Below are 57,671 nucleotides of genomic sequence, written 5' to 3' on the forward strand. Positions count from 1 at the left end.
AACCCGGCGATCCCGGCCGAGGTCAAGAGCCAGGCGACGGTCAGCCTGGAGAGCGGCGTGCCCTTCCTCTCCGACGCCCAGCTCAGCAGCGCCCTCGACGAGGCGGGGACGCCTCCGGAGGTAACGCAGGCCGCACTCGACGCGAACGCCGACGCCCGGCTCGCCGGACTGCGCGCCGCCCTCGCCGTCCTCGCGTTCACCTCCGTCCTGGCCCTGTTCTTCACGGGCCGCATCCCGGGGTCTCAGCCCCACCAGACGGCCTGACGACACGTTCGGCCCTGTGGCAGAGTCGGGGCTACGCGCCGCGCACGTGGTGGGCGTCCAGCACTGCGGCATCAAGCCCCGAGAGCGCCGAGAGCGCATGCCCCGCGGTATTCCCCTCCAATCCATCGGTGTTCCGATCGCGGCCATTGGATTCCGCATTGGAAACCTGTTCGCGGCAGGCCTAGCGTCGTTTCCGGAACGTCAGCCACGACAGAGACACCCCCGGAGTGACCCACCATGGCAAAGATCCTTTTCGTGATGACCGGCGCCGACCACTGGACCCTCGCCGACGGCACCAAGCACCCGAGCGGCTTCTGGGCGGAGGAGGCCGTCGCCCCGTACGAGGCGTTCAAGGCAGCCGGCCACGAGATCGTCGTCGCCACCCCGGGCGGGGTCGTTCCGACCGTCGACCGAGGCAGCCTGGCGCCCGAGTTCAACGGCGGTCAGGAGGGCGCCGACAGGATGGCCGCCGCCCTCGCGTCGATCACCGAGCTCGGCCACCCGATCTCCCTGGAGGACGTCCGCCTCGACGACTACGCGGCCGTCTTCTACCCCGGCGGCCACGGCCCCATGGAGGACCTCGCCCTCGACCCGGTCTCCGGCCGGATCCTGGTCGACGCCCTCGCGTCGGGCCGTCCGCTCGCCGTCGTGTGCCACGCGCCCGCCGCGATGCTGGCCGCCACGAAGGAGGACGGTACGAACGCCTTCGCGGGGTACGAGGTCGCCGCGTTCACGAACGCGGAGGAGGCTCAGGCGGGCTTCGCCGACAAGGCGAAGTGGCTCCTCGAGACGCGTCTGGTCGAGGCGGGCGTCGACGTCCGGGTCGGCGAGCCGTGGGCACCGAACGTGGTCGTCGACCGCAACCTCTTCACCGGCCAGAACCCGTCCTCCTCCGCCCCGCTCGCCGCGGAGCTGGTCAAGCGGCTGGGCTGACCCGGGTGGCCGAAGCCATAGCGAAGGCTACGCTTCGACCCCATGAGGCATAGGGAATCGGATGGCGAGGAAGAGCCCGGTCGCGCGGCTCCCGGTCGGGGGCTGCCGAGCCGTGAACCGGCGCAGGGTGCTTCGGCGCTCGATCTGAACCTCGTACGGACCTTCCTCGCCGTCTACCGCTCCGGTTCCTTCACCTCCGCCGCCCACCTGCTCGGGATCTCCCAGCCCACGGTGACGACCCAGGTGAAGGCGCTGGAGCGGCAGTCGGGGCGCCCGCTCTTCGCGCGGCTGCCGCGCGGCGTCGCCCCCACGCCGTACGCCCAGGATCTGGCGGCGCGCGTCGCCGGCCCGCTCGACGCGCTGCTTGCGGCGACCGGACACGACCCGGCGGAGGAGGTTTCGGCCTCCCCCGTGCATCTGGCAGGACCTGCCGAGCTCCTCTGCACGCGGGTGCTGCCCGCGCTCGCGCCGCTCGTCGCGGACGGCGTGCAGCTCCGCGTGACCACGGGCCTCACGGACCCCCTCCTGGAGGAGTTGCGGGCCGGGCGGCACGACCTGGTCATCGCCACCTCACGACCGCGTGGGAGGACCCTGGCCGCCGTGCCGCTTCTGGACGAGGAGTTCGTCCTGGTCGCCGCCCCGGCCCTGGCCGAGCGCCTCGGCGGCCGAGTCACCACCGAGGGACCGGGGGCGCTGCACGGGGTCCCCCTGATCACCTACGCCGAGGACCTCCCCATCGCCCGCCGCTACTGGCGCCATGTCTTCGACCAGCGCCTGAGCCGGCGGGCCGCCGTCACCGTTCCCGATCTGCGCGGGGTCCTCGCGGCGGTCGTCGGCGGGGCGGGCTTCACGGTCCTCCCTCGCTACCTCTGCCAGGACGAACTCGCCTCCGGCGCCCTCGCCCCGCTCCACGAGACGGACGACCCGCCGATCAACACGGCCTACCTGGCGCAGCGCCCCGGCACACCCGCCCACCCGCACGTCACCCTGGTCCGGGACCGCCTCCTGGCCCTGGCGCCGACCTGGTAGAGCGACGGGCCACGCCCGGGGCCAGCCATACCCGGGGCCAGTCATACCCGGGCCGGCCACGCCCGGGCCGCCCTGCCATGCCTGAGCCACCTATGCCTCAGCCGCCTCCTGCGCGATGCGGTCGAACTGGGCGCCCATCGCCTCGGCGAGCGCCTGCGCGGCTGACAGCGGCCGGACCATGACGGTGAAGTCGTCGATCCGCCCGTCCTCGTCGAAGTGGAGGAAGTCGCAGCCCTGGATCCGGCGCCCGTTCACGGTCGCGGTGAAGACGAGGGCGTGGTCGCGGCCGTCGGCGTTCTCGATCTCGCGGACGTAGGTGAAGTCCTCGAAGACCCGCATCACGCCCCGGAGGATCGCGGCGGTGATGGCCTTGCCGGCGTACGGCTTGAAGGCCACGGGGCTGGTGAAGACGACGTCCTCGGCGAGCAGGGCCTCGATGGCGGCCGTGTCCCGGTTCTCGACGGCCTTGCGGAACGGGTGCATGCGCCCTCGCAATACTCAAATAGTTGAATAGGTAGGGAGGAGGCTATGACCGGGGCGGGGCGCTGTCCAGCCCGCACTGTCCCGCTACTTCGCGGGGAAGGACGTGAATCCGGAAGCCCCTCTTCGAGCACGAGATCGCGACGCTCGGCCGGTAGACATGTCGACAGGGTGGACGCCGGGGGCGCCACTCGTTTCTTCTTTCGGCTTCAGCACGCACAGGGGGTTCCCGTGCCCGTTCCACGTATGAGCAACACGCCGCTCCCCGGCATAGGCGTCCGTTACGACCTGACGACCCGTGAGCACCGGCGCCTGTCGGTGATCGCCCACCGGGACGGCACCCGGACGCTGAACGCGTACCGCAGGGACGACCCCGACGAGTGCGCGCTGTCCGCGAGGCTCACCGCGAAGGAGGCGGAGGCGCTGATCGACGCGCTGATGCCCTCGCACCACAGCCCCAACCTGCTCTCCACCACCGACCTGGGGCTCGTCGCCGAGCGGATCGAACTGTCCGCGCACTCGCACTGGAACGGACGGGTCCTGGGCAAGACCCGGACCCGCACCGAGACGGGCGCCTCGATCGTCGCGGTCCTGCGCCGGGCCGATGCGATCCCGTCGCCCGCCCCTGACTTCCGTCTCGCGGGCGGGGACACCCTCATCGTGATCGGCACCCGCGAGGGCGTCGAAGCGGCCGCCTCGATCCTCGGCCGGGAGTGAGAGCCATGCACTCCTCCGCCGTCTTCCTGATCGAGTTCGGCGCGATCATCCTCGCGCTGGGCCTGCTGGGCCGCCTCGCCGGACGCTTCCAGTTCTCCCCGATACCCCTCTACCTGCTCGCGGGCCTCGCGTTCGGCGAGGGCGGGCTCCTTCCGCTGGGAACCAGCGAGGAGTTCGTCGCGATCGGCGCCGAAATCGGCGTGATCCTCCTGCTGTTGATGCTGGGACTCGAATACACCGCCAGTGATCTGGTGACCAACCTCAAGACCCAATACCCGGCGGGAATCGAGCTCCAGGTCTCCGCCGCCGTCGGCGCCTTCCTCGTCGGCATCGCCCTGTCGGGCGAGGTCGCCGAGGGCGCGCACAACCTGCTCAGCCCGCTGCGGGACCTGTTCGCGGCGGTGTTCTTCGTCTTCTTCGGGCTGCACACCGACCCGGCCAGCATCCCGCCGGTGATCCTGCCCGCGCTCGCACTCGCCGTGGTCACGGCGGCGACGAAGATCGCCACCGCTGGGCCGCCCGGCGGGCCGGGATCTCCGTCAAAGGCCGCTGGCGGGCCGGCGGCACCCTGGTCGCCCGGGGCGAGTTCTCCATCGTCATCGCGGGTCTCGCCGTCACCGCCGGCGTCGAACCGGCCCTCGGCCCCCTCGCGACGGCGTACGTCCTCGTCCTCGTCGTCCTCGGCCCGCTCACCGCCCGCTACACCGAGCCGATCGCCACCCACGTCACCGCTCGCCTCAGCACCCGAACCCGCACCCGCACTCGCTTCCGCTTCCGCGGAGCCCCGGCCGTCGCGGCCACTCCGGTCGAAGCCCCTGCCGAGGAGACCCTGGAGCCCGCGGACGACGGCACCGCGGGGAAGGCGTAACCCCGGCAGGAAGGCCGTGAGCCCGTCCGTCATCGCGCCGAGTCCGCCACCGGGTACGGCACGAACGTGCCGCTGTTCTGGTCGATCCGCAGGGGGAGGCCGAGCGGCGGGACCGCGCGCTGGGGGCAGTCGAGCCGTTCGCAGAGCCGGCAGCCCATCCCGATCGGCGTGGCCGCCGCCGCGTTGTCGAGGTCGAGGCCGTCGGAGTACACCACGCGCGAGGCGTGGCGGAGTTCGCAACCCAGGCCGATCGCGAAGGTCTTGCCGGGCTCGCCCCAGCCGCCGCGGTGCCGGGTGACGGCGCGGGCGGTCCACAGATGGCGCTGCCCGTCGGGCATCGCGGCGATCTGGACGTGGATGCGGCCGGGGGCGGCGAACGCCTCGTACACGTTCCACAGTGGGCACGTGCCGCCCGCGCGGGAGAAGTGGAAGCCGGTCGCCGACTGCCGCTTGGACATGTTGCCCGCGCGATCGACGCGGACGAAGGAGAAGGGCACCCCGCGCAGCCGGGGCCGTTGCAGGGTGCTCAGCCGGTGGCAGACCGTCTCGTGGCCGAGGCCGAAGTGGTCGGTGAGGCGCTCGATGTCGTAGCGGAACTCCTCGGCGACGGCGTGGAAGGAGCGGTACGGGAGGATCAGCGCCGCCGCGAAGTAGTTGGCGATCCCGATGCGGGCCAGGGCGTGCGCGGGCGATCCGGGCGCGAAGTCCTCGGCCGCGTGCCGGTCGAGTTCCGCGCCGCACTCCAGCAGGGCCAGTTGGGTGGCCATGCGGAAGGCGCGCTGGCCGGGGCGCAGGCGCGGGGAGAGATGGAGGGTCCGCGTCGGCCCGTCGTAGTGGTGGAGCCGGTCGCCGGTCTCCGTGGACAGCCGTACGCCGTGGGTGTCGGCGAGCCGAGCCGTCAGGGCCCGGACGACCTCGCCCGGCTGGATGCCGATCTCCGCGGCCAGCCCTTCCGCCCCGAGGTCGATGTCGTGCAGGTAGTTCTGGCGGCGGTAGAAGAAGTCCCGGATCTCCTCGTGCGGTGAGCGCGGCACCTCCCCGGCCGTGTGCCGGCCGTCGGCTGAGTCGGCCAGCTGCTCGGACAACGCCTGGTTGCGGCGGCCCAGTTGGACCAGGACGCGCGCGACATCGGGCATGCGCGAGGCCAGTTCGGCCAGCTCCGAGGGGGCCACGCGCGACGCGGACAGCTCCCCCGCAAGGGCCTCCCGCAGGTCCGCCACCAGTCGGCCGGTGTCGCGCTCGGAGAAGAACCCCGGGTCGACGCCGAAGGTCTCGGTGAGGCGGAGCAGCACGGGCACCGTGAGCGGCCGGGAGTCGTGCTCCATCTGGTTCAAGTAGCTCGGCGAGATGCCCAGGGTCCTGGCCAGCTCCGCCTGGCTCATCCGGCGTTCCTCGCGCAGCCGTCGCAGCCGCGCCCCCGCATACGTCTTCCCCACCGCGCGCTCCTCCGAGTCCGGGACAGCAGCAGCGTACGCGAGACGGCACCCTTCGAAGCCTTCGCAATCTTGGCAATCTGGCGTCGGAAGATTCGCAGAACTTGGCAGACATCCACGATTGATGGCACGGGGTGCCAGTGCCAGAGTCGGAGTGCGGCCCGCCGGACCCGGCAGGTCCAGGCCGCGGGTCGGGATCCGATTCATGCCCTGATGTCGGCAATCCCGGCGCCGCGACAGTCTGGACGGCCAGATTGCTCACCTCCGCCCCGTCCCGGGCGTCGGCGGGCCGCGACCCAAGTCGAGACACCTGGTGCCACCTCTGCGAACGAACGCACCAGGGGTTGGCAAACACAGCAGATCCAAGGAAACGGTGACGACCATGGCAGAGACGAACCCGACCGCCGAGCAGCTCGCCGAGCGCTGGGCGACCGACCCGCGCTGGGCCGGCATCGAGCGCACGTACGGCGCCGAGGACGTGCTGCGGCTCTCCGGCAGCGTCCGCGAGGAGCACACGCTGGCCCGGCGCGGCGCCGAGCGGCTCTGGCGACAGCTGCACGAGCAGGACTACATCCACGCCCTCGGCGCGCTCACCGGCGGCCAGGCGGTCCAGCAGGTGCGTGCAGGACTCCAGGCCATCTACCTCTCGGGCTGGCAGGTCGCCGCCGACGCCAACCAGGCCGGCCACACCTACCCCGACCAGAGCCTCTACCCGGTCAACTCCGTTCCCCAGGTGGTCCGTCGGATCAACAACGCCCTGCTGCGGGCGGACCAGATCGCGACGGCCGAGGGCGGCACGGACACGACGGACTGGCTCGCGCCGATCGTCGCCGACGCCGAGGCCGGCTTCGGCGGACCGCTGAACGCCTTCGAGCTGACCAAGGCGATGATCGCGGCCGGTGCGGCGGGCATCCACTACGAGGACCAGCTCGCGTCCGAGAAGAAGTGCGGCCACCTCGGCGGCAAGGTCCTCGTGCCCACCGCGCAGCACATCAGGACGCTGAACGCGGCCCGGCTCGCCGCCGACATCGCCGACGTGCCCACGCTGATCGTCGCCCGCACCGACGCCCTCGCGGCGACGCTTCTGACCAGCGACGTCGACGAGCGCGACGCCGAGTTCGTGACCGGCGAGCGTACGGCCGAGGGCTTCTACCGGGTCCGCAACGGCATGGGCCCTGTCATCGCGCGCGGCCTCGCCTACGCCCCGTACGCCGACCTCATCTGGGTCGAGACGGGCACCCCGGACCTGGCACAGGCACGGGAGTTCGCCGAGGCCATCCACGCCCGGTACCCGGACCAGATGCTGGCGTACAACTGCTCGCCGTCCTTCAACTGGAAGGCGGCCCTCGACGATGACCAGATCGCCAAGTTCCAGCGCGAACTGGGCGCGATGGGCTACAAGTTCCAGTTCATCACGCTGGCCGGCTTCCACTCCCTCAACCACGGCATGTTCGACCTCGCCCGCGGCTACGCCGAGCACGGCATGACGGCCTATGTCGACCTGCAGGAGCGGGAGTTCGCCGCGCAGGCGCAGGGCTTCACCGCCGTGAAGCACCAACGCGAGGTCGGCACGGGCTACTTCGACCTGGTCTCCACCGCCGTCAACCCGGCCTCCTCCACCACGGCCCTGTCCGGCTCCACGGAGGAAGAGCAGTTCCACTAGGACCTCGCGGCCCGAACCCGGGTGCCGTCAGGCCTGAACTCGGCTCCGGTAAGACCCAAAACGGGTCGCCGCAGGCCCGGACCCAGGTCCCGTCAGGCCCGAACCCGGATCCCGTCAGGCCCGACCCCAGGTCCCGTTCCGTCCGTCCGTCCGTCCGCCCGCAGGTTCCACCCAGGAGAGTCCGATGCCCACCACCGCGCTGACCCATCGCGTCCGCGTCCTCGCCGCACCGGGTGACCGGCACGCCGAGATCCTCACACCCGCCGCCCTGGACTTCGTCGGGAAGCTGGCGGCGGCGTTCGGCGCACGCCGACTGGACCTGATGAAGGAACGCCGCCGCCAGGCCCTGCGCCTGGCCGGCGGTGCCCCCCTCGACTTCTCCCCGGCCACCGCCGCCGTCCGCGCCGACCCGTCCTGGCGGGTCGCGCCGCCCGCGCCCGGTCTGACCGACCGGCGGGTCGAGATCACCGGCCCTCCGGACCGCCGCATGGCGGTCAACGCCCTCAACTCCGGTGCCCACGTGTGGATGGCGGACTTCGAGGACGCCACCGCGCCGACGTGGGAGAACGTCGTCGGCGGCCAGCTCGTCCTGCTCGACGCGATCGAGCGGCGCATCGACTTCACCGGCGAGGACGGCAAGGAGTACCGGCTCGCCGACCGCGACCGGCTCGCCACGATCGTCGTCAGGCCGCGCGGCTGGCACCTCGTCGAGGAACACCTGGAGTTCGACGGTGCCCCGGTGCCCGCCTCCCTCGTGGACTTCGGCCTGTACTTCTTCCACTGCGCCCGGCGCCAGATCGACGCGGGCCACGGCCCGTACTTCTACCTCCCGAAGCTGGAGAACCGGTACGAGGCCCGGCTGTGGAACGACGTGTTCCTGCTGGCGCAGGAGCTGCTCGGCATCCCGAGGGGCACGGTCCGCGCCACCGTGCTCATCGAGACGATCACCGCCGCCTTCGAGATGGAGGAGATCCTCCACGAGCTGCGCGAGCACAGCTCCGGTCTCAACGCGGGCCGTTGGGACTACCTCTTCAGCCTGATCAAGACCTTCGGCCACCGCACCGACTTCCTCCTGCCCGACCGGGCGAAGGTCACCATGACGGCGCCGTTCATGCGGGCCTACACCGAACTCCTGGTGCGCACCTGCCACAAGCGGGGCGCGCACGCCATCGGCGGCATGGCCGCGCAGGTGCCGAGCAAGGACCCCGCCGCCCACGAGGCCGCGCTCGCCAAGGTCCGGCTCGACAAGGAGCGGGAGGCGGAGGACGGCTTCGACGGCTCCTGGGTCGCCCATCCCGGTCTCGTCCCGGTCTGCCGCGAGGTCTTCGACGGCGTGCTCGGCGACCTCCCGGACCAGATCCACCGGACACGGGACGACGTCGAGGTGACCCCGGCGGACCTGCTGTCGGTACGCCGGATCAGCGGACCGCCCACCCCGGAGGGCATCCGCACGAACATCGCGGTCGCCCTGGGCTACTTCGCGGCCTGGATGCGCGGTCAGGGTGCCGTCGCACTCGACGGGCTCATGGAGGACGCGGCGACCGCCGAGATCGCCCGCGTCCAGATCTGGCAGTGGGTACGGCACCGGCTGATCGACCGGGAGACGGTCGTCGGACTCCTCGACGAGGAGCTCGCCGCGCTCGGCGCCGCGTACCCCTGGGCCCCGGTGGAGGAGGTGCGGGCGCTCTTCGAACGGAACGCGCTCAGCGGCGAACTGCCGCTCTTCTTCACCCCGGACGCCTACTCCCGCCACCTCGTGCGCCACGCGGAGCCCCGCTCATGAGCGCCGGGATCACGGGCTCCCAGAGCACGGGTGCCGCGATCGCGGAAGCCGAGAGCACGGGTGCCGCGATCGCCGACGCCGACGAGATCACCCGCGTCGGAGTGGTCGGCGGCGGCCAGATGGGGGCGGGCATCGCGGAGGTCTGCGCGCGGGCCGGACGGCACACGATCGTCTGCGAGACGGACGCCGTGGCCGCCCGGGCCGCGCGGGAGCGGGTGACCGCATCGCTCGACCGCGCGGTTCGGCGGGGCAAGCTGGAGCCGGCCGCCGCGCGGGACGCGCTCGCCCGGATCGTCTTCACCGGCGATCTGGAGGAGCTTGCCGACCGGCAGCTGGTCATCGAGGCCGTCGTCGAGAACGCGGAGGCCAAGACCGAGGTGTTCACCCGCCTCGACAAGATCGTCGAGGACCCGTCGGCCGTCCTGGCGACCAACACCTCCTCGCTCCCGGTGATGCGCCTGGGCATGGCCACGAGCCGCGCCGACCGGGTGGTGGGGCTGCACTTCTTCAACCCCGTGCCGGTGCTGCCGCTGGTGGAGGTCGTGAGCTCGCTGCACACCGCGCCGGACACGGTCGCCCGCGTGGAGCGCTTCGCGACGGACGCGCTGGGCAAGACGGTCGTCCGTTCGCAGGACCGGGCCGGGTTCGTCGTCAACGCGCTGCTCGTGCCCTACCTGCTCTCGGCGATCCGCATGGCCGAGTCCGGCTTCGCCACCGCCGCCGACATCGACGCCGGCATGGAGCTGGGCTGCGCCCACCCGATGGGCCCGCTGAAGCTGGCCGACCTCATCGGTCTCGACACCGTCGCCTCGATCGCGGAGTCGCTCTACGAGGAGTTCAAGGAGCCCCTCTACGCGCCGCCTCCGCTGCTCCAGCGGATGGTGGAGGCGGGTCTCCTTGGCCGCAAGACGGGCCGGGGCTTCCACCCGTACGCAGGCCGGGGCTGAGCCCGGAACCACGGGGCGGACCGACGGGGCGGACCGACGGGCGGACCGGCAAGGTGTCTCACCTCACCATCCGTATGGTGGACATCTCCCGGCACAGCGCTGGACAGCCCCTTAGGGTGGCCGGTGCAGCTGGTTCGCCCCGTCAGCCGGACGGGATGCGTCGTAAGAGGGAACCCGGTGGAAATCCGGGACTGCCCCGCAGCGGTGAGCGGGAACGACCGCCGTCATACGCACTGGACCCGTACGGGTCTGGGAAGCGACGGCCACTAGGTGTCCTCCCCCGTGGAGGACGTGCCCGCGAGTCCGAAGACCTGCCATCTGCCCGCGTACGGACCATGCGTGCGCGGACATTCCGGTGACCTCGAGGGCGGGTCGGCGACCACACCAGACGGAGACCCGCGCGTACGGCGCGAGGTAGGCCGTCCGGTCGGTCACCCCTTCGCGCTCTCGTCCCGTCGCCGGGATCTCAGGGATTCATCTCGCGAAGGAGATCTCCGTGACCACCAAGCCCGCAGCCGCGGCAGCACGGGCCACCGTGTACGGCTACCCCCGTCAGGGGCAGCACCGGGAACTGAAGAAGGCGATCGAGGGGTACTGGAAGGGCCGCGTCACCGCCGACGCCCTCCGGACCACCGCCGCCGAACTGCGCCGCACCCACTGGAGCCGACTCGCCGAGGCGGGCGTCCACGAGGTGCCGACCGGCGACTTCTCCCTCTACGACCACGTCCTGGACACCACCGTGATGGTCGGCGCGATCCCCGCGCGCCACCGGGACGCCGTCTCCGCCGACCCGCTCGACGGCTACTTCGCCATGGCGCGCGGTACGCAGGACGTCGCGCCGCTGGAGATGACCAAGTGGTTCGACACCAACTACCACTATCTGGTCCCCGAGTTGGGTCCGGACACGGTCTTCACGGCCGACTCCTCCAAGCAGGTGGCCGAGCTGACGGAGGCCCTCTCCCTCGGCCTGACCGCCCGCCCGGTCCTCGTCGGCCCCGTGACCTATCTGCTCCTCGCCAAGCCCGCGCCCGGGGTGGCCGCCGACTTCGACCCGCTGACGCTCCTCGACCGGCTGCTGCCGGTGTACGCCGAGGTCCTCGCCGACCTGCGGGCCGCGGGCGCCGAGTGGGTGCAGCTCGACGAGCCCGCGCTGGTCCAGGACCGCACCCCGGCCGAGCTGAACGCCGCCGCCCGCGTCTACCGCGAGCTCGGTGGCCGCACGGACCGGCCCAAGTTGCTGGTCGCCTCGTACTTCGACCGGCTCGGCGAGGCCCTGCCGGTCCTCGCCAAGGCACCGGTCGAGGGGCTCGCGCTCGACTTCACCGGCTCCGCCGGCGCCAACCTGGAGGCGCTCGCGGCTGTCGGCGGGCTGCCCGGCAAGCGCCTGGTCGCCGGCGTGGTCGACGGCCGCAACATCTGGGTCAACGACCTCGCGAAGTCCCTGACGACCCTCGGCACCCTGCTCGGTCTCGCCGACCGGGTCGACGTGGCGGCCTCGTGCTCCCTGCTGCACGTCCCCCTCGACGCCGCCGCCGAGCGGGACATCGACCCGCAGATCCTGCGCTGGCTCGCCTTCGCACGGCAGAAGACCGCCGAGGTCGTCACCCTCGCCAAGGGCCTGTCCCGCGGCACCTCCGCGATCACCGCCGAACTGGCCGCCAACCGGGCCGACCTGGCCTCGCGGGCGGAGTCCCCGCTCACCCGCGACCCGGCCGTGCGCGCCCGTACCGGCGCGGTCTCCGCCGCCGACGCCCGCCGCTCCCAGCCGTACGCCGAGCGGGCCGCCGCCCAGCACGCCCATCTCGGTCTGCCGCTGCTGCCGACGACCACCATCGGGTCCTTCCCGCAGACCGCCGAACTGCGCACCGCCCGCGCCGACCTGCGCGCGGGCCGGCTCGACACGGCCGGTTACGAGGAACGGGTCAAGGCGGAGGTCCAGGAGGTGATCGCGTTCCAGGAGAAGGCGGGCCTGGACGTCCTGGTGCACGGCGAGCCCGAACGCAACGACATGGTCCAGTACTTCGCCGAGCAGCTGACCGGGTACCTCGCCACCCAGCACGGCTGGGTCCAGTCGTACGGCACCCGGTACGTCCGGCCGCCGATCCTGGCCGGCGACATCTCCCGCCCCGCGCCGATGACGGTGCGCTGGACGACGTACGCGCAGTCCCTGACCCACCGCCCGGTCAAGGGCATGCTGACGGGACCGGTCACGATGCTCGCCTGGTCCTTCGTCCGCGACGACCAGCCGCTCGGCGAGACCGCCCGGCAGGTGGCGCTCGCCCTGCGCGACGAGGTGAACGACCTGGAGGCGGCGGGCACTTCGGTCGTCCAGGTCGACGAGCCTGCCCTGCGGGAGACCCTGCCGCTGCGGGCCGCGGACCACGCCGCGTACCTGGCGTGGGCGACGGAGGCGTTCCGGCTCTCCACCAGCGGGGTCCGGCCGGACACCCAGATCCACACGCACATGTGCTACGCGGAGTTCGGTGACATCGTGCGGGCCATCGACGACCTGGACGCGGACGTGATCAGCCTGGAGGCCGCCCGTTCGCACATGCAGGTCGCCCGCGAGCTGGCCGCGCACGGCTACCCGCGCGAGGCCGGTCCCGGCGTGTACGACATCCACTCCCCGCGCGTCCCGAGCGCCGAGGAGGCCGCCGACCTGCTCCGTACGGGGCTGAAGGCCATTCCCGCCGAGCGGCTCTGGGTGAACCCCGACTGCGGTCTGAAGACCCGGGGCTGGCCGGAGACCCGTGCCTCGCTGGAGAACCTGGTCGCGGCGGCGCGCACGGTACGGAGCGAGCTGCCGGCGTCCTGACCCGGAGCGCGCGAGGGGGCCGGGGCACGTGCGCGTGCCCCGGCCCCGGCCCGTGACGCCGGGCGATCCGGGATCAGCGGTGGCGGAACTCGGGCGGTCGCTTGTCGACGAAGGCGGCCATGCCCTCCTTCTGGTCGCCGGTGGCGAACACCGCGTGGAACAGCCGCCGTTCGAAGCGGACGCCCTCGGCGAGCGTGGTCTCGAAGGCCCGGGCCACCGCCTCCTTGGCCATCATCGCCACCGGCAGCGACATGCCGGCGATCGTCTCGGCGACGGCGAGGGCCTCGGGGAGCAGTTCGTCGGCCGGGACGACCCGGGAGACGAGGCCCGCGCGCTCGGCCTCGGCCGCGTCCATGGTGCGGCCGGTGAGGCACATCTCCATGGCCTTGGCCTTGCCGACCGCGCGGGTCAGCCGCTGGGAGCCGCCGATGCCCGGGATGACGCCCAGCTTGATCTCCGGCTGGCCGAAGACGGCGGTGTCGGCGGCGAGCAGGACGTCGCAGAGCATGGCGAGTTCACAGCCGCCGCCGAGGGCGTACCCGGAGACGGCGGCGACGGTCGGGGTGCGCAGCTGTGCGAGCCGGTCCCAGGCGGCGAACCAGTCCGCGAGGTACATGTCCAGGTAGCCCTGGGGCCGCATCTCCTTGATGTCGGCCCCGGCGGCGAAGGCCTTGGCCGAGCCGGTGATGACGACGCAGCCGCAGTCCGGGTCCCGGTCGAGGGCCTCGGTGGCGGCCACGACCTCGTTCATGACCTGGAGGTTCAGCGCGTTGAGGGCGCCCGGCCGGTTGAGGGTCACGAGGGCGGTGCGGCCCTTGCGTTCGACGAGGATCGTCTCGTACTCGCGCACGTCGTGGACGGTCATGCGCGTCCTCCGTTCTCCCTGATCGTGCGGACGATGCCGGAGAAGTCCTCGGTGGTTCCGGCGCGTTCGGCGTAGGTGGCGTACAACTCAGCTGCGCGCAGTCCGAGTTCGGCGCGGACGCCGCCGTCGCGGGCGGCGTTGGCGGCCAGGCCCAGGTCCTTGGCCATCAGGGAGGCGGCGAAGCCGGGCCGGTACTCCCGGTTGGCGGGACTGGTCGGAACCGGGCCGGGAACGGGGCAGTTGACGCTGAGAGCCCAGCACTGCCCGGAGGCAGTGGAGGCCACGTCGTAGAGCGCCTGGTGGGAGAGGCCGAGGCTCTCGCCGAGGACGAACGCCTCGCTGACGGCGATCATGGAGACGCCGAGGATCATGTTGTTGCAGATCTTGGCGGCCTGGCCGGCGCCCGGGCCGCCGCAGTGGACGCTCTTCTTCCCCATGGCCTCCAGGAGGGGGCGTACCTCGGCGAACTCCTCCTCTGTCCCGCCTGCCATGAACGTCAGCGTGGCGGCCTCCGCGCCGACGACGCCGCCGGAGACCGGGGCGTCGAGGGCCCGCAGACCGGCGGCCGTCGCCCGTTCGTGGGCGGTGCGGGCGTCGGCGACGTCGATGGTCGAGCAGTCGACGAGGAGGGTGCCGGGGTGGGCGGCGGCGAGGACGCCGTCGTACAGGTCGAGGACGTGGCGGCCGGTGGGCAGCATGGTGACGACCACGTCCGCGCCCGAGACGGCCTCGGCGGCGGTGGCGGCTGGCTCCACGCCCGCCCTCGCGGCGCTCGCCAGGGCGTCGGTGTCGAGGTCGTGGCCGAGGACGCGATGGCCGGCCTTCACTAGGTTGGCGGCCATGGGGCCGCCCATGTGTCCGAGTCCGATGAACGCGACGGTACGGCTCACCAGGCCACCTCCGGGGTGGAGTCGGGTCCGGCGAGCCCCAGTTCGTGGGGCTCGCCGAGGGGGGCGAAGAAGCGCTGGACGTCGGCGTCGGTGACCTCGGTGAGGGTGGCCGGGCGCCAGCGCGGGGCGCGGTCCTTGTCGACGACCTGGGCGCGGATGCCCTCCACCAGGTCGGGGCTCGTCAGGGCCGCGAGGGAGACGCGGTACTCCTGGTCGAGGACCCGTTCCAGCGGGCCGAGGTGCCGGGCCCGGCGCAGGGCGGCCAGGGTGACCTTGAGCGAGGTCGGGGACTTCGCGAGGAGGGTCTCCGCGGCCTCCTTCGCCTCCGGGTTCCCGTGGCCGAGGAGCCGGTGGACGATTTCCTCGACGGTGTCGGCGGCGTAGCAGGCGTCGATCCACTCCCGGCGCCCGGCAAGCTCCCCGGGCGGCTCGGGCCGCACATGGCGGGCGAGGGCGTCCCGTACGGGCAGCTCGGCCAGGTCGGCCAGGAGGGGGCCGAGCGCGGCGGACAGTACGTGGTGGTCGGCGAGCCCACAGAGCAGGGCGTCGCCGGCGCCCACCGGCGCGCCGGTCAGCGCGAGGTGGGTGCCGAGTTCGCCGGGGGCGAGGGCCAGCAGGTAGGTGCCGCCGACGTCCGGGACGAAGCCGATGCCGGTCTCGGGCATGGCGATCCGGGAGCGCTCGGTGACGATCCGGACGCTGCCGTGCGCGGAGATCCCGACGCCGCCGCCCATGACGATGCCGTCCATGAGGGCGACGTACGGCTTGGGGTAGCGGGCGATCCTGGCGTTGAGCCGGTACTCGTCGCGCCAGAAGTCGGCGGAGGCCCGGCCGCCGGCGCGGGCGTCCTCGTGGATGGCGCGGATGTCTCCGCCCGCGCACAGCCCGCGCTCACCGGCGCCGCTGATGACGACGGTCTCGACGGCCGGGTCGTGCTCCCAGGCGGTGAGCGCCTCGTCGATGGACCGCACCATGGCGTGCGTGAGGGCGTTGAGGGCTTTGGGGCGGTTGAGGGTGATGTGGCCGATGTGGCCGGTGGTGTGGAGCAGTACGGGTGCGTGGTCCTGTGCGCGGTCCGGGGCGGTCATTCGAAGGCCTCCGTCAGTCCGCGAGCGACGATGACGCGCATGATCTCGTTGGTTCCTTCCAGGATCTGGTGGACCCGCAGGTCACGGACGATCTTCTCGATGCCGTACTCGCTGAGGTAGCCGTAGCCCCCGTGCAGCTGGAGGGCCCGGTCGGCCACGGAGTACCCGGTGTCGGTGGCGAACCGTTTGGCCATCGCGCACAGCTCCGGGGCCCGGGGGTCGCCGCGGTCGAGGGCGTGGGCGGCCTGCTGGACCAGGGCGCGGGCGGCGGTGAGTTCGGTCGCCATGTCGGCGAGGCGGAAGCGGAGGGCCTGGGCGTCGAGGAGCCGCCGCCCGAACGCCTGCCGGTCGGCGAGGTGCGTGAGGCTGCGGTCGAGGGCGCTGCGCGCCCCGCCGAGGGAGCAGGCCGCGATCCCGAGCCGGCCGCCGTTCAGGCCGTTCATGGCGATGCGGAAGCCCTGGCCCTCGCCGCCGAGGAGCCGGTCGGCAGGAACCCGGACCGCGTCCAGGACGACCTGGCGGGTGGGCTGGGCGTTCCATCCCATCTTCCGCTCGTCGGGCCCGAAGGAGAGCCCGGGGTCGTCCTTGTCGACGAGGAAGGCGGAGACGCCGTCGGCGCCGTCGCCCCCGGTGCGGGCCATCACCAGGTACAGCTGGGAGGCGCCCGCGCCGGAGATGAACTGCTTGACCCCGGTGAGCACCCAGTGGTCCCCGTCGCGTACGGCCCGGGTGGTGAGGGCCGCGGCATCGGATCCGGCGCCGGGTTCGGTGAGGCAGTAGCTGGCCAGGTCGTCCATGGCGCACAGGCGCGGCAGCCACCGCAGGCGCTGGGCCTCGTCGCCGTAGTGGTCGACCATCCAGGCGACCATGTTGTGGATGGAGAGGTAGCCCGCGATGGACGGGCAGCCCGAGGCGAGGGTCTCGAAGACGAGGACGCCGTCGGAGCGGGTGAGGCCGGAGCCGCCGGACTCCTCGCGGACGTAGACGCCGCCGAGTCCGAGTCCGGCGGCCTTGCGCAGGACGTCGACGGGGAAGTGCTTGTCGCGGTCCCAGTCCAGGGCGTGCGGGGCGAGGTGGTCCTGGGCGAAGTCGAGGGTGGTCTCGACCAGGGCCCGCTGATCCTCGGTGAGCAGGGTCGTGGTCATGGTCGCTCAGCCCATCGTGGGGAGGGTGAAGCTCGCGCCGTCGCGCAGCCCGGCGGGCCAGCGCGAGGTCACGGTCTTCGTGCGGGTGTAGAAGCGGATGGCGTCGGGGCCGTGCTGGTTCAGGTCGCCGAAGCCGGACCGCTTCCAGCCGCCGAAGGTGTGGTACGCCACCGGCACCGGGATGGGCACGTTGACGCCGACCATGCCGGTGTCGACGCGCCGGGTGAAGTCCCGTGCGGTGTCGCCGTCACGTGTGAAGATCGCCACGCCGTTGCCGTAGAGGTGCTCGCTCGGCAGTCGCAGGGCCTCCTCGTAGTCGGCGGCGCGGACCACGCAGAGCACGGGGCCGAAGATCTCCTCCTGGTAGACGCGCATCTCCGGGGTGACCCGGTCGAAGAGGGAGGCCCCGGCGAAGAAGCCGCCCTCGTGCCCGGGGAGGACGAAGTCGCGTCCGTCGACGACGAGTTCGGCGCCCTCCTCGACCCCGATGCCGACGTACGTACGGACCCGTTCGACTGCGTCCGGGCCGACCATCGGGCCGAAGTCGGCGTCCGGGTCGTCGCTGCGGCCGATCCTCAGCGCGCCGATGCGCTCCTTCAGCCGGGCGACGAGGGCGTCGGCGGTCTCCTCGCCGACGGGGACGGCGACCGAGATGGCCATGCACCGCTCGCCGGCCGAGCCGTACCCGGCGCCGATGAGGGCGTCGACGGCCTGGTCGAGGTCGGCGTCCGGCATCACGATCATGTGGTTCTTGGCGCCGCCGAAGCACTGGGCGCGCTTGCCGTGGGCGGCGGCGGTGGCGTAGACGTGCGCGGCGACGGGGGTGGAGCCGACGAAGCCGAGGGCGGCGACGCGGGGATCGTCGAGGAGGGTGTCGACGGCTTCCCTGCCTCCGTTGACGACGTTGAGCACGCCGGGCGGCAGCCCCGCCTCCAGGAAGAGTTCGGCGAGCCGCAGCGGTACGGACGGGTCGCGTTCGGAGGGCTTGAGGATGAAGGCGTTTCCGCAGGCCAGGGCGGGGGCTGCCTTCCAGAGCGGGATCATCGCGGGGAAGTTGAACGGGGTGATCCCTGCGACGACGCCGAGGGGGGCGCGCAGGGAGTGGACGTCGATGCCGGTCCCGGCGTTGTCGGTGAACTCGCCCTTGAGCAGGTGCGGGATGCCGGCGGCGAACTCCACGACCTCCAGGCCGCGTTGGAGGTCTCCGTGGGCGTCGGCGACGGTCTTGCCGTGCTCGGAGGAGAGCAGCCTGGCCAGGTCGTCCTTCTCCTGCTCGACCAGCTGGAGGAAGCGCAGGAGGACCCGGGCGCGGCGCTGCGGGTTCCAGGCGGCCCAGTCGCGCTGCGCCCGGGCGGCGTCCGCGATGGCGGCCTCGGTCTCGGCCCGGTTGGCCAGCGGCACGCGGGCCTGGACCTCGCCGGTGTTGGGGTCGTACACGTCGCCGTAGGACCCCGAGGTTCCCGGGGTGTGCCTGCCGCCGACGAAGTGGGTCAACTCGCGTACGGGGGTGGTGTCTTGTGCGCGGACCATGAATGCCTGCTCTCGTCAGGTGATCCGGATGGCGCGCCGGAGGACCACCGCGACCGCGCGCACGCCGGGAGGCGTGGGCGGGACGGTGGGGGGTGCGGCGCGAGAGCGCGAATGGCGGAGGCGCCGTCAGGTCCTGACGGGCCTGCGGTGGTGGGATCCTTCTCGACGGACTCCTCGACGGGCGGGAGCCCGTCGGCCGGATCCGCTGGGAGTGTGCGGGCGCACCGATGCCATGCGTGTCAGCTCCATCCTCGTGGACAACACGGAACATCCCGCGGCCGGTATCCTGACTCCCGGATCAGCGCGCGCCGTCCGCCTTCCCGACAGCGGACTGTCAGTGGCGTGCTGCTCGACGGCGTACTCCCCGGTCACAGTGGCGGGACCGCGCCGGAATCACACCGGCTTCCCTGCACCGCGGGCCTTCGCCGCGACTATATAGTTGGACGTCCTAGTAAATCCACCCCCGGGCGGGTGATCACCCGCGGCTCCATCCCTAGAACGGATGCCGTCGGCGCTTCAAGACCTACCCGCAATGGGCAAGGTCACAGCGGTGCCACGACTACCGTTTGAGCGAGCTGACCTAACATCCGAGCATGACTGTCCTTCCCGACGACGGGCTCTCCCTAGCCGCCGAATTCCCCGACGCATCCCGTGAACAGTGGCAGCACCTGGTGGCCGGGGTGCTGCGCAAGTCGGGCAAGGACGTCGAGGGGCCGGCGGCCGAGGACGCCCTGTCCACCGCCCTGGAGGACGCGCTCCGCGTCCGTCCCCTCTATGCCGCCGAGGACACCGCCCCCGAGCCCGGCCTCCCCGGTTTCGCCCCGTTCGTCCGGTCCGGCCGCGCCGAGGGCAACACAGCCGGCGGCTGGGACGTACGCCAGCGACACACGACCCCCGACGCCCCGACGGTCCTCGCCGACCTGGAGAACGGCGTCACCTCGCTCTGGCTGGTGGTCGGCGAGGGCGGCTTCCCCGTCGGGCGTCTGGGCCAGGTCCTGGAAGGCGTCTACCTCGACCTCGCGCCCGTCGTCCTCGACGCGGGCCAGGACGTGGAGGAGGCCGCGCGGGAACTGCTGCGGCTTTACGAGGAGCGGGGCGTCGCCCCGGAGGCGGCGCGCGGCAACCTGGGGGCGGACCCCCTCGGCCTGGAGGCCCGCACGGGCCGGCCGTACGACTTCTCCCCCGCCGCCGGGCTCGCCCGGCGCTGCGTCGAGGAGTACCCGGGCCTGCGGGCCCTGACCGTGGACGCACTGCCGTACCACGAGGCCGGCGGCTCGGCCGCGCAGGAGCTGGGGTGCGCACTCGCGACCGGCGTCACGTACCTGCGGCAGCTCACGGAAGCGGGACTCACGGTCGAACAGGCCCTCGGGCAGCTGGAGTTCCGGTACGCGGCCACCGCCGACCAGTTCCTCACGATCGCCAAGTTCCGTGCCGCGCGCAGGCTCTGGGCCCGGGTGGCCGAGGTCAGCGGGGCGAGCGGCGCGGGCGCGCAGCGCCAGCACGCGGTGACATCCCCGGTGATGATGTCCCGCCGCGACCCCTGGGTGAACATGCTCCGCACCACCGTGGCCACCCTGGCCGCGGGCGTGGGCGGCGCCGACTCCGTCACCGTACTGCCCTTCGACCACGCGCTCGGCATGCCGGACGCGTTCGCGCGGCGCATCGCCCGTAACACCTCGACCATCCTCATCGAGGAGTCGCACCTCGCACGGGTCATCGACCCGGCGGGCGGCTCCTGGTACGTGGAGCGCCTGACGGACGAACTCGCCCACGCGGGCTGGGAGTTCTTCCAGACGATCGAGAGCGCGGGCGGCCAGGCCGCCGCCCTGCGCTCCGGGATGATCGGCGACCGGCTCGCCGAGACCTGGTCGGCCCGTAGCGCCAAGCTCGCCAAGCGGCGCGAACCCGTCACCGGTGTCAGCGAGTTCCCGAACCTCGCCGAGAAGCCCGTCATCCGCGAGCCCGCGCCCGAGCCGCCCTCCGGCGGGCTCCCCCGGGTCCGTCGCGACGACGCCTTCGAGGCGCTGCGCGCCCGTTCCGACGCACACCTCGCCGCGACCGGCGCCCGGCCACGGATCTTCCTTGCCACGCTCGGCCCCGCCGCCGCGCACACGGCACGAGCCACGTTCGCCGCCAACCTCTTCCAGGCGGGCGGCATCGAGGCCGTCACCGGAGGCACCTTTGAGGAGAGCGGGGCGAGCGAGGCCTGCCTCTGCTCCAGCGACGCGCTCTACGAGGAGCAGGCGGAGGAACGCGCGCGGGAGCTGAGGACCGGGGGCGCGGGGCACGTGTTCCTCGCGGGCCGGCCCGGGCCGTACGCGGTCGACACCTATGTCTTCGCGGGCTGCGACGCGGTCGCCGTGCTCGCCGCCACCCTTGACCGGATGGGAGTGTCCTGATGTCCGTCCCCGACTTCTCCGGGATCGAGCTGGGTACCCCGGCCGCCGACGGAAGCGCCGACGAATGGCGTACGGCGGTGAAGAAGGCCGCCGGCGGTGACGACCTGCTCTGGGAGACCCCGGAGGGCATCGCGGTCAAGCCGCTGTACACCGGGCAGGACCTGGAGGGCCTCGACTTCCTCGGGACCTACCCGGGCATGGCCCCGTACCTGCGCGGCCCGTACCCGACGATGTACGTCAACCAGCCCTGGACGATCCGTCAGTACGCCGGTTTCTCCACGGCCGAGGAGTCCAACGCGTTCTACCGGCGCAATCTGGCGGCCGGTCAGAAGGGCCTCTCGGTCGCCTTCGACCTTCCCACGCACCGGGGTTACGACAGCGACCACCCGCGCGTGACCGGTGACGTCGGCATGGCGGGCGTGGCGATCGACTCGATCTACGACATGCGGCAGCTCTTCGACGGCATTCCGCTGGACAAGATGACCGTGTCGATGACGATGAACGGCGCGGTGCTGCCGGTTCTCGCGCTGTACATCGTCGCGGCGGAGGAACAGGGCGTACCGCCCGAGAAGTTGGCCGGGACCATCCAGAACGACATCCTCAAGGAGTTCATGGTCCGCAACACCTACATCTATCCGCCGAAGCCGTCGATGCGGATCATCTCCGACATCTTCGCCTTCACCTCGCAGCGGATGCCGCGCTACAACTCGATCTCCATCTCGGGCTACCACATCCAGGAGGCGGGCGCGACGGCCGACCTGGAGCTCGCGTACACCCTCGCCGACGGCGTCGAGTACATCCGGGCCGGGCGGGAAGCGGGCCTGGACGTGGACGCGTTCGCGCCCCGGCTCTCGTTCTTCTGGGCCATCGGCATGAACTTCTTCATGGAGATCGCCAAGATGCGGGCGGCCCGCCTGCTCTGGGCCAAGCTGGTGAAGCAGTTCGAGCCGCAGAACGCCAAGTCGCTCTCCCTGCGCACCCATTCGCAGACCTCCGGCTGGTCGCTGACCGCCCAGGACGTCTTCAACAACGTGACGCGTACGTGCGTCGAGGCGATGGCGGCCACCCAGGGCCACACCCAGTCGCTGCACACCAACGCCCTCGACGAGGCGCTCGCGCTGCCCACCGACTTCTCGGCGCGGATCGCCCGCAACACCCAGCTGCTCATCCAGCAGGAGTCCGGCACGACCCGCTCCATTGACCCCTGGGGCGGCAGCGCGTACGTGGAGAAGCTGACGTACGACCTGGCCCGCCGCGCCTGGAAGCACATCCAGGAGGTCGAGCGCGCGGGCGGCATGGCGCAGGCCATCGACGCCGGCATCCCGAAGCTGCGCGTCGAGGAGGCCGCGGCCAGGACCCAGGCGCGCATCGACTCCGGGCGCCAGCCGGTGATCGGCGTCAACAAGTACCGGGTGGACTCCGACGAGCAGATCGACGTGCTCAAGGTCGACAACTCCTCCGTACGTGCCCAGCAGATCGCCAAGTTGCGGCGGCTGCGCGAGGAGCGGGACGAGACCGCGTGCCGGGACGCGCTGGACGCGCTCACCCGGGCGGCGGGCGGCGAGGGCAACCTGCTTGAGCTGGCCGTCCGCGCGGCGCGCGCCAAGGCGACCGTCGGTGAGATCTCCGACGCCCTGGAGAAGGTGTACGGGCGGCACGCGAGCCAGATCCGTACGATCTCCGGTGTGTACCGCACCGAAGCAGGGCAGTCCCCGTCCGTCGAACGCACCCGCACCCTGGTCGACGCCTTCGCGGAGGCCGAGGGCCGCCGGCCGCGCATCCTGGTCGCCAAGATGGGCCAGGACGGCCACGACCGCGGCCAGAAGGTGATCGCCACCGCCTTCGCCGACCTGGGCTTCGACGTGGACGTCGGCCCGCTGTTCCAGACCCCGGGCGAGGTCGCGCGGCAGGCCGTCGAGGCGGACGTGCACATCGTCGGGGTGTCGTCGCTGGCCGCCGGCCACCTCACGCTCGTACCGGCGCTGCGGGAGGAACTGGCGGCGGAGGGCCGCGAGGACATCATGATCGTGGTGGGCGGGGTGATTCCTCCGCAGGACGTGCCGACCCTCCTGGAGATGGGCGCGGCCGCCGTCTTCCCGCCCGGCACAGTGATCCCGGACGCGGCCCACGACCTGGTACGGCGACTGTCGGACGGCCTCGGGCACGAGCTGTGATCGACCTCGACGCGTATGTGAAGGGGGTGCTCGACGGGAAGCGTGCCGTCGTGGCCCGCGCGATCACGCTCGTCGAGTCCACCCGCCCCCAACACCGGGCCCTTGCCCAGCAGTTGCTCACCGAGCTGCTGCCGCACAGCGGCAAGGCGCGACGGATCGGGATCAGCGGCGTGCCGGGCGTCGGCAAGTCGACGTTCATCGACGCCTTCGGCACGATGCTGACCGGCGCGGGGCACCGGGTCGCGGTGCTCGCCGTCGACCCGTCGTCGAGCCGGACCGGCGGCTCGATCCTCGGCGACAAGACGCGGATGGAACGTCTCGCCGTGGACCCGGCGGCCTTCGTCCGGCCCTCGCCGACGGCCGGGACGCTGGGCGGGGTCGCCAAGGCGACGCGCGAGTCGATCATCGTGATGGAGGCCGCGGGCTACGACGTGGTCCTCGTCGAGACCGTCGGTGTCGGTCAGTCCGAGACCACCGTGGCCGAGATGGTCGACTCCTTCCTGCTGCTCACCCTGGCGCGGACCGGTGACCAGCTCCAGGGCATCAAGAAGGGCGTCCTGGAGCTGGCGGACGTGATCGCGGTCAACAAGGCGGACGGTCCGCACGAGCGGGACGCCCGCGCGGCCGCCCGGGAGCTGTCGGGTGCGCTCCGGCTGATGCACGGCGCGGACGCCGCGTGGACGCCGCCCGTCCTCCACTGCAGCGCCCGCGAGTCGACGGGGCTCGACACCGTCTGGGAACGGCTCGAACAGCATCGCACCCTGCTCGACTCGACCGGCCGCCTCGCCGCCCGCCGCAGGGACCAGCAGGTCGACTGGACCTGGACGATGGTCCGCGACGAACTCCTCGGCCGCCTGCACTCCCACCCGGCCGTACGCGACCTGACGCCCGACGTCGAACAGCAGCTCAGGGACGGCGTGTTGACGGCGACGACGGCCGCCGAGCGCCTGCTGCGCGCCTTCGAGGAGCCGACGGACCGAGGCTGAGTCGGGCGGCCGGGGCGCGCCCTGGAGCCCCGGGTGCCGCCCTGGAGCCCCGGGTGCCGCCCAGGAGCCCCGGGTGCCGCCCAGGAGCCCCGGGTGCCGCCCAGGAGCCCCGGGTGCCGCCCAGGAGCCCCGGGTGCCGCCCTGGGGCCCGGGAGGAAACTCCCGGGCCCCAGGCATTCCCGCCCGACTGATCCGGCTCAGGCGCCCCAACGCGGGGCGGACCCACCGAGGTTCAGTGCTCGCAGAGGGAGAATTCCCGTTCGTAGATCTGCTCGTTGTGTTCGTCGACGAAGAACTTGCGTTCCTGCATGAGTTGTTCGCGGTAGGTCTTGGCCTGTTCAAGCGTCATGGTCGAGGTGTCGGACCACGGCTGCTGCGGTGGCACATCGGATGTCGAGACGATCGCTTCCGACGGGTCGACCAGGAAGAACGCAAGGATCTTGCGGTGTCCCGGGCGGGTGGGGTCCGTGAGGCGGAATGGGCTGACGCGGTGCTGCAGGACGTTCGGGAACGCCAGGCAGCGCCCCTCCGGCGTCGACGCCGATCCCAGCATCTGGTTCAGTGCGTCCTCGTCCTCCAGGCCGTAGACCTCACGCAGACCGTCGTCGTCGTTCTGTTCGTAGTGCGGGTCGTCGAGTGCCGCCCGGAAACTCAGCCGACTTTCGGTGATGTTCTCGCTGTCCCAGTAGTAGATACCGGTCGAGACGATCCGCTCGTTCAGCATCCCCTCGACATGCCAGGAACCGCCCGGGTACTCGGGCTTGTCCGGGGTGAGATGAACGGTGGCGAGCTTGACGATCACCTGAAGACGGCGGCCGCGTAGATCGACCCGGGCGGATTCGTCGGGTACCTCGGGCCGGGTGAAGGCAGGGGCGTCCGGGATGACCGGACGGCGGTTCTCCCACCACTCCTCGTAGGCGTCCGTCCATGCGTCAAGTGCGTCCGCGTGGGCCCCGGCATCGCTGAAGGCAGACCTGACCGGATATTCCGGTTTCGAGTCGTACCACCCGTAAGGATCGGCCTCGATCCGCAGGGGCCGCGGATGACGCAGATCGGTGAGCACGTTCTCCAGCAGCGGGCGCATGCGCGCGAACAAGTCCGGCAGGACGGAGGCCAGTTCGCGATGTTCCTCGGGATGGACGTTGTTGACGTACGAACGGAAGGCGACGTCGCCGTCGTCACTGACGTCGACGTCCGTGGGCAGCCATTGGAACTTCTCCGAGAACTCGTACGTCGAGTAGCGGTCCGTCGGGTTCTGCCAAGCCCGCTCGGGCGCGCCGCTCGCCTCTCTCACCAGGCAGAACAGTGAGGGATGAACCAGATCCAGTACCTGACCGTCGGATCCGGGATGCCAGTCCTTCTCAGCTTCGGGAACCTGCTCCAGCACCCGAACCGCCTCGCGCAGCCGGGACCTGAGCTTGTCGTCGACCAGCGTGTCCGACTGCCACACCCCGTCGACGGCGGACACCTCGATACCGGTCCGTCCGTCCCGCAGCGCGACGTAATGCACGAGTTCGGCAAGCACGTATCGAACCTGCGCTTCGGTGAGGCCCTGGGCGACCGCCTCTTGCGTCCACCTGCCGACGATGTCGGCATCGTTCATCTTGTCGAACCACCCCGGCTTCGCCCGAATGTGGGAGCTGCACCGCATCATCTGAACTTCCCGCAGCGTTCGGGGAGTCGCGAACGCTATGGAACGGGAAGCGTGAAAGGGCAGCGGAAAAGCAGACAGGCCGGTCAATTCTCGTGGTCCCTACAGTCGGTGTGCGGTGGCGGGAAGAATAGCCCAGCAGACTGACACCGCAGCCCTCTCCCAGACGCCGGGCTTCGCGAGGAGGAGAGGACCGCCCCCGAAGCGGAACCTGCCCGGGCCGGTCGTTGCGACCACACCACGACCAAGCCCTTCGACCACACCGCGACCACCACGCCCTCGGACGCACGAAAGGCCGCCCTCTCACGGATGAGAGAACGGCCTGCTGCTCCAGGCGTCCGAGCTCCACACCCGCACCCGCGCATGTGCCGGTCGGTTCCGTGTGGGGGCTTGCTGCTGGTCACGTGCTCCATCCGACCAGTTCGCCTGGTTAAATGCGATCGTGATCGAACTAGCGTTTCTCGCAGTTGTCGCAGCTTTCGTCGGGTGGCTGATGCGCCGGAAGCAGCAGCAGAGGTCAACCGCGATCGCCACCGGCGAAGTGGCCGGGGTGCCCTGCATGCTCAAGTGGTCTGCTCAGAGCACTCGCTGGCGGGCGGGACGTCTGATGATTGGTCCGGGCCCCCTAGTCTGGAAAGCTTCCCTGGGTAAGCAGGAAGCCGCCCTGCCGACCGATTTGCGTCAGATGGGGGTTCGGTCGCCCTCCCTGCGTGAGGCGGTGTCCTTGAACCCGAGATCCCGGATCGTGGATTGCGAATCGTCTGGCGGGCCCATCCTGCTCGCGGTCCAGCCAGAGGAGCTGGATCAGGTGATCGAGGCTTTGGCGAGCACCTAGCCGCAGTTGATGCTTCCGAGCTGCTGGCACCCCGACCGCCTGCCCCCTGAACAGAGAGACGCCTACCTCCCCTTCAGCGCCGGCCGACATCGCTGCGCAGGAGACCACTACGCCCTGCACCAACTCACCCTCCTGATCGCCGCCGTCCTCACCCGCCTGCACCTGCACCCCTCCACCAACCACCCGATCCGCCCCCACGTCGGCACGGTCGAACGCCCCCAACAACTCCTCATGACCCCCACACCACGCTGACCAAGCCCCGGCACCACCAGAACAGACCACCTACCGCCGGCACACGCGGCCTTGGTAGGGCCGCGTGGGTCCCTTGTGGCAGCCCGAGCCCTGGTTCAGAGAAGAAGTGTGCATTCGACAGCACTAGCCGTTCGCGGTCGCCAGCCAACCTGCCCCACGCTGCGAGCGCGCTGCGGCGGTACTGAAATTCACGCGCTTCCACTGCACCTTGCATGACCTGCTTTGCGGCGTGTGCGACATGGCTGGGTCCTTCGAGTCCGAGGACAGCTGCCGGCCCGCGCATCTGCTCGAAGCCGCCCACGGACCGGTACGCGCTTCGTGCCTGGGCGCGTCCGGCTGCGTATGCGGCCGCGGCGGCAATGACCGCCGTCGGGGTGGTGAGGAGCGCGGCAGTGACGGCGGGGTCCATGGCGGGCTGTCGTGCCGGACGACGGAGCTGGGGAGAACACCGCGCTCTGGAGGCCGCCCTGGACCTGAAGGCGCTCAGGCGACGCCTGCCTGACCCAGGATCGCTACTTTGCGGCTGGTGTCCGAGGTAGGACTACGAGGCCATGTCTCCGAGGGTCTCGATTCCACGCCTGGAACGTCTTGTTTGTCGACCGAACGCGTAGCCCTTGTGACCTGCTTGAACCGAATGCGTCAAGAGGCGAACGTCCGGTTCTGAGGGGGGCTCCGCATGGCAACGCGGGGGGCCTACCCCGACGCACCGGAACCCGGCCGACAGCGACATCGATGCGGGGCCGGTGCGCGCGTGCGGCTGGCGCGGCGGGACGACCTACCCGATCGACTGGGAACAGGTCCGCCGCGAGGACGGCCCGTACGCCTATGACACCAGCGGCCCGTACGAGGACTGGAACGGTCACATGGACGAGGTGGCCGCAGGCCAAATTCCCCTGCCGCCGGATGTGACCGGTGCACTCCAGCTCCTTCGCGCGCGCCAGGACGAGCTCATGGAGGAGCAGCCGCCGGCCGTGCTGAGGGTCGCCCGGGAGCTGGAGGACGTGATCGCTTCGTCCGTGCCGGTCGCGGCCCGGATCATCTCCTTGGAGGACACACCGGTGTTGGAGGTGGCGGAGGCACTCGGGGCCATCGAGAAGGCTGCCGGCTCCTGCCTGTCGCGCTACGCGTTCCCGCGCTGACCCGCGCCGGAAGCAGGACAGCTCTCCCGTGGCCACGCCCTGCGAGAACCGGGGCGCAGCCCGTACGACGACCCCAGGCCATGCCGCCGCCGCCGCGTTTCCGGGCGGTGGCGGCATGTCGACCCCGAGGCTCCCCCACGGGGAACAGACGTCGCTCAGCCCCAACGCCGGGAACGTCGACAGCCCCTTCTCGGAGCCACTCCTACGCAGCCGCGACGACCTCCAGCGCGGCCTCGGGGTGACTCTTCAGCGCCATGCGGGCCTGCACCAGGCCCCCATCCTTCTCCAGGGTCGCCCGGTACGGATGCGTCGAGACCTCGATCGACAGCTCCCGCACCACGGCCCACAGCCGCCTCTCCTCCGCGTCCTGCTCCGGGGTGCAGCCCGGGCTTTCCTGCCGGCCGCCGGTGACGACGCCGGTATGGGGGTGCACCTCGCCGGGCCACCCCGGGATCGGCTCGACCGACCACGGCAGGGACTGGCACAGCACCGCGTACTTGGCGCGCGCTTGGTGGAGACGCCTCTGGGCGTCGATCAGATCAGTCGGGAGGGTTTCAGCCACAACAAGAGTGATACGTCTGTTCGAATTCTGACGGACGACGCCACACCGACAGCCAGACGGGTCTGCCCCCCTGCGCTGCTGAAGGTTGAGTGTGCGCCACGGGATCTTGACCGCGAAGGCTTCGCCTGAACGTCGGGTGAGGTAATCAACTCCGCTAGGTATACATGGAGCATGGCAACCTTCGTACTCATCCACGGTGGAGGCGACAGCGGCTGGGCCTGGCATCTCCTCGAAGCCGAGCTGCGCTCGCGCGGGCATGAGACCGTTGCCCCGGACCTACCGTCGGACCAGCCTTCTGCGAGGCTCAGCGATTACGCCGACGCCGTCGTCGAGGCAGTCGGCGAGCGGCGAAATCTCGTGGTCGTCGGCCACTCCTACGGCGCGTTCACGGCGCCACTGGTGGCCGACCGACTCCCGGTCGAGGTACTGGTTCTACTTGCCGGAATGATCCCTGTCCCGGGCGAGCGGCCGGACGACTGGTGGGAGGCGACCGGCTGCAACCGGGCCAGGGACGCTGCGGGCCTGTCCACCATCGAGGACCCCTTCGAGAGCTTTTACCATGACGTCCCACGCCACCTGGCCGAGGAGGCCATGCGCAGGGAGCGGGAGGAATCCTCCCGGGCCGGCAGCGAGCCCTGGCCGCTGACGGTCTGGCCGGACCTGCCCACGAAGTTCATCGTGTGCAAGGACGACCGCTTCTTCCCGCCCGAGTTCTTCCGCGACCTGGCGCGAACGCGCCTGGGCATCGTGCCCGACGAGATCAGCGGCGGCCACTGCGTCGCGCTCAGCAGGCCGAACGAGCTGGCGGACCTGTTGGAGGGGTACCTCCAGAGGTGACCGCCTCATGCGGTGGAGGCGCCGCTGCGGATCACCCTCCTCGCCCAGTCCGCGGCGGGCTGGGGGCGGCTGTGCCGGATCGTTTCCGCCGCTCACGCCGAGGTCGTGGGAGCCGCGGGCGGGCCGCCGGTCGCCGACTGGGCCGCGCTGCGGCAGTACGCCAGCGACGGACTGACGACCCTCCTTGGCCCGGCCTCCGAGCCGCTGCGGCCGCTCGCCGCCGGGCGACTGGATGTCGCCGAGCGGCTCCTTGGGCCGTGGCGGGATCTCGCCGGGGCGAACCTCCGGTTGGAGATCGTCTGCAGGGGCCTGCCCGGCACGGGGCCCGGCTCCGTACGCCACGCCGCACGCACGCTCACGCTCGCGGACCGGCTCGGCATCCGCATATCGCGTCGTCGACCCCGTCACCGACCCCGGCCTCGGCACCCCGCACTTCCCGGAACCGACCATCCTCGGGGCCGATCCGGCACCGGGCGGTGCGATGCGGCTGCTGCGGCAGCGATGCGAGGTCGGGATGGCCGCCCGCGGCCGCGGCCTCGACCTCGACCAGACGGCGATGGGCCAGCTCGACTACGAGCTCGGCATCATCGGCCGCCTGAAGAACGCGGCGTACTTCCTCGCGGCCGCACAGGTTGTCGCAGACGTACGGCACATGGGGATCCGGGTCGCCGCCCGCGACTCCGGCGCCGACTCGATGGTGCACCACAGCGTGTTCGTGGCCACCGGGAATCCGCTGGAGCATCACCTGCTGTTCGAGCGGTACCTCTCCGAGCGGCGGGCGTCGCTGCCGGACATCGACGGCGACGTGGAGTCCGCGCGCCGCCTGGAGGTCTGCGACCGGATCACCGATCGCTTCGGTCGTGAGCGGGGCGCGGTCTCCGGCATGCCGGAGACCTACCGTGCCCGCCACGCCCTGCGGTTCCCTGTCAAGTTCGGCATGTTGAAGCGGTCAGTCGGACCGGGCGGGAGCTCGTAGTTCGATCTTGTAGCCGCCGTCTGGGGTGGGTTCGGCGGTGAGGGTGCCGTCGAGGAGTTCGGCGCGTTCTTTCAGGCCGATGAGGCCGTGGCGGGCGCTGGGGAGGGCGACGGTCGGGCGGGTGGGGGCGGTGTTGGTGACGGTGACGGCGAAGTGGTGTGTGTCGTGCCGCAGGTGGACGTCGGCGCGGGCTCCGGGGGCGTGTTTGCGCACGTTGGTGAGGGCTTCCTGGACCGTGCGGTAGACGGTGCGCTGGGCGGTGGTGCTGATGCCGGGAGGAAGTTCTCCGGTGAGGGTGGTCTCGATGCCGCTGTTGGCGATGAGCTGCTGGAGGTCGGCGAGGGTGGGCTGGGGGGTGAGTTCGGTTGCCTTGCCGCCGGAGGCGCGGAGCAGAGTGACCATGTGGCGGAGTTCGTCGAGGGTGTTCGCGCTCAGGGTGCGAATGGTGCGGGCGGCCTCGCGGGCGTCGGGGTCCTTCGCGGCCATCTGCAGGGCTCCGGCCTGGACGGCGATGAGGCTGACCTGGTGGGAGACGACGTCGTGCATCTCGCGGGCCAGCTGGGCGCGTTCGCGGGCGAGGACGGTCTGGGCGTACAGGGCGCGTTCGTGTTCCCGGGCCTCCTTGACCTCGACGAGCCGGCGGGCGACGTCGTGCCTGGCCTGCACGAGCTGGCCGAACAGGACGGGGGCGAAGGCCGTGGCCAGCGTGTAGACGAACTGGACGAGCGTCCAGGTCCGGTCGCCGTCGAACGCGTCCGACAGCGGCCACAGGAGGGTGGCCGCGGTGGCGTTCAGCAGGGCACAGCCGGCGAGCAGAGGGCGGTTGCGGGTGGACGCGGCGAGTGTGTACAGGGCGGCGATCGGCGCGACGGCGACGTCCATGAACAGGGTCATGGGCAGGGTCAGCAGGAAGACGGCCAGTGGGAAGCGCCTGCGCAGGAGCAGGCCGGCGGAGCCCGCGGCCGCGCAGGCCCACATCACCGGGGTGCCCTCGCCCAGCAGGTTGATCCAGGCGTCGAGCGCGGCCAGCGCCACCAGCCCCGTGTCGACGGCCCAGGGCGGTACGCGCCGCCACAGTGCCCGACCCGTGCTCATCGTCCGTCGTTCCCTGCCGTGTCGTCGTCGTTGCGGGTGAGAAGTCCGGCGCGCTCGGCGAGGAGTGCGGCCTGGACGCGGCTGGTGACCCGCAGTTTGGTGAGGATCGAGCTGACGTGGTCCTTGACGGTGCCCTGGCTCAGGTGGATGCGGGTGCCGATCTCGGCGTTGGAGAGTCCTTCGGCGATCAGGACGAGGACGTCGCGTTCCCGGTCGCTGAGCAGGCCGACGCGCGAGATGTCCGCGTCATGGGGTGCTCCGGCCCCCGGGTGGCTGCGGAGCAGGGCGCGTGACGCCTTCGGCGACATGACGACGCCGCCCGCGGCCAGGGTGCGGACCAGCTGGGCGAGCTGTTCGGGCTCGGTGTCCTTGAGCAGGAAGCCAGAGGCTCCCGAGCGCAGTGCGGTCAGGATGTACTCGTCGGTGTCGAAGGTGGTCAGCATGGCCACGTGCGGCGGGTCGGGCAGCGTCTGGATCTGCCGCAGCACGGTCAGGCCGTCCACGTCCGGCATGCGGATGTCGAGGAGCACGACGTCCGGCCGCTCGCGCCGGATCACGTCGGCAGCCTGCGCCCCTTCGGCGGTCGCCACGACCTCGATGCCGTCGGACGCGTTCAGGATCATCTGGAAACCGGACCGCACCAGGGCCTCGTCGTCCACCACCACTACCCGGATCACCGGCGTCCCGCCTCACACTCTCGTCTGCGCTGTCCCGCTGCTCGGCGACCCGTTCATTCGGGAATCCCGCGTGCTCGTACGGGTTCGCCTGACGTCGACCGTACGCCGGGCAGGGTACGCGGTGACATGATCACCCACCGACTGTGGACACCTGGCGGGTCGGCTCCAGCCGTTCGGGGGGTGCGCTCCGGCCGGTCGGCAGGCCGGCGGGCGAGGCTCGGCGGATGGCGCCCGCCGTGCTCGTACCGTGGGATCGGTCCGTGGCCCCGCGCCGAGTCCGAGGGCCGCAGCCGATGTCCGTACCGTTTCGAGGACCGTCCCGCCATGCCCGGCTCATACCCGCGTCAGTCCGTCCGTGCCCTGCGCCGCCTGGCCGTGCGTCCCCATGTGCTGTTCGGGGGTGTGTACGGGGCGGTGCTGGCCAGCTCGATGGTGGCCGCCCTGTCGGAGCAGGGGGAGACGGCGGCGGCCGACCGGTTCACCAGCGCCCAGTGGCTCCTGGTCACGGCCGTCGCCTCGGCCCTGGCCCACGGTTACGCCCATCTGATCGCCCTGCGCGGCGACCGGACCCACCACGGTGTACGCGCCGGGGTGCGGTTGCTGCTGTCCGAGTGGCCGCTGGTGGCGGCGACGGCGCCGACGCTGCTCCTGCTGCTCGGCGCGGCCTGGGGATGGTGGCCCTCGGAGGGCGTCGAGTACGTGGTCTTCGCCGTGAACGTGGTCCTGCTGTTCGCCTGGGGCCTGCTCGCGGCCCGCGCCGCCGGCCGCACTTGGGTTTCCGCCCTGCGGATCGGCGCGGTGGACGCGCTCCTCGGACTCGTGGTCGTCGTGGCCAACGCCCTCATCAAGTAGGGCCGTGTCGGTCCCGTGAGAGACCGTCCGTAAGCGAGGCGCCGCACGTCAGGCGGCGCGCGATCGCCGCCGGAAGAGGGCGGGCAGGCCCGGTGTCGTGACGAAGCCTTCCGCGCGGCCGGCGGCCAGGGCGATCCGTGGCAGTTCGCAGCTCTTCTGGAAGAGGACGAAACGGGGTTCCCAGACCGGGCGGTACTTGGCGTTCGTCCGGTACAGCGATTCGATCTGCCACCAGCGGGAGAAGAACCCCAGGATGGTGCGCCACACCCGCAGGACGGGTCCGGCGCCCAGGCGGTCTCCGCGCTCGAAGACCGACCGGAACATCGCGAAGTTCAGCGAGACCCGGGCCAGTCCCACATCACCCGCCTGCCGCAGCAGCTCGATCACCATGAACTCCACCAGGCCGTTGTCGCTGTCGCGGTCCCGCCGCATCAGGTCGAGCGAGAGTCCCTTGCTCCCCCAGGGAACGAAGCTGAGCAGCGCGCGCAGTTCGTCGTGGGCGTCGTGGCACTCGACCATCACGCAGCGCCCGTCGTCCGGCGAACCGAACCTGCCGAGCGCCATGGAGAAGCCGCGTTCGGTCGCCCCGTCGCGCCAGCGGTCGGCGTCGGCCACCAGACGGGCCATCTCCGGCCCGGGTATGTCCTCGTGGCGGCGTACCCGCACGCTGTAGCCGGCGCGCCGGACCCGGTTGTGTGCCTGGCGAACCCCGCGCATCGCGCGTCCCTCCAAGGTGAAGTCCGCGATCTCCACGACGGCTTCGTCGCCCAGTTCGAGGGCGCTCAGACCGTGTCGTCCGTAGATCACGCCCGCTTCCTCGGACGCACCCATCACGGCCGGGACCCAGGCGTGTGCCTGTGCCTCGGCGAGCCAGGCGTCGATGGCGCCCGGCCATGCCTCGGGGTCTCCGACGGGGTCGCCGGAGGCCAGGGAGACGCCGTTGACCACGCGGTAGGTCACGGCCGCCTTGTCGCGGCGCAGGGCGAAGTAGCCCAGGGAGTCCCGCTCGCCGTGCCGGTCGAGGAGGGTGCGCAGCCGGGCCTCGTCGTCCTCGGTCAGCATCACCCGGCCCCGGGGGCTGCGGAACGCCACGTACAGCACGCTCAGGAACACGAGCGCCGCCGTCACGTTGAGCGTCCCGTCGACCCAGCCGGGCACCTGGACGAGGCGGGCGGCCTTCTCGGACGGGTCCAGCGTGACGAAGCGGGACAGGACGTAGCCGAGGCGATCGGACAGGCCCGCTCCCGCGCCGGTGCCGGTGGCCTGCACCAGCGCCACCCCCAGCGCGCTGCCGAGGACCGTACCGCCGACCAGGGTGGCGAACGCGGTCCGCGGGTTGGAGCGGTCGCCCTTCGACGTGAACTCCGCGCGCCCCACGAGCAGGGCCAGCAGGAAGAGGGCGGTGAGCGCGGCGGAGGCCCAGTTGATCCCGTGCTGACGGAAGCCGGGTTCCTCGCCGGGCACGAACAGCCAGAGGACCATGACCGACAGGGTCAGTGCGGCGAGGACCGTGTTGAAGATCCAGGCCGCGCGCTTGCGCCTGCGCATGGCGACGGCCAGGCCCAGGGCGAGGATCGCGGACACCAGGCCGGCGGTGAGCAGGTACGGGGTGAAGTGCTCGCCCTCGTTGTGTTCCCGCACCCGGTCGCGCAGGGGAACGGACAGCACCGCCAGCACATTGAGCAGAGCGATGACACGCAGGTACCAGACGCTCGCTGTGGCCGCCGCGCGACGGCACCGTGGTGTCACCACGGTCGGGTGAGGCTTCAGGGCGGCGGTCGGCGGAGTCGTCGATGCAGTCACGTCTACGACATTCGTGAGGATCCGGAGGATTCACCATCCGGCAACCGGCCACACGTACCCCGCCAGGTGGCGGGGTGGCGGAGCGGCGGCGGTCCCGGCATGTGACCGCCGCCAAGCGGCGGATGCGCCTCCCGCTGCTCGGCGGGGGGCGACCCCGAGGCATCGACGAGGTTGGGGACATGCAAGCCGGGACGCCGTGAGCGTCGGCCCTGTCCGACGGACGGATGATCCCGTGCCCGTGTCCGCTCGCCGTGGCCGTGCGTCGGCCAGGAGCAGAAGCAAGGAGCGCCCCATGTCGGCCACCAGCCGGACCCTGCTCGCCGGTGCCGTCGCAGCGGTCGTCGCCGTACTGATCACTCTTCTGGCCACGGCCATCGGCAACTAGACCCCTGCCACGCCTCATCGCATCCGGTGCCGACGGGACCATCCGGTCCCGAGGAGCATGCGGTCCCTTCTTCGAGTGCACCCACGTCAGGAGAGAACGTCATGAGTGTTTCGCTGTCCAAGGGCGGCAACGTCTCGCTGAGCAAGCAGGCTCCGGGCCTCACCGCGGTCCGGGTCGGCCTGGGCTGGGACGTACGCACCACCACGGGCGCCGACTACGACCTGGACGCGAGCGCGCTGCTGTGCGGCGAGAGCGGCAAGGTCTCCTCCCACGCGTCCTTCGTCTTCTACAACAACCTCACGAGCCCGGACGGTTCGGTCGAGCACACCGGCGACAACCTCACCGGGGCAGGCGACGGCGACGACGAGGTCATCAAGGTGGACCTCGCCACCGTGCCCGCCGACGTGGCGAAGATCGTCTTTCCGGTCTCCATCCACGATGCCGCCGCCCGCGCCCACCCCTCGCGTGGACATCCCCTCCGCGTGCGGGCGGCGGGCCCTCCCCGCCGGGCGCCGTCCAAGCCCGGCCACACCCTTCGCCTCGACCCACCCCGGGAGTTCCGCATGTCCATCAACCTCACCAAGGGCCAAAGGATCAGCCTGACCAAGTCCGACACGACCCCCCTCAGCCACGTACGGATGGGGCTGGGCTGGCAGGCGAGGACGCGCACGGGCCTCCTCGGCAGACTGATGGGTCCCGCGGCGATCGGCCTCGACGCTTCCGCGGTCCTGTACGCGGGCCGGCGGGTCGTGGAGGTCGTCTACTTCCAGCACCTGACCGGCATCTTCGGTGCCGTGAAGCACTCCGGCGACAACCGCGTCGGCGGCGACGGGCCGGGGGACGACGAGTCCATCACGGTCGACTTCACTCGGATGCTGGCGGAAGTGGACCAGATCGTCTTCACCGTCAACCCCCTACACCGGCGCGACCTTCGGCGAGGTCGAGAACGCCTACTGCCGCCTGGTGGACGAATCGACGGGGGCCGAGCTCGCCCGCTACACCCTGTCCGGCGGCGGCTCCCACACCGCCCAGATCATGGCCAAGATCTCCCGGATCAACGGGGCGTGGCAGCTGACCGCGATCGGCGAACCCGCCTCCGGGGCCACCTTCCAAGACCTCCTGCCCGCCATCGACCGCCACCTCTGAGCCCGCCCGCCCCCGGCCCGCCGGTCGGCGGGATGGTCCCGGCCGGTCGGCGGGGGTGCCACCGAAACCTGCCGGATGGTCCGCCTCCCCACCTCGCCGGGAGATTCCTCGTATGACACAGATACAGCCGCCGCAGGCGATGTCGGCTCCGCAGGAGCACTCCCCTCCAGGACTCCGTACCTCGTCCGAGGCCGCCGGGAAACCCTCGATGGGGCGCCTGGTCGGGGTGGATCTGGCCCGCGCGCTTGCGGTGTTCGGCATGTACATCGTCCACATCGGCCCGGTCCTGTCGTCCACGCACGGCGTCGGCACCTGGGTCCGGTATCTGGCCGACGGGCACTCGTCGGTGCTCTTCGCCACCCTCGCCGGGTTCTCGCTGATGCTGATCGCCGGCCGCCGTGAGCCGAAGACCGGCCTGGCGGGCCGGCAGGCGAAGGTCCGGATCGCGATCCGCGCCGTGGTCCTGCTGGCCCTGGGCAGCGTGCTGGCGATGGAGTACGGGGGCGTGATCATCCTCGGCTTCTACGGCGTGTACTTCCTCCTCGCCCTGCCCCTGCTACGCCTGTCGGCCAAGGCACTGGCGATCACCGCGGCCGGGCTCGCGCTCGTCACACCCCAGCTGGCGTTCTTCCTGAACTCGCTGCTCAGCGAGTCCGTCCAGCAGACCATCGACGCCTACGACCCGCTCAAGAAGATCAGCGAGGTCGGCGTCCTCGACCTGCTGCTCACCGGCTTCTACCCGACGATCACCTGGATGTCGTTCGTCGTCGCCGGCATGGCCCTCGCCCGCCTCGACCTGTCGGCCGTCTCCGTCCAGCGTCGCCTGGCCGCCCTCGGCGCCGCCCTGGCCGCCGGCGCGTACGGCCTCTCCCTGCTCCTGGCGGGCAAGGACGCTCTGCGGAGCACGGCGGAGGGCGGAAAGTCGTCCTCCGGGTTCGAGAAGGCGTCGTCCTTCGACGTCGGATCGTTCGAGGCCCCCCAGCGGGCGGCCTCGGAACTGCTGTCCGCCGGACCGCACAGCGGCACCACCTTCGACATCATCGGCAGCGTCGGCGTCGCCATCCTCGTGATCGTCGGCGCGACGGTCCTCATGGACCGCCTGCCGCGCCTGCGCCGTCTCGCGAAGCCCGTCATCGCCGTGGGCACGATGTCCCTGACGGCCTACGTCGGCCACTTCCTCGCCCAGTCCATGCTCGGCGTATCGGCGGGCGAGAGCACCCAGACGTCCTGGATCCCCGTGCTCACGTTCATCCTCGGGGCGATCGTGTTCGCCGCGGTGTGGTCCCGCTTCTTCCGCCGCGGACCGCTGGAGGCGTTGCTCAACGCCGTCACCAAGCCGGCGAAGTACGTCCGTTGACGCCGACCGGGGCGGGCGGTCCTCGACGGCCCGCCCGCCCCGGCCGCGACGGCTCCCGCGGCCCGCTCACCTCGACCCCGTGTCGTACCGTGCTGAGCGGTCACTTCGCAGCCGAGCCGGTGGACCGGGGGTCAGTAGGCCGTTCCGTCGGCGTGCCGTCCGGGCGAGCTGGTCAGCGAGCTGATGGTGTTGTGCTTGGCCCAGCCGCCGGTCGCCGAGCCGTCGGGGCTTCGGTTGAGGGACACGCCGTCGGAGTCGGCCTGGCTCGAGGTGTAGGTCAGCGACTGGACCGTCGCTCCGGTCGCGTCCCGCAGGATGACCTGGTCACCGCCGTTGGACAGGTTGAGGCCGCCGGTGCCGGCCGCCACCGCGACGACGCCGCTGGGGATCGCCGAGGCCGCGCCGAACACGGTGATCGCCTTGCCGGGCTGCAGCGTCGTACCCGCCGCGAACGTGTGGCGCACTGCCGTCCCGTCCCGGAGGGTCCAGCCGGCGAGGCTGATGGCCGTGCCACCGGTGTTCACGATCTCGACGGCCTCGCCGGCGGTGCTGCTGCCCGGCTCGTTGGCCAGTACCTCGTTGATGAAGACGTTGGCGGGGCCGCCGCCGGAGGTGACGGTGACGTTCTGGGTCGTGGTGTGGGTGGCTCCGCCGTTGTCCGTCACCGTCAGCGAGACCGCGTAGGTTCCGGCCGCAGCGTAGGTCACGGTCGGGTTCGTCGCCGTCGATGTCTGGCCGTTGCCGAAGTTCCAACCGCGGCTCACGACGGTGCCGTCTGAGTCGGTGCTGCCGTCGGTGAAAGTGCAGGTGAGAGCGGTACAGGAAGGCGTGTACGAGGCCGTGGGCCGCTGGTTCGCGCCGCCGCCACCGCCGATGGCGAAGTCGTAGCGGGCCAGCACCGGGTAGTGGTCGCTCGTCGTCGTCGCGTAGTTCGGGACATAGCTCTGGGGCTGGAAGGCTTTCGCCGAGCCCGCGACGTACTTGGCGTGCGCCTCGTTCGTGGTGAGCTGGTGGTCGATGAAGTCCGGGTAGCCCGTCGTCGACGCCACGCCCGCCAGCGAGAGGGCGCGCGTCGGGAACGTGTAGCGCGCCGCGTCGTTCACGAAGTTGGCGTACGGAGATGCCTTCCCCGACGTGATGGAGGTGTCGACGTCGTCGTTCCAGTCGCCGACGACGAAGACGTTCTGCGTGGGGTAGGTCGTGTCCAGGTAGGACTTCAGGGCCTGCGACGCGGGGTTGCGCAGGTTCCACGCGTCCTGGGTGGAACCTGCCTTCGCGTGCAGGACGATGAAGACGAGGTCACGGGTGACACCGTCGAACGTGCCACGCAACGTGAACTCCACCGGCGGGCGGCCCGCGAAGTTGCTGTTCTGGTCGGTCAGGATCACCTTCGCGCTCACCAGGGTGGCCATGCTGGAGCGCCAGACGAGGGCGACCTTCTGCTCGGTGTTGCCGAAGTCCGAGTAGTACTGGGCTCCGTTCGTCACGATCGGGTCGTTGGCCACGACCCCGGTGTACCCGGGCATGCCCGCCACGAGGGTGGTGAACGCCGAGATGCTGACGACCTCGGACAGCCCCCACACGTCCATGTCGGCGCCCGCCATGACGTCGCGGACGTTCCGCTGCTGGAGCGCCTCGTCGGTCGGGCCGTAGTTCGGCGCGCCGAACCACTCGACGTTCCAGTTGCCGACGTCGAGCTGCGTCGGCGATCCCTGCGACGGAACCGAGGCGGCGGCCTGCGCCGTAGGGGCGGTGGTGAACGTTGCCAGCGTCACGGCGGCGGCCAGGCAGGCGGTGCCGAGCTCGGCGGTGCGACGGGGGCGTCTGGCAGGTATGCGAGGAGGTGACATGGGGGTACCTTTCGCGAGCGGTTGCGGACGGTTCGCGGAACACCGCACGGGGTCTGTGGGGGACACGCCGTGGCGGCAGGGCGGTTCTATGCATGCCGGATTGCGCGCGAAGGACCGGAGGGTTTCCTCCGCGTGTCGGTTCTACGCGCGTTGCACAGTGTGCGCCGGGCGCCGGTGCGGCGCCATATCCCTGACAGGAAGCATCTGTTGGGCGGCGACCCCCGCGTTTGGTGTGCTCGGCAGCGTCCTGCTACAGGGCCTCGGGGCCGCTGAGCACGTGGGCCGACCGGATCGCGCCTCGGCTGCCCGGAGGAGGTCGGCGAAGGTGGTGCACGCCACCGGAGCACCGAGGGCCGTCATGGTCCAGGCGCCGTCGGCGCGGGTCATCTCCGTCATGACCAGCGCTGTGTGACGCCCGTGGGCGGGAAACGCGTACCGGGCCAGCTCCGTGGCCCAGGCGCTCGTCGACAACCCTGCAGTGTGCGCTCTGCACGGTCTCGAAGGTGCTGCCGTGGAAAGAACTGACGGCGAACACGATGCGGTCCGCGTGGGGAGGCAGCCGGGACAGACGGGCGACGAACGACTCCTGGTCCCCGTCACCCGCGATGTCCTCCACCACGGGGCCGGCGATGTGCTCGATGGAGCCGTCCGGGTGGGCTGGGTTCTCTGCGAACACGGTGTCGAGAAACCGGCCTTGGCCGTACAGCAGGGCGAAGCTGCTGAGGCGGCCGTGCCGGCAGGGCCCGAGCGAACCGGGGTGCGGAGCGGACCGCCAGCCGATCCCCATCCGCACCAGGTTGAGCGGGCGGCCGTCCGCCGTGTGCAGGGGAACCTGCCGGCCCTTGGCCATGTGGACGGGCACGTGGACTCCGGGTGAGGTCGCGGACAGAGAGCATGCAGGAGCGGACCGCCGGATGACGCGGGCGCCGTCCTCAGCCTCACGCGCCGCCCGGTGCGCCGGAATCCGACGGCTGTCGGGCGCCGCTCCGCCACCCAGCCGGTCTGCACCCACCGCATGGCGGGGGCAGACCGGCTGGGCACTCCACTCACACGGCGGGGCGCTCGGCCGGAACCAGGAGCTGGGTCGCGGCGAGCTGTGCGTACAGCTCGTCCTCGGCCACCAGCTCCTCGTGGGTGCCGATCGCGCGGACCGTGCCGGCGTCCATGACGACGATGCGGTCCGCGTCCGTCACCGTCGACAGGCGGTGCGCCACCACCAGGACGGTGGTGGCGCCAGCCGTCTCGGCGATGACGTCCCGCAGCGCCAGCTCGTTGACGGCGTCGAGCTGTGACGTCGCCTCGTCCAGGAGTAGCAGCCGAGGCCGGCGCAGCAGCGCGCGGGCGATCGCGACGCGCTGGCGCTCGCCGCCGGACAGCTTCGAACCGCGGTGCCCGACCAGGGTGTCCAGGCCGTGCGGGAGACGCTCGACGAGGGTGTCGAGCCTGGTCCGGGCGAGGACGTCGCGGATGTCGTCGTCCGTGGCGCGGGGCGCGCTGAAGACCAGGTTCTCCCGCAGCGTGCCGGCCAGCACCGGCGCGTCCTGCTCGACGTACCCGATGACGGACCGCAGTTCGGACAGCGGCCACTGCCGGATGTCCGTGCCGTCGACCAGGATGCGCCCGCCGGTCGTCTCGTAGAACCGCTCGATGAGCGAGAACACCGTCGACTTGCCCGCGCCCGAAGGCCCGACGAAGGCAGTCATCCCGGCGCCCGGCACCTCGAAGTCCACCCGCTGGTGGATGTACGGCAGCCCTGGCCCGTAGCGGAAGGACACGTCCTCGAAGCGGACCGACGCCGGACGCACCTCGGTCCGCACCGGCCTGTACGTGGCCGGCGGCTCCGCGTCCAGACGGTCCACCTCCTTGATACGGGAGATCGCGGCCGCGCCCTCCTGGTACGCGGAGGCCGCCTCGACCAGCTTGTACACCGGCTCCATCAGGTAGAACAGGTACAGCAGGAAGGCGATGAGCGTGGAGACGGGGATGTCCCCGGACGCCACCCTCGCCCCGCCGACCGCGAGCACCGCGAGGAACGCCAGCTCGACGGCGAGGTTGTCCGCCGTACCCAGCAGGGCCTCCCACTTCGCGCCGCGCACGCCGTTGCGCCACGCACGCCGGGCCGACGCCTCGACGCGGGCGGTCTCCCGCTCCTCGACGCCGGACGCCTTCACCGTACGGAACGCGCCGAAGGCCCGCTCCAGGCCGGTGGACATCTCGCCGACCGCGGCCTGGGAGCGCTCGGCGGCCTGCCCGATCTTGGGCATCACCAGGGCGGCACCCGCCCCGACGACCGCGACCACGGCGAGGGTGACGCCGAGCAGCACGGCGTCCAGGAAGGCCATCACCACGACCGCCGCGACCAGCGTGAGCGCCCCGGTCGCGGCGTTGACCACCGCCTGGGTGCTCACGGCCCGCAGCAGCGTGGTGTCGGAGGTGACCCGGGACATCAGATCGCCCGGCTCCATCCGGTCCACGGCCGAGAGCCGCAGCCGCAGCAGCCGGCCGATCAGACCGCGCCGGGCGGCCAGCACCACCGACTCCGCCGTCCGCTCCAGCACATAGGCACCGAACGCCTCGGCCACCGTGCTCAGCAGCACCAGCACGGTCAGAGCCAGCAGGATGGTGGCGATCGTGCCACCGGACGAGAGCCGGTCGACCAGCGCCTTCGTGGCCAGCGGCTGCAACAGCCCGCCGGCCGCCCCCACCAGCGCCAACAGCAGACCGAGTACGACGGTCCACCGGTGCGGGCGGACATACCCGTACAGCGCCTTGAGCGTCTCGCGGACGCGCAGGGACTCGGCACCCGTCGTCTCCGGGGCGGATGCGGTGTTCACAAAGATTCCTTTCGTACGTGATCTCCCGCGCAGCGCGTCAGCAGCGGCGGGCATCGGTCCGAACCGGGCTGTGGCGCTCGACTCAGGGCGCGAGCTCGACGGCCGTCGCGGCGATCGTGTGCACAACGGCAGCACGCAGGTCAGGGCTGACGACAGCCCGACGGAGGCCGCTCGCCACGAGCGCCATGCCGAGGAACTCCCAGAGCGCGCTCCTGCGCTGCCCAACGTTCCCCTGCTCCGGCCGGCGGCCGATGGGAAGCGCTGGGCTCCAGCTTCTGCGCACGCTCTGTCATGTCACCAGCCTGGAAGCCCATGCCTTCCGTCGGCCATCCGACGATCGTCGGCTGCACCCCCGCCAAGTGGCTGGAACCCCCAGCGCACGCTGTCATCGCTGGTGTCCCAAGCTCACAGCGCCCACGACGTACAACACCGTGTCCCGGTCCGTCTGTACGATGAGCCGGTCGAGGTCCTCACCGTTGGTGTCGGTAGCGCACACCGGGGTCGTCGTCGATGTAGGCCACGAAGTTGCCGCCGTACTCGAGCACAACCCGCTGCCGCCTCGCGCATCCGAGCGCGTGAGTGGAGCACAACTCGCTTGCGTTCCTTGCCTGCGGATTATGATCCAGGACTCCGACACCGTTGGGATGTTCCAGCTGGAGTCCCCGGGCCAGCAGGACCTGGTCGGCAGGCTCCAGCCCCGCGACCCGCAGGACGTCATCGCCGACATCAGCCTCTTCCGGCCGGGCCCGGTTTTGTTTCCGCACTCGCTGTGTCCCGCGCTGGTCGTGTCTCGTTGTGGCGAGGTCACGTCGCAGGCTGTGTCCCGAACAGTCGCGTTCGGCCGTAGCAGAGGATCTTGCCGAGGCATGCGGATCACTTGCCTAGGCATGCGGATCAGCGGAGAGAGCGCATGCCCCTTCCGCCGCCTGGGGGGCGCTGATCGGCCGGGTTGACGGGGACGTCCTGGCCCTGCTGTCAGCGGCGCGTCGGCGGGTTCCTGTCGTGCTTGACTCCGACGCCACCACCCGGCTGGAAGCCGAGCTCGCCCAGCTGGGGCTGACCCACGCAGTGGACTCCGTCGTGAACACCGCGCGGATCGGCGTGGCCAGGCCCGACCCGCGTGTCTATCAGATCGCCGCCCAGCGAGCCGGGGTTCCCGCGTCGCGGTGTCTGTATCATCGACGACACCCTCACGAACGTCACCGCGGCGACCGCAGTCGGCATGACCGGTCTGCACTTCCAACGGATCCAACAGCTGCGTGATGCGCTCGCACCGGTAGCTGGCGCCGACCAGCCGCGGTAGGCAAGCACCGCTTCTGCCAGCGGCAGAACGGCGGCCGGACCGGGCTCGACGATCACTACAGTCCAGTCTCATGACGAAGATTACGACGCGCACGGTCGAGTACCCGGCCGACGGTTTGACGATGATCGGGCACCTCGCGCTCCCGGCCGGTGTCGACCGCCGGCCCGCGGTACTGCTCGGACCAGAGGGCATGGGGCTCAGCGACGTCGAGCGCCGCCGGGCCGATGCCCTCGCCGAACTGGGGTATGTAGCACTGGCCTTCGACCTTCACGGCGGGCGCTATTTGGGCGACCCCGAGGAGATGCTGGCCCGTTGCCTACCGCTGCTCGCTGATCCCGACCGGATGCGGGGCATCGGCCATGCGGCGCTCGACGTGTTGCGCACCGAACCGCGGACCGACCCCGACCGGATCGCCGCCGTCGGCTATGGCACCGGAGGCGCCGTCGGGCTGGAACTCGGGCGCGGCGGCGTCAACCTGCGCGCGATCGGGACAGTCAACGCACTGACCACGGGCCGACCGGGCGAGGCGGCGCGCATTCGCTGCCCGGTGTGGGCCGGGGTCGGGTCGGAAGACCCGATCATGCCGCCCGCGCAACGGAATGCGTTCACCGCTGAGATGCAGGCCGCGGGCGTCGACTGGCGCCTCGCGGTCTACGGCGGCGCCTTGCACGCCTTCCACCACCCGCCGGTCGACCACCCCACGGTCCCCGGCGTCGGCTACCACCCACGGCACGCGCAGCGAGCCTGGCGCGACGTCGTCGACCTGCTCGCCGAGTGCCTGCCCGTGACGGAGGGTCTGGGGCATGACCCAGGTATGCATGCTGGCGCCGGGCACTGACGGTCCCCTCCCCTCAAGTCCGCACAGCAGAACCGCAGCCGGGCGGATGGTCGATCGCGGAAACGCGTACGCAACTGCCGCAGCAAATACCGCAGGTGGCAAACGTCGTCTGCTCGCTGGCGGCGGCTCTCAAGTCAGTGGCGACCGGACAGGTCAGTCACGGGCTGGCCCGTGAGGGACTGGGCGATCTGCCAGAGCTGGCCGCCGCGCGACGCCTTGGCGAGCACCTTGTCCCCTGACTGAAGGACGGTGTGCAGGAAGGCCGCAGCGGTCTTGTTGTCGCCCACCATGGCCACCTCGGGCACTCCTGCGGCCCCGGCTGCGAGGGCAAGCTGCTTCGCGAGATCTCGCCAATCGCGAGGACGAGATCGACGCCGACCTCGGCGGCGAACTACCCGACCGAGCGATGCGCTTCCACCGCCTCCTCGCCCAGCTGCAGCATCTGCGATCCTTCGGCCGCCTGCGGCCTCGGCGGTGTCGCCGTCCGTCTCGGGCATCAGCCGTCTCCGTTGTCGAGCAGGGGCGCGAAGGTGATCGCGCGCCCCGTGTAGGAAGCGGACAGGCGGCTGAGGGGGACTCGATCATGTGACTGGCCCCAAGTGGACGGATCTCGGAAGAGGATCACCGGCTCGGGGCCGTCGTCATAACCGTACAAAATGACGAGGTGACCGCCCGTTCGGCCGTCGTCGGGGAACTGCCCGGTAACGGACACGATGAGGGGGGCGTCATCGAGGCGGCCGAGCAGGTCTTCAACGGGGACGGGTTCCGCCAGGGAGGGTACCCCCAGCTCGGTCGCCAGGTTCGCGATGCCGGCGTGCAGCGCTCCACGCGGAGTCAGAACCTCGTGCTTCACGGCGAGCTTCAGGAGTTCCGTCACCGTGGGCGCCTCGCGCCCGTAGGCGAGCAGGATCGCTCTCAACGACGCCAAGCCGCACGCCCGGTTGGACCATTCGATCCTGTCCCCAAGTGCCCACCCGCCGTGTAGATCCCATTCAGCGGGGTCGATGAGCTGTCGGCACAGGGGGACATCGTGGACGCGCGGCACAGTGGGATGCTCCTACAGGGAGACGGCAGCCTTCCGCGTCGCCGTGGTGCTGGAGAACACGGGAGTGGGCAGGGGGGATATCGTACGGCGGCCGGGCCAAGGCCTCGTGAAGCATCACCCGTACGACATCCGTGTGCGTGAGCCCGACCGTCGCCGCCCCGACCGCGAAGGTGCTGCCACGGGACATGCCCGGCGTGCTGTTGACTTCCAGCACGTACGCGTCGCCGTCCTCGGTGACGATGAAGTCGATGTGGGCCGAGCCGCGCAGCCCGATCCCGTCCCAAGTGTCCGGGCATCCCTGGCGATCCGGTTCAGTGCTACGGTCTCCAGTTCGGCGGCGCGGAGGGTGACGGCGCCCTTGGAGTCCATGTCGAGCTTGGTGTCGGTGTCGTAGAAGTCGGCATCGGTCGCCTCGGTGGTCAGCGGCGGGAAGACGATGACCGAGCCGCCGGGAAGCTCCAGCATGCCCACGGTCACGGGGTGCCGATCACGTAGTCCTCGACGAGCACCTCTTCGTCGCTTTCGCCGGCAGCCTCCGCCAAGGCGCGGGGCAGGTCGTCCGCGTCGCGGACGAGGCTCATGCCCACGCTGGACCCGCCGAAGGGCGGCTTCACCATGACGGCCTGGCCGGCCCAGTTCGCCGGGCCGCCGGACCAGACGCGCCAGCCGGGCGTCGGGACGCCGAGGGTCAGCATGACCCGCTCGCAGAGGATCTTGTCCGCGGCAACCGCAGGGGCCGCGACTCCGCTGCCGCAGTACGGCACGCCTGTCTTCAGCGGACACCGGCCCTTAGATGAGGGCGACGCCGAGGCCCCGCCGGTTGCCCCCACGTACGGAGTTCCTCGGTGGCCTTGTACGCCGCGCGCTTTGGGCTGGGGTCGAGATAGAGGGTCATGCGAGTACCCCTTCGAAGGTTGGGTGACTGGCCCGCCAACCCAGGCGGCCCGATTCGGGTGGCCGTCGTGCGGGCGGACGGTGAAAGGCTCACCGGCCAGGTTGTGGACAGTGACCTCACGTTTGGCGACGAGGCCGCGCATGGTGGCGATGACGACGACGCCGACGACGTGTTCAGTGCCGGTATGCGCGCTGTCGAACCAGGTCGGCCTGCCGTTGATGACCGTCTGCAAGACGCGGGGGTGAATGGCGCCCGCTTCAGCCGTGACCCACGCGGAGTCGGTGTCGACGCCGGCCTCGTGCATGAGGCCGGCCATCCGGAGCTGCATCGTACGGAATCCCTGGTCGCACTCGGCCGTCCATGCCACGCAACGCAGCGCATTGCCGCACATGGTGGCCATCGACCCGTCCGCGTTGAAGCACGCTACTTCGAGCACGGAGGGGTCATCGTCGGCGGGCGGCTAATGACCAGGCCATCTGCCCCTACGCCGGTACGCCTCGCGCCCGACGCGCACGTTCACCGGACTCACCTGGTTCGCCGACGCCTGGGTCCAGGTGCACGTCCTCCGTAAAATCGTCGGCCATGGCTCGCTGGCCACCACCCAGCGGTACCTGCACCCCGACGTGTACAAGATCACCACCGTCGGCGCCGCACTCTCAGCACACCTCAGCGGGCTCCGCGCGCCCCGGTCCCTGCCGAGCCGGATCGTGGTCGCCCACTGACCGGTCAAGGCGAGTTGGTCCCCACGCGGTCCCCAAAAAACGATCAAGGGCCGTTTCAGAGTGATCTGAAACGGCCCTTGAACTGCGACTTCGAAAAGTCGGGACGACAGGATTTGAACCTGCGACCCCTTGACCCCCAGATGTAGGGGTAGGCGGTATTTTCCGGATATAGCAGACTTAATCCGGTCGCAGAGAGTGCACGTGGCGGCCTGTCGCGCACCATCGTGCATGCCGTGTGGTCCCCAACTGGTCCCCAACTCACGTCCGGGCTCAGCCTCATGCACCTCCGCGATCCTTCTGAGTGACAACGAAGCAGCGAACTGCCCCGCCCATCACGGCAGTCTGCCGATAGCATCCCGTTCCTGGGCTGGGGACTCCATTCATGGGTGTGTGTCAGCCTCATGGCGCTCCATCGCAGAAGAGGAACGAACACCCTGTGAGCATCGCTCGCGTAGACGGGCGGGTACAGCCTGCCCGCTCCGGTGACCCGAAGCGGGTCGGTCCCTACCGGATCATCGGCCGTCTCGGATCGGGTGGCATGGGCACCGTCCACGCCGGTCTCGATCCATCCGGCCTCCGTGTCGCTGTGAAAGTGATCCACCCCGCACAGGCCGAGGACCCTGAATTCCGGGCCCGCTTCCGCCGAGAAGTCCAGCTCTCCGCCCGCGTACACGGACCGTGCCTCATCCCTCTCCTCGCAGCAGACCCGGATGCCGAGACCCCCTGGCTGGCCACCGCCTACGCGCCCGGGCACACCCTCGACCAGCATCTCGCCGCCCAGGGGGCGCTCACCGGCGCAACCCTGTACGCCTTCGCCACCGGCACCGCCCAGGCCCTCGCCGCAATCCACGCCTCTGGCGTCGCCCACCGCGACGTGAAGCCGCAGAACGTCATCCTCACCCCGGCCGGTCCCCGGGTCCTGGACTTCGGGATCGCCCATGCCGCCGACGGCACCTCCGTGACCCGGACCGGTGTCATGACCGGCACTCCCGGGTGGATCAGCCCCGAGCACTACCGCACCGGCACCGCCGGCCCCGAGGGCGACATGTTCGCCTGGGGCACCCTCGTCGCCTACGCCGCCACAGGGCGCCTGCCCTTCGGGACCGGAGCTCCCGACGTGGTCGCCTACCGCGTTATGTCCGAAGAACCCGATCTCGACGGCCTCCCCGACGAACTGCGCGAGCCTCTGACGAAGGCGCTCGCAAAGAACCCCGCCGAGCGAATCCACGCCGAAGCGGCGGCAGAGGGATGCGCGCGACTCCTCGCCGGTCAGACGACCCAGGTCCTCGGCATGACCGCCGAACCTGAGCCGACGCGGATCAGTGACCGCCTCACCACCGCGTGGAACCTCCCCGACATGGAGGACCCCACCTGGAGCCTTCCCACGCCCCCGACACGCAGGCGCGCGCTCATCACCGCCGCCGTCACCGCAATCGCCATCGCCGCCGTCTCGAGTGGCATCGTCGCCTTCTACAACAGTGACGACCGTGCGGATGTGGACCTCACGTCCGGCCACGCCTCCCCTTCGACACCCTCCACCGAGATATCCGCCCCGCTCAGCGCTTCTGGAACCACGGCTGCTGGCACGCCTGCGGAGACCCCGTCCGCTCCTGTGGTCGATCCGCGGACCATCAGGATCCCCAAGGAACCCCTCGCCGGAGTCACGAATCCCGCCTACACGCGAACCGGCGACGAAACGCAACCACATTCCGACGAGTGGAGTGCGAGCACCATCGCCGGCAGCCCCGAAGAGCGTGACGCCGAGAAGGCGATTCGGGGCCGAATGACGTCCATGCTGGCTACCAAGGACATGGACTTCATGAAGCCCACCATCACGTTCAACCAGCGGGCGCAGACGGTGATGGTGACCGGTGGGCCGGTGCCGCAGCTGCCCGAGAACTACCAGGAGGTGTTCCGCAGAGCCGGCGAGATGGCGGCCTGCTCCGCCCTCGCTCACCGTCTCAAGAACGACCCGGCCACCTGGCCGTACGGCCGCTTCGCCATCTACTGGAAGACGTCCGACGGCGATCTCGATGCGGCACCCCTCGGCTATGGCGAGGCCACTGACGGCTGCATCTCAGAAACAGCCGGCCAGTGGCACGGAGACGAGTCCGGCATGGCCACGGCCGAGATACCCAGCAGCGACAAGGCGGAGATCCACGTCGCGGATGCCACGGTCAAGGCCATCGTCTCCACCTGGAATACCAACACCACCGAGACGAATGACGACCCCATCGCGCTCAACGACGGCATCAGCCTCGGCTTCGACCCCGTCGAAAAAGCCGCCTACATCTGGACCGACGACCCCAATAACCGCTTCACCAGCCGCGCCTCTCAGTCCAACCTCACAGGGGCCGTCGAGAAGGCTGTCTGCCGCAAGCTCACGCTCGAATTCCACAGCAACAAGAGCTGGGAATACACCCGCTGGGCAGTCGCCGTCTACGACGCGTACGCCGGCACGCGCAAGTTCATCGGCTCAGGTACCTGCCCTTCGTGAGTGCCGCCAACCACCTGGGCAGTGGCGCACTGACCAAGTATGAGGGCCCACGCCGCGAGGGCGGCTTGTCCGCGGATGGTCCGTTGTTGTCGCAGCGGCGGTGCGCGCTGTCCGATTCGGCGTGTAGCAAGCGTCGAGCCCCGCCCAGAACGTATAGCCCGGGTTCAGACACGGTCTCCGTGGCCGTGCAGGAGGTAGTGGGAGTCGCCCGGGTGGCGCTGGACCCGGGCCTGTCGCCAGGCGGCGTCGAACGACAGCTGCTGGGGAGGCGAGGCGTATGCGCGGGCGCGGCGCATCAGGAGCAACGCCCGCCAGCTGGTTCGCGGGGACAAAAGGAGACGCCACAACGTCGTGTGCCGGGCGCTCACGATGCGTCCGTGGCAGTGGGACTGGTCTCACTGGTCGCCGGCGGCGGTTTCAGCAGGGCTTCGACCTGGTCGGCATGACCAGGCTTCCGGGCGGCGCGCATCCCGTTGGCCAGGAGTACCACCAGTAGTCGCTTCTGTTCCTCCTTGGGGAACTCGGCGAGGAAATCCCGCAGGATGGTCAGGAGTTGCCGCTCCATGGGTTCGTCGTGGTCCTTCGGGTAGCCGCGCAGCCGTCGTGCGAGCGCTTCCAGCTCCGCGTCAGCGGGCGGCTGGGTGATCTGCGCATCGGGCTGCTGGAGCCATCGGGCCAGGAGGGCTGCCGGGTGGGCGAGTTCCTGGGCGAGGGCTTCCGCGCGCTGCCTGGTGAGGGTGTCTGTGGCCGCCTGGGCGCGTATGGCAGTGAGCAGTTCCTTCACCGCGGCACGGTCCTCATCCGCGAGTTCGAGCTGGACGGAGGCGGTGACGGTGGCACCGTCCGGAAGGCCGAGTTCCTGAGGTTGGCGCAATTGCCGTGCGCAGGCGTCCTGTGCGGCGGGGAGGTTGATCGGGTCCTGGTCGCGTACTGCAGCTGCCGCCGTGGTACGCAGGGCGGTGCGGACACGGTCGGCGATCTCGTCCGGGTCGTAGGGGCCTGAGGGCTCCGGTGTCAGGGTCGCGTGGATGGTGGCGGTGTAGTGGATGCCGGGTCGGCTGCTGCGCAGCACTGCGGAGAAGGCGCCGATCTCCCGGTGGAGTCGCTTACGGCGGGCCCGTTTGAAGCCGTGCCTCATGTCACGTCCTCCGTCCCGGCGCGAAGGGTGGAATCGTCGTCGGGGGCAATTGCGGGGCCCAGCGGCGTCTGGATCTGGCCGCCGGGCGGCGTCGGCCGGGGGTCGTTCCATCGCAGGATTAGGCGCTCGCGCAGGTCGACGACCGACTGTGAGGTGTATCCCGTGCCGGCCCGTCCAGCGATGAAGGTGGACAGCGGACCGGTCATCCAGTGCTCGCGGATGACGCGGTTGAGTACCTCGACCACTGCATCAGCGTCGAGTACGCCGTCGGCAACGGCTTCGGCCCAGGCGGTGAGGACCTCCTCGCACCCTGCTTCCAGCGTTGGCACGGACAGGGCGGCGGACCATCCCTGCACCAGTTCGTCGGCTGTGTCTGGGTGCTCCAGGGCGTTGGCCAGTAGCAGGGTCGCGGCAGGGTACTCGGCGGAAGGACGGAGCAGAGTCAGGACTGCGCGGCGTGCCGCGAGATGGTTGCGATCGTCCGGCTGCTTATATTCGGTCAGCCATTTGTTGACCGTGTCCCACACGCGCGGCAGCAGCCGGAGGTCCGAGCCCATGGCGCGCAGGACCTCTTCGGCCACGGATACGGCACTGTCGTGTTCGCCACGGCCCAGGACCCAACGCAGGCAGGTGAGCGCCTGGCGGGGGTATTCCTTGGAGAAGGGCCCCTGGCACACCACCGCGGCCACGGTGGCGTTGGCCCGGGATTCCTGGCCCGCCCAGGATCGCAGTTTCGTACGGGCTTCCGGGCCGAGGGAGGAGTCCCTAGCGACGCGCGCGAGCAGACGGGAGGCGCCGTCCTGCCCGGCGTCACTGGCGGTGGCCCATGCCTGGGCGACGTCCAGGGGACGCAGATCGCTTTCGTCGACGGCGAGTTGGGCGAGCAGATCCGCGATCTGCGGGATCCGTCCGGCACCGAGCCCCTTGGGGGCGGTGAGCTGCTTGACCCACTGGATCAGGCTGGGCTGGATGTCGCTGAGCTGGCGCCAGAAGTGCCGCAGTACCGCGGCCGGGTATCCGGGCAGGTGGCTGAAGGAGACGCGCTGCCCGTCACTCTTCGCCTGGACCGCCTCCAACCGGGTGACGAGGTCACGGCCCGTGAGAATGTCCCGGATGCCGCGCGTCTTCTGGTCCCTGAGCAGCAGACGCGCCCCGGCCAGGACTTCGGCGGGGCTGAGTCCTTCAAGCATGATGGCCGCCAGCAGCAACGCCCGATCATCCGCGCTGTCCTGTGTCTCGCGAAAGACGGTGCTGACTCGTTCACGCCAGCGCAGTACGAGGTCGCGGGCGTCCTTGACCGTGCCGCCCGATTCACCGATGCGGCTGAGTTCACGGGCGAGTGCCGCGGCGTCGCCCGGATGCATGTCGGCGCGAAGAAGATCATCTAGCGGGGCTCGACGGTCCTCACCGTCGCTCTCCTCGCCCCGCCTGTCGACGTCCCGGACGCTTTCCTGCAACCATCCCCGGCGTGCGACCCACGGATAAAGCTGCTCAATGTGGCGCCGCGCGATCCGGTCCCCCGGGGGTGCGTGGACGGCGCGAACGACGGTGCGCCCCAGGACCGGGTCGTTTTCGGGCCAGCCGCGCTCACCCGCCACCACGACAAGGTAGGAACCTCTTTTCCGCAGGTTCTCGGCGTGCCCGAGGAACTTCCTGGCCGTGACGTCCGGCTTCTCCCAGCGCGCGCTCTCGCCCGAAACGTCAAGCAGGTACCCCCGGCCGTGCTCGGCGGGGAGCAAGAACTTGTCTTTCTCAACCGATTCCCAGTCCGGCAATACGTGCTCAAGGCGCAGCCGTAGCCTGGGCCCGCTGTTGCCGGGCAGGAGGGGCCGCAGCTCAGACAGGGCGCGCAGTCCCGCTGCGGTCTTGCCCGTCCCGGGCGGGCCGGCGATCACGACTACGCGCTCGTCCAGGCCGAGCATCGCCAGCACTTCCGGGGCGGTCGCGATCTCCTTGCCCTCGCCGTTCTCGGCGACCCAGGCACGGCGGACCGCGTCAATCTCCGCCGGAGGCACGGGCTCGGTGGGCAAAGGCTCCTGCTGGTGCAGGTTGATGTCCCGCCCAGCTTGCAGCAGAGTCGAGTAGGTGTTGTTGGCCGCGTGAATCCCCCCATGGGATACACGATTGTCGGGCGGCACGGTGGACGAGGTCACGGCCCGTTCACGCCCTCGGGTTGCGTGGCGGCACCCCGTAGTTGATACCCCCACTGCCCGCGTCCAGGTTGCCCAACGCCTGCACGATCTGGCTGTTGGTGTTGCTCTGCGCGGTCAACACCGGAGCGCCCTCCGACGGCGCGTCGTCCTGCGGGGCGGGCAGGAGCACCGCCAGTTCCTCGCCCATGTCGGGATAGCGGTCCAGATAGGCACCGAGCTGCAGGACGAGCCGCTGCTCCAGCCGGATGCGCAGATCGTCGCGGTCTTCCTCTGCCGCCTCGGCGAGGGTCTGCTCCGCCGCATCCAGCAGCTCCAACTGCCGCTCCACAGACGACTCCCCATCCCGTCTGAAGAACCGGGCCAGGGCTCCGCGCAACGACAACCAGCCGCCCCTGGCCATCTCCGCCGCCACGGCACTCGCCGCTGGCACAGCCACGGCCATCACGTCCAGTTCCGAAGCCACCATTCCCCCTCGTCCCATACGCCGTCGTTCCACGCCAGAAGAACAGTCTGCGATCACCCATGCACACAGAGCAGCGAGATGAGGGAGCTTGACGGAAACGGATAGGGCCGGGCACATCGCAGCACATCGCGCACATTGCCCGGAACAAGTCACTCCGTGGTGCACCAAACTGCCTGCCGTGCTTGTGAACAGTGCCGCCGGTCAGGAGTTCGACACGTATCCAGCCAGCTCGGTGTGTGCTGTGCGAAGCCGGGGTCGGTATGCGGCAATCGGCAGGATGGCCAAATTCGGACTCTCGTTGCCCTGCAGTGGCCAATGGTCAGCGTTTTGCACTCCTGGACGAACCTCGACCAGGGCGATGCACACGGCTGGGTCCATCGATCTGCCAGCCTTCGACGCCGGCACCGGGTAGATCTTCTAGCGGCAGAGATAAAGTCGACGCTCCAGGTGAAACAGATCGAGGAGCGGCCTGTGAACGAGAACTCGTCAGCTCGCTCGGACGCGGGCGGTAGCGCTGGAGCTGGCGGCTTTGACTTCCAGGACCGCGTCGCTGCATGGTTCGCCGTCGCCACCCTCGCCAGCGAGGCCGCAGCACCGGTGCAGGGCCTGTGGACTGGCGCGGTCGAGCAGGTCGCGTGCGAGACCGGCGAGCCTGTCGACGACTGCAGGGTACACACCACCGACGGCATCACCCTGGCGCTCCAAGCCAAACGATCAATCACCTTGGGCACCACGAAGACCAGCGAACTAGCGAAGACTGTAAGACAGTTCGTTGCTCAGTACCTGCTACCCGAGCACGATGATGACCGCCTTGTCCTCGTGACAACTTCAGAGGCTTCCGGGGCAGTCAGGAACGACCTTGAACAGGCTCTCCAGCGGCTGAGGAACAGCCCGGTCGGCTCCGACATCGCCGCTCTCCGGCTCAACGCAAGACAGGTGTCCGCGTACAAGGCGTTCACTGCTCATGCGGCAAGGGAGTGGGAACAGCAGCGCGACACAGCGCCTTCTGCTTCTGAGCTGGAAGGCTTCCTGAGGCAATGCTACGTGTGGACTCTCGATGTGGAGGTGGGCGGCGTAGCTGAAGTAGGAGTTCTCGACCGGCTTCGCGCATCTGTGATCGCCGAGGCCGGGCAGGCAACCGCCGCATGGAATGTCCTGCTCAGCACCTGCAGGCAGTTGGCCATCAATCACGGAGAAGCGGGATTGGAGCAGCTGCAGGAGTCACTCATCGTGAGTGGGTTAGCTCTCGCAACACTGCTGAACTTCAGGGCGGACGTGGTCCGGCTGACGCACGTCACCGACGAAAGCATCGAGCAGCTGAGCAGCGGGCTTACCACGGTCCCCGCACCACAAGGAGCCGTATCGATCAGCCGCAGTTCGGCCTCGGGGCTGGCCGAACGGTCCTTGGCGGAGTCCTTCCTCGTTGTGGGAGGCCCCGGCGCGGGCAAGACTGTCATCCTCCACGAGATTGCGTCGACGGCGCGTGATGCTCAGCGCCCCGTGCTCTTCCTCCAGGTGGGCAGCCTTGCAGCGACCAGCGCTGGAAACCTGCAGTCCGAGTTGGGACTCCGACACCCGCTCCTGGATGTCCTGGCCCAGTGGTCCCCAGGTGAGGTTGGGCTGCTTGTCATCGACGCTCTCGACGCGGCGCGGACCGATGCATCGTCCGGGCTCTGGAGGTCGATCATCAAGGACGTGGGCCGTCGGCTGCCGCACTGGCGGGTCGTTGCTTCGATCCGCACCTGGGACTTGTCCCACTCTCCTCAGCTGCGCACGGCCTTCCCTGCGGATCCAGCTGAAGTGGATGATTTGGACGACGAGGAAGTCGCACAGGTCAGCAGCATCTTTCCTGAACTCGGAGACTTGATCGACAACTCCGACGACCACCAGCGGCACCTTCTTCGGAACCCGTTCAATCTACGGCTGGCCGCCGAGCTGCTCCATGACGGTGTATCTCCTGCCGGGCTCGCTGGCGTTGGCAGCCGACTCGATCTCTTGAGCCGCTACTGGCAGAGCCGAATCAGCGAGGGCCAGGATGGGAGCGCCCGTGAGGCCCTGCTCGCAAAGCTGTGCGCAAACGCGGTGCGCGAACGCCGCTTGGCTGTGCCCGCCCAACAGATCCTGTCCGGCGACGCATCTGCAGCCACCGTCCTCCAATCGCTGCTGTCTCGGTCAGTCCTCACCTCTGCGCCCAGCATCGCGGGCGGACCCGGTCGGGGACCCTTGCAGTTCGCGCACCATGTGCTCTTCGACTACGCGGTCGCGCTGGTGCACTTCGAAGCATTCAGTGGAGGCCTGCCCGAGTGCCTACAGGAAGACCCAGATCTCCTCCTGTTCGCCCGTCCCAGCATCGACATGTACCTGGACATGGCCTGGAACCAGGGGCCGGCAGTGTTCTGTGAGCTGGTCCTGAAGCTCGCCGATCCGGGAATGAGCCCAATGGCCATGACCGCCGCCGCCGAGGTCATGGCCCGCAATACGCGAAGTACTGCGGACCTCGAGCCCCTGCTCAAAGCCACGTCGAATGCCATCCCCGCGGCGCAGCGCCTCCTGCAGGCAGCGGCCATCGCCGTCTCCATCAGAATCGCCGACCCGTCGCTTCCTGGCGCAGGGGTATGGGCGGCCATCTCCGAACGACTCTCGCACCATCCCGCGGCGACCCTCCAGGCTCTGGGAGACCTGGTCCGAAAACTTGCTCCGCAGTACCAAGCCCTGGTGCCCGAGCATCAGCGGGCATGCGGCCTCGCCGCACGCCGGCTGATGGAGTACCTGTGGGGCCAGCCACCCGTGTCCGGGGCACGACTGGCGATCACCGCCGTCATTCAGACCGCAGCAAGCGACCCCGCAGCAACGGAGACTCTGCTTCGCCGGGCCATCGACCCGAAGCAACTCTCCGAACGCGGCTACCACGACCTATTCGCCCTGACGGACAGCATCGAGCGACTGATCGATCAGGTGCCCGGAATTGTCGAGGACCTGTACGTGGCGGTTCTGAACCACAAGGAGACGTCATCCGAAGCCACGCGTATGGGCTCTGGAGCTGTCTTCACCCTGCAATCCACCCGACAACAGGACTTCGACTCGTCCAAGTACAGCCTGGTCCAAAGCTTCCCGGACGTATTGCGGTGGAACATCACGGTCGCCCTGTCGATCCTCAGCAGGCTCAGCCTCACGGAGCGCCCAGACGCCCCGACCGTGACGATTCGACTCGCCTGCAACCCTGTCGAGATCATCGTCGATGACTCACGACGGTGGGACTTCCCGTTCAGTCCCGCAGGACGGGATCTTCCGGAACTACTCGATACGTTCCAGAGGCACGCTTCCGGGGCGAATGAGAATCACCCTCAAGCCATCGTCGGAGCCGCAGCGTCCGCGCCGCACGCTGCCAGCGTGTGGCGGCGCATCCTGCTGGCAGCAGCCGACAACGCCGCTCTACGGAGGGCGCTTTTCGAACAGCCCGCCACCTTGGCGACGCACCTGACCGTCCCCGACCTCTTCGGCGCCGCGGCGGCTCTCATCCAAGCAATCCATCCAGACCTCGATCCGGAGCAGTCAGCCGCTCTCAAGGACGCCGTACAAGCCCTGAAGCCCACGGACGTCGGCTCAGATGCCCCCGAAGCGGCCACAGCGGCCCGGCGCTACCACGCGTTCGTTGACTCCCTGTCCACGAACCACCCTGGTACAGCGACTGACCGGTCACTCGAGCAGGGTGACTGGGATAGCTGGGTTGCCACAGACCCAAGCCCATGGGAGCCGATTTCCTCGGGGTCCAGCGCAGACGAGGCCCCCTCAACCGTGGCTGCCCGAGGCCTCATCACGGTGCTACGCGAGTTCACCGACCGCCATCTCAACGGCGTGCCTGAGGTATCAGAGCTCACGTCCAGTCTCCCCGAAGCCACCGAGCTGTGGGGCATGCTCGGTGATCTCCCAGACACTGTCCGCGACGAATCGGAAGACCTCCTGGCGCAAGCCGCGGAAATCTGGACACGCAACGCACAAACCCCGGGCGACATGCTGACGCAGGCCCAGGACATGCTGCTGGCCTTCGCTGTACATCGACGACCCGAACCCAGCACGGAAAACGCCCACTTCGACACCCTCATCCCCCGAGGCCCCCGCGGCGACGCCGCACGCGGCCTGCTCCAGCTCAGCCGCCTGCCAGAGCAGTACGGCCCCCAGCTCACATCAGCCCTTCAAGAACTCGCCGCAGATCCCGTTGGTTGGATCAGACTCACCGTCGCCCGGGCGGCCAGCTATCTCCACCACACTGACCCAACCCTCGCCTGGGAGCTCCTAAACCGCTTGGCCGACCAGGACGACGAGGCCGTACTCGGCGCGACAGTCGATGCGGCTTGCC

45 protein-coding genes, 5 pseudogenes and 2 riboswitches (2 of these 52 only partly in view) are annotated in these 57,671 nt (G+C 70.3%); of the genes and pseudogenes, 27 read left to right on the forward strand and 23 right to left on the reverse strand.

All coding sequences use genetic code 11. The annotated features are described in order from the left end of the window. The 3 genes from ACGFYP_RS02550 to ACGFYP_RS02560 form a co-directional block, all read left to right on the forward strand. Window positions 1-264, forward strand: partial view of an MFS transporter gene (locus tag ACGFYP_RS02550; RefSeq protein WP_393485530.1) — the 3' end only. Its footprint begins 1,362 nt before the window's first position; 264 of the gene's 1,626 nt are visible here — the last part of the coding sequence; the start codon falls outside the window, past its left edge; the stop codon is at window positions 262-264. Between the two features lie 237 nt (window positions 265-501). Further along, complete coding sequence (locus ACGFYP_RS02555; RefSeq protein ID WP_393485532.1) at window positions 502-1,197, forward strand: type 1 glutamine amidotransferase domain-containing protein; 696 nt, start codon at window positions 502-504, stop codon at window positions 1,195-1,197. 42 nt (window positions 1,198-1,239) lie between these two features. Further along, window positions 1,240-2,226: a LysR family transcriptional regulator gene (locus ACGFYP_RS02560; protein ID WP_393485534.1), complete on the forward strand. Its 987-nt coding sequence runs from the start codon at window positions 1,240-1,242 to the stop codon at window positions 2,224-2,226. A 90-nt stretch (window positions 2,227-2,316) separates the two neighbouring features. Here the strand turns inward: ACGFYP_RS02560 and ACGFYP_RS02565 are convergent, their stop codons facing one another. Further along, window positions 2,317-2,709 carry a nuclear transport factor 2 family protein gene (locus ACGFYP_RS02565; protein ID WP_393485536.1) on the reverse strand — a complete coding sequence of 131 codons (393 nt, stop codon included), beginning with the start codon at window positions 2,707-2,709 and terminating at the stop codon, window positions 2,317-2,319. 228 nt (window positions 2,710-2,937) lie between these two features. Between ACGFYP_RS02565 and ACGFYP_RS02570 the strand changes: the two genes are divergently transcribed. Together ACGFYP_RS02570 and ACGFYP_RS02575 are read left to right on the forward strand one after the other, a co-directional pair. After that, complete coding sequence (locus ACGFYP_RS02570; RefSeq protein WP_393485538.1) at window positions 2,938-3,423, forward strand: cation:proton antiporter regulatory subunit; 486 nt, start codon at window positions 2,938-2,940, stop codon at window positions 3,421-3,423. A gap of 5 nt (window positions 3,424-3,428) precedes the next feature. After that, window positions 3,429-4,291 (forward strand): annotated as a pseudogene (locus ACGFYP_RS02575) (cation:proton antiporter). Between the two features lie 29 nt (window positions 4,292-4,320). Here the strand turns inward: ACGFYP_RS02575 and ACGFYP_RS02580 are convergent. After that, entirely contained in the window at window positions 4,321-5,727 is a 1,407-nt protein-coding gene (locus tag ACGFYP_RS02580) for a short-chain fatty acyl-CoA regulator family protein (protein WP_393485540.1), read from the reverse strand. A 379-nt stretch (window positions 5,728-6,106) separates the two neighbouring features. Here ACGFYP_RS02580 and aceA point away from each other — a divergent pair, with 379 nt between their 5' ends. The 4 genes from aceA to metE all read left to right on the forward strand — a co-directional run bounded on the left by aceA (window position 6,107) and on the right by metE (window position 12,932). Continuing rightward, complete coding sequence (gene aceA, locus ACGFYP_RS02585; RefSeq protein WP_393485543.1) at window positions 6,107-7,387, forward strand: isocitrate lyase; 1,281 nt, start codon at window positions 6,107-6,109, stop codon at window positions 7,385-7,387. A gap of 184 nt (window positions 7,388-7,571) precedes the next feature. After that, window positions 7,572-9,170, forward strand: coding sequence for a malate synthase A (gene aceB / locus ACGFYP_RS02590; RefSeq protein ID WP_393485545.1), 1,599 nt, complete (start codon window positions 7,572-7,574; stop codon window positions 9,168-9,170). Continuing rightward, window positions 9,167-10,117 (forward strand): 3-hydroxybutyryl-CoA dehydrogenase, encoded by a 951-nt coding sequence (locus ACGFYP_RS02595; protein ID WP_393485548.1) that lies wholly within the window; start codon window positions 9,167-9,169, stop codon window positions 10,115-10,117. The genes aceB and ACGFYP_RS02595 overlap by 4 nt, the downstream gene beginning before the upstream one ends. A gap of 113 nt (window positions 10,118-10,230) precedes the next feature. Next, a riboswitch (cobalamin riboswitch) is annotated at window positions 10,231-10,451 on the forward strand. A gap of 162 nt (window positions 10,452-10,613) precedes the next feature. Beyond that, the gene (gene metE / locus ACGFYP_RS02600; RefSeq protein WP_393485550.1) at window positions 10,614-12,932 is read left to right on the forward strand and encodes a 5-methyltetrahydropteroyltriglutamate--homocysteine S-methyltransferase; all 2,319 of its coding nucleotides are present in this window, start codon (window positions 10,614-10,616) and stop codon (window positions 12,930-12,932) included. 73 nt (window positions 12,933-13,005) lie between these two features. On the opposite strand, the gene ACGFYP_RS02605 is transcribed toward metE, so the two are convergent. The 5 genes from ACGFYP_RS02605 to ACGFYP_RS02625 are packed head-to-tail and all read right to left on the reverse strand — an operon-like array spanning window position 13,006 to window position 18,450. Beyond that, window positions 13,006-13,797 carry an enoyl-CoA hydratase gene (locus ACGFYP_RS02605; protein WP_393485552.1) on the reverse strand — a complete coding sequence of 264 codons (792 nt, stop codon included), beginning with the start codon at window positions 13,795-13,797 and terminating at the stop codon, window positions 13,006-13,008. Further along, window positions 13,794-14,687, reverse strand: a complete 894-nt coding sequence (gene mmsB, locus ACGFYP_RS02610) for a 3-hydroxyisobutyrate dehydrogenase (protein WP_393485554.1) — start codon at window positions 14,685-14,687, stop codon at window positions 13,794-13,796. Before mmsB ends, ACGFYP_RS02605 begins: the two co-directional genes overlap by 4 nt. Continuing rightward, window positions 14,684-15,775: an enoyl-CoA hydratase/isomerase family protein gene (locus tag ACGFYP_RS02615; protein ID WP_393485556.1), complete on the reverse strand. Its 1,092-nt coding sequence runs from the start codon at window positions 15,773-15,775 to the stop codon at window positions 14,684-14,686. Before ACGFYP_RS02615 ends, mmsB begins: the two co-directional genes overlap by 4 nt. Continuing rightward, window positions 15,772-16,920 (reverse strand): acyl-CoA dehydrogenase family protein, encoded by a 1,149-nt coding sequence (locus ACGFYP_RS02620; RefSeq protein ID WP_393485558.1) that lies wholly within the window; start codon window positions 16,918-16,920, stop codon window positions 15,772-15,774. The genes ACGFYP_RS02615 and ACGFYP_RS02620 overlap by 4 nt, the downstream gene beginning before the upstream one ends. 6 nt (window positions 16,921-16,926) lie before the next feature. Further along, on the reverse strand, window positions 16,927-18,450 hold the full coding sequence (locus ACGFYP_RS02625; protein WP_393485560.1) for a CoA-acylating methylmalonate-semialdehyde dehydrogenase: 1,524 nt from the start codon (window positions 18,448-18,450) through the stop codon (window positions 16,927-16,929). A 258-nt stretch (window positions 18,451-18,708) separates the two neighbouring features. Continuing rightward, a riboswitch (cobalamin riboswitch) is annotated at window positions 18,709-18,895 on the reverse strand. A gap of 148 nt (window positions 18,896-19,043) precedes the next feature. Between ACGFYP_RS02625 and ACGFYP_RS02630 the strand changes: the two genes are divergently transcribed. The 3 genes from ACGFYP_RS02630 to meaB are packed head-to-tail and all read left to right on the forward strand — an operon-like array spanning window position 19,044 to window position 24,009. After that, a complete protein-coding gene (locus ACGFYP_RS02630; protein ID WP_393485563.1) occupies window positions 19,044-20,849 on the forward strand; it encodes a methylmalonyl-CoA mutase family protein in 1,806 nt (601 codons plus the stop codon). Continuing rightward, window positions 20,849-23,023 (forward strand): methylmalonyl-CoA mutase, encoded by a 2,175-nt coding sequence (gene scpA, locus ACGFYP_RS02635; RefSeq protein ID WP_393485566.1) that lies wholly within the window; start codon window positions 20,849-20,851, stop codon window positions 23,021-23,023. Before ACGFYP_RS02630 ends, scpA begins: the two co-directional genes overlap by 1 nt. Then, window positions 23,020-24,009: a methylmalonyl Co-A mutase-associated GTPase MeaB gene (gene meaB, locus ACGFYP_RS02640; protein WP_393485568.1), complete on the forward strand. Its 990-nt coding sequence runs from the start codon at window positions 23,020-23,022 to the stop codon at window positions 24,007-24,009. The genes scpA and meaB overlap by 4 nt, the downstream gene beginning before the upstream one ends. A 232-nt stretch (window positions 24,010-24,241) precedes the next feature. On the opposite strand, the gene ACGFYP_RS02645 is transcribed toward meaB, so the two are convergent. Beyond that, window positions 24,242-25,750, reverse strand: coding sequence for a DUF4246 family protein (locus ACGFYP_RS02645; protein WP_393485570.1), 1,509 nt, complete (start codon window positions 25,748-25,750; stop codon window positions 24,242-24,244). 352 nt (window positions 25,751-26,102) lie between these two features. Between ACGFYP_RS02645 and ACGFYP_RS02650 the strand changes: the two genes are divergently transcribed. The 3 genes from ACGFYP_RS02650 to ACGFYP_RS02660 all read left to right on the forward strand — a co-directional run bounded on the left by ACGFYP_RS02650 (window position 26,103) and on the right by ACGFYP_RS02660 (window position 27,886). Next, window positions 26,103-26,495: a hypothetical protein gene (locus ACGFYP_RS02650; protein ID WP_393485572.1), complete on the forward strand. Its 393-nt coding sequence runs from the start codon at window positions 26,103-26,105 to the stop codon at window positions 26,493-26,495. Between the two features lie 9 nt (window positions 26,496-26,504). Further along, complete coding sequence (locus tag ACGFYP_RS02655) at window positions 26,505-26,747, forward strand: cytochrome P450 (protein WP_393485574.1); 243 nt, start codon at window positions 26,505-26,507, stop codon at window positions 26,745-26,747. Between the two features lie 743 nt (window positions 26,748-27,490). Next, the gene (locus ACGFYP_RS02660; RefSeq protein ID WP_393485576.1) at window positions 27,491-27,886 is read left to right on the forward strand and encodes a hypothetical protein; all 396 of its coding nucleotides are present in this window, start codon (window positions 27,491-27,493) and stop codon (window positions 27,884-27,886) included. Between the two features lie 202 nt (window positions 27,887-28,088). Here the strand turns inward: ACGFYP_RS02660 and ACGFYP_RS02665 are convergent, their stop codons facing one another. After that, complete coding sequence (locus ACGFYP_RS02665) at window positions 28,089-28,448, reverse strand: hypothetical protein (protein ID WP_393485578.1); 360 nt, start codon at window positions 28,446-28,448, stop codon at window positions 28,089-28,091. Window positions 28,449-28,619: 171 nt separating this feature from the next. Between ACGFYP_RS02665 and ACGFYP_RS02670 the strand changes: the two genes are divergently transcribed. Together ACGFYP_RS02670 and ACGFYP_RS02675 are read left to right on the forward strand one after the other, a co-directional pair. After that, window positions 28,620-29,285 carry an alpha/beta fold hydrolase gene (locus ACGFYP_RS02670; RefSeq protein WP_393485580.1) on the forward strand — a complete coding sequence of 222 codons (666 nt, stop codon included), beginning with the start codon at window positions 28,620-28,622 and terminating at the stop codon, window positions 29,283-29,285. Window positions 29,286-29,291: 6 nt separating this feature from the next. Continuing rightward, window positions 29,292-30,204: pseudogene (locus ACGFYP_RS02675) on the forward strand (DNA polymerase III subunit alpha); the annotation flags it as partial. A 30-nt stretch (window positions 30,205-30,234) separates the two neighbouring features. Here ACGFYP_RS02675 and ACGFYP_RS02680 read toward each other — a convergent pair. Next, window positions 30,235-31,356 (reverse strand): sensor histidine kinase, encoded by a 1,122-nt coding sequence (locus tag ACGFYP_RS02680; RefSeq protein WP_393485582.1) that lies wholly within the window; start codon window positions 31,354-31,356, stop codon window positions 30,235-30,237. Next, window positions 31,353-32,033 carry a response regulator gene (locus ACGFYP_RS02685; protein WP_393485584.1) on the reverse strand — a complete coding sequence of 227 codons (681 nt, stop codon included), beginning with the start codon at window positions 32,031-32,033 and terminating at the stop codon, window positions 31,353-31,355. Before ACGFYP_RS02685 ends, ACGFYP_RS02680 begins: the two co-directional genes overlap by 4 nt. 324 nt (window positions 32,034-32,357) lie before the next feature. Here ACGFYP_RS02685 and ACGFYP_RS02690 point away from each other — a divergent pair, with 324 nt between their 5' ends. Next, entirely contained in the window at window positions 32,358-32,885 is a 528-nt protein-coding gene (locus tag ACGFYP_RS02690) for a hypothetical protein (RefSeq protein ID WP_393485586.1), read from the forward strand. Between the two features lie 48 nt (window positions 32,886-32,933). Here the strand turns inward: ACGFYP_RS02690 and ACGFYP_RS02695 are convergent, their stop codons facing one another. After that, window positions 32,934-34,688, reverse strand: coding sequence for a phosphatidylglycerol lysyltransferase domain-containing protein (locus ACGFYP_RS02695; protein ID WP_393485588.1), 1,755 nt, complete (start codon window positions 34,686-34,688; stop codon window positions 32,934-32,936). Between the two features lie 486 nt (window positions 34,689-35,174). On the opposite strand from ACGFYP_RS02695, the pseudogene ACGFYP_RS02700 reads away from it, so the two are divergent. The 3 genes and pseudogenes from ACGFYP_RS02700 to ACGFYP_RS02710 form a co-directional block, all read left to right on the forward strand. After that, a pseudogene (locus ACGFYP_RS02700) lies at window positions 35,175-35,525 on the forward strand (TerD family protein); the annotation flags it as partial. Between the two features lie 111 nt (window positions 35,526-35,636). Further along, window positions 35,637-36,219 (forward strand): annotated as a pseudogene (locus tag ACGFYP_RS02705) (TerD family protein). A 112-nt stretch (window positions 36,220-36,331) separates the two neighbouring features. After that, on the forward strand, window positions 36,332-37,576 hold the full coding sequence (locus ACGFYP_RS02710; RefSeq protein ID WP_393485590.1) for a DUF418 domain-containing protein: 1,245 nt from the start codon (window positions 36,332-36,334) through the stop codon (window positions 37,574-37,576). A 131-nt stretch (window positions 37,577-37,707) separates the two neighbouring features. Here the strand turns inward: ACGFYP_RS02710 and ACGFYP_RS02715 are convergent, their stop codons facing one another. The 3 genes from ACGFYP_RS02715 to ACGFYP_RS02725 all read right to left on the reverse strand — a co-directional run bounded on the left by ACGFYP_RS02715 (window position 37,708) and on the right by ACGFYP_RS02725 (window position 42,260). Next, the gene (locus ACGFYP_RS02715; protein ID WP_393485592.1) at window positions 37,708-39,426 is read right to left on the reverse strand and encodes a lamin tail domain-containing protein; all 1,719 of its coding nucleotides are present in this window, start codon (window positions 39,424-39,426) and stop codon (window positions 37,708-37,710) included. 250 nt (window positions 39,427-39,676) lie between these two features. After that, a complete protein-coding gene (locus ACGFYP_RS02720; protein WP_393486017.1) occupies window positions 39,677-40,276 on the reverse strand; it encodes a TerD family protein in 600 nt (199 codons plus the stop codon). A 196-nt stretch (window positions 40,277-40,472) separates the two neighbouring features. Next, window positions 40,473-42,260 carry an ABC transporter ATP-binding protein gene (locus tag ACGFYP_RS02725; RefSeq protein ID WP_393485595.1) on the reverse strand — a complete coding sequence of 596 codons (1,788 nt, stop codon included), beginning with the start codon at window positions 42,258-42,260 and terminating at the stop codon, window positions 40,473-40,475. 617 nt (window positions 42,261-42,877) lie between these two features. On the opposite strand from ACGFYP_RS02725, the pseudogene ACGFYP_RS02730 reads away from it, so the two are divergent. From ACGFYP_RS02730 to ACGFYP_RS02740, 3 genes and pseudogenes are all read left to right on the forward strand, one after another. Next, window positions 42,878-43,012: pseudogene (locus ACGFYP_RS02730) on the forward strand (hypothetical protein); the annotation flags it as partial. Window positions 43,013-43,262: 250 nt separating this feature from the next. Next, window positions 43,263-43,523: a hypothetical protein gene (locus ACGFYP_RS02735; protein WP_393485598.1), complete on the forward strand. Its 261-nt coding sequence runs from the start codon at window positions 43,263-43,265 to the stop codon at window positions 43,521-43,523. A 110-nt stretch (window positions 43,524-43,633) separates the two neighbouring features. Next, the gene (locus ACGFYP_RS02740) at window positions 43,634-44,401 is read left to right on the forward strand and encodes a dienelactone hydrolase family protein (protein WP_393485600.1); all 768 of its coding nucleotides are present in this window, start codon (window positions 43,634-43,636) and stop codon (window positions 44,399-44,401) included. Window positions 44,402-44,535: 134 nt separating this feature from the next. Here the strand turns inward: ACGFYP_RS02740 and ACGFYP_RS02745 are convergent, their stop codons facing one another. The 4 genes from ACGFYP_RS02745 to ACGFYP_RS02760 all read right to left on the reverse strand — a co-directional run bounded on the left by ACGFYP_RS02745 (window position 44,536) and on the right by ACGFYP_RS02760 (window position 46,777). After that, window positions 44,536-44,697, reverse strand: a complete 162-nt coding sequence (locus tag ACGFYP_RS02745; protein WP_393485602.1) for a hypothetical protein — start codon at window positions 44,695-44,697, stop codon at window positions 44,536-44,538. 200 nt (window positions 44,698-44,897) lie between these two features. Then, window positions 44,898-45,446, reverse strand: coding sequence for a C39 family peptidase (locus tag ACGFYP_RS02750; RefSeq protein ID WP_393485605.1), 549 nt, complete (start codon window positions 45,444-45,446; stop codon window positions 44,898-44,900). Beyond that, window positions 45,394-45,720 carry a hypothetical protein gene (locus tag ACGFYP_RS02755; RefSeq protein WP_393486019.1) on the reverse strand — a complete coding sequence of 109 codons (327 nt, stop codon included), beginning with the start codon at window positions 45,718-45,720 and terminating at the stop codon, window positions 45,394-45,396. Before ACGFYP_RS02755 ends, ACGFYP_RS02750 begins: the two co-directional genes overlap by 53 nt. A gap of 199 nt (window positions 45,721-45,919) precedes the next feature. Further along, complete coding sequence (locus tag ACGFYP_RS02760) at window positions 45,920-46,777, reverse strand: hypothetical protein (RefSeq protein ID WP_393485607.1); 858 nt, start codon at window positions 46,775-46,777, stop codon at window positions 45,920-45,922. A gap of 118 nt (window positions 46,778-46,895) precedes the next feature. On the opposite strand from ACGFYP_RS02760, the gene ACGFYP_RS02765 reads away from it, so the two are divergent. Both ACGFYP_RS02765 and ACGFYP_RS02770 read left to right on the forward strand, forming a co-directional pair. Continuing rightward, complete coding sequence (locus tag ACGFYP_RS02765; protein WP_393485609.1) at window positions 46,896-47,063, forward strand: hypothetical protein; 168 nt, start codon at window positions 46,896-46,898, stop codon at window positions 47,061-47,063. A gap of 436 nt (window positions 47,064-47,499) precedes the next feature. After that, a complete protein-coding gene (locus tag ACGFYP_RS02770; protein ID WP_393485611.1) occupies window positions 47,500-49,560 on the forward strand; it encodes a serine/threonine protein kinase in 2,061 nt (686 codons plus the stop codon). 164 nt (window positions 49,561-49,724) lie between these two features. On the opposite strand, the gene ACGFYP_RS02775 is transcribed toward ACGFYP_RS02770, so the two are convergent. From ACGFYP_RS02775 to ACGFYP_RS02790, 4 genes are read right to left on the reverse strand one after another with little or no spacing between them, the layout of a single operon-like run. Then, window positions 49,725-49,892, reverse strand: coding sequence for a hypothetical protein (locus ACGFYP_RS02775; protein ID WP_393485613.1), 168 nt, complete (start codon window positions 49,890-49,892; stop codon window positions 49,725-49,727). Window positions 49,893-49,924: 32 nt separating this feature from the next. Continuing rightward, window positions 49,925-50,698, reverse strand: a complete 774-nt coding sequence (locus tag ACGFYP_RS02780) for a hypothetical protein (protein WP_393485615.1) — start codon at window positions 50,696-50,698, stop codon at window positions 49,925-49,927. Further along, the gene (locus tag ACGFYP_RS02785) at window positions 50,695-52,851 is read right to left on the reverse strand and encodes a hypothetical protein (protein ID WP_393485617.1); all 2,157 of its coding nucleotides are present in this window, start codon (window positions 52,849-52,851) and stop codon (window positions 50,695-50,697) included. The genes ACGFYP_RS02780 and ACGFYP_RS02785 overlap by 4 nt, the downstream gene beginning before the upstream one ends. A gap of 7 nt (window positions 52,852-52,858) precedes the next feature. Continuing rightward, the gene (locus tag ACGFYP_RS02790) at window positions 52,859-53,281 is read right to left on the reverse strand and encodes a hypothetical protein (protein WP_393485619.1); all 423 of its coding nucleotides are present in this window, start codon (window positions 53,279-53,281) and stop codon (window positions 52,859-52,861) included. A gap of 504 nt (window positions 53,282-53,785) precedes the next feature. On the opposite strand from ACGFYP_RS02790, the gene ACGFYP_RS02795 reads away from it, so the two are divergent. Then, window positions 53,786-57,671: the 5' portion of a hypothetical protein gene (locus ACGFYP_RS02795; RefSeq protein ID WP_393485621.1), read on the forward strand. It continues 818 nt past the right edge of the window; the window shows 3,886 of its 4,704 coding nt (coding positions 1-3,886); it begins with the start codon at window positions 53,786-53,788; its stop codon lies off the right edge, out of view.

Origin of the sequence: Streptomyces sp. NPDC048370 (assembly GCF_043200825.1) — a bacterium.
Classification (GTDB): domain Bacteria; phylum Actinomycetota; class Actinomycetes; order Streptomycetales; family Streptomycetaceae; genus Streptomyces.

Coding starts and splice junctions, on each gene's coding strand:
- ACGFYP_RS02555 (WP_393485532.1), top strand. CDS start 502: ATGGCAAAGATCCTTTTCGTGATGACCGGCGCCGACCACTGGACCCTC.
- ACGFYP_RS02560 (WP_393485534.1), top strand. CDS start 1,240: ATGAGGCATAGGGAATCGGATGGCGAGGAAGAGCCCGGTCGCGCGGCT.
- ACGFYP_RS02565 (WP_393485536.1), bottom strand. CDS start 2,709: ATGCACCCGTTCCGCAAGGCCGTCGAGAACCGGGACACGGCCGCCATC.
- aceA (WP_393485543.1), top strand. CDS start 6,107: ATGGCAGAGACGAACCCGACCGCCGAGCAGCTCGCCGAGCGCTGGGCG.
- aceB (WP_393485545.1), top strand. CDS start 7,572: ATGCCCACCACCGCGCTGACCCATCGCGTCCGCGTCCTCGCCGCACCG.
- ACGFYP_RS02595 (WP_393485548.1), top strand. CDS start 9,167: ATGAGCGCCGGGATCACGGGCTCCCAGAGCACGGGTGCCGCGATCGCG.
- ACGFYP_RS02605 (WP_393485552.1), bottom strand. CDS start 13,797: ATGACCGTCCACGACGTGCGCGAGTACGAGACGATCCTCGTCGAACGC.
- ACGFYP_RS02615 (WP_393485556.1), bottom strand. CDS start 15,775: ATGACCGCCCCGGACCGCGCACAGGACCACGCACCCGTACTGCTCCAC.
- ACGFYP_RS02620 (WP_393485558.1), bottom strand. CDS start 16,920: ATGACCACGACCCTGCTCACCGAGGATCAGCGGGCCCTGGTCGAGACC.
- ACGFYP_RS02625 (WP_393485560.1), bottom strand. CDS start 18,450: ATGGTCCGCGCACAAGACACCACCCCCGTACGCGAGTTGACCCACTTC.
- ACGFYP_RS02630 (WP_393485563.1), top strand. CDS start 19,044: ATGACTGTCCTTCCCGACGACGGGCTCTCCCTAGCCGCCGAATTCCCC.
- scpA (WP_393485566.1), top strand. CDS start 20,849: ATGTCCGTCCCCGACTTCTCCGGGATCGAGCTGGGTACCCCGGCCGCC.
- ACGFYP_RS02655 (WP_393485574.1), top strand. CDS start 26,505: ATGCTTCCGAGCTGCTGGCACCCCGACCGCCTGCCCCCTGAACAGAGA.
- ACGFYP_RS02670 (WP_393485580.1), top strand. CDS start 28,620: ATGGCAACCTTCGTACTCATCCACGGTGGAGGCGACAGCGGCTGGGCC.
- ACGFYP_RS02680 (WP_393485582.1), bottom strand. CDS start 31,356: ATGAGCACGGGTCGGGCACTGTGGCGGCGCGTACCGCCCTGGGCCGTC.
- ACGFYP_RS02690 (WP_393485586.1), top strand. CDS start 32,358: ATGCCCGGCTCATACCCGCGTCAGTCCGTCCGTGCCCTGCGCCGCCTG.
- ACGFYP_RS02710 (WP_393485590.1), top strand. CDS start 36,332: ATGACACAGATACAGCCGCCGCAGGCGATGTCGGCTCCGCAGGAGCAC.
- ACGFYP_RS02715 (WP_393485592.1), bottom strand. CDS start 39,426: ATGTCACCTCCTCGCATACCTGCCAGACGCCCCCGTCGCACCGCCGAG.
- ACGFYP_RS02720 (WP_393486017.1), bottom strand. CDS start 40,276: ATGGCCAAGGGCCGGCAGGTTCCCCTGCACACGGCGGACGGCCGCCCG.
- ACGFYP_RS02740 (WP_393485600.1), top strand. CDS start 43,634: ATGACGAAGATTACGACGCGCACGGTCGAGTACCCGGCCGACGGTTTG.
- ACGFYP_RS02780 (WP_393485615.1), bottom strand. CDS start 50,698: ATGAGGCACGGCTTCAAACGGGCCCGCCGTAAGCGACTCCACCGGGAG.